The sequence below is a fragment of the Demequina sp. genome (assembly GCF_047975725.1).
Classification (GTDB): Bacteria; Actinomycetota; Actinomycetes; order Actinomycetales; family Demequinaceae; genus Demequina.
Genome location: NZ_JBKEED010000016.1, coordinates 1 through 57520, shown reverse-complemented (window position 1 = coordinate 57520; position 57520 = coordinate 1). Strand labels below are relative to the sequence as shown.

The window sequence follows — 57520 nt, the reverse complement described above, 5'->3', positions numbered from 1 at the left end:
CCGCACCCAGAATCCGGGCAGCCATCAGGCCGGCGTTGCGCGCCCCGCCGATCGACACCGTTGCCACTGGAACGCCCGCAGGCATCTGGACAATACTCAGCAGCGAGTCCACACCGTCGAGGTGCTTCAGCGGCACGGGCACACCAATCACGGGCAGCGAGGTCACCGAGGCGAGCATGCCCGGCAAGTGCGCCGCACCGCCTGCGCCCGCGATGATCACGCGCAGCCCTCGCGCGGCCGCGTCGCGGCCGTAGGCGATCATCTCGTCGGGCATCCGATGCGCCGAGACCACGTCCTTCTCGTACGAGATCCCAAATTCGCGCAGCGCCGTCGCCGCCTCCCGCATCACGGGCCAGTCTGAATCGGAACCCATCACGATGCCCACCACAGGCGTGTCAGTCATGCCGCACCTCCGTCCCTCACGATAGTGGCGGCTGCCACTGCCCTGGCGTACGTCTGCTCGGAGTCGGTGCCGGTCACGGTGACGTGCCCCACCTTGCGGCCGGGCCGCACCCCCTTGCCGTACAAGTGAACCTTGGCACCCGCATCGGCCGCCTCCGCGTGCGAGCCCTCGAGGTGCGAGCGGGAGCCTCCAAGGACGTTGGCCATCACCGTCACGGGAGCCAGGGGCGCAGTGTCGCCCAACGGCAGATCCAGCACGGCACGCAGGTGCTGCTCGAATTGGCTCGTCACGGAACCCTCGATGGTCCAGTGGCCCGAGTTATGCGGGCGCATGGCGAGCTCGTTGATGATCAGCCCGTCAGCGGTCTCAAACAACTCGACCGCGAGGACTCCCGTCACCCCAAGTTCCGTCGCAATGCGCGCTGCGACCTCTTGCGCCAGGGCGGCTCGCTCGGCAGACAGTTGCGGCGCCGGCGAGATGACCTCCGAGCACACGCCGTCGCGCTGAATCGACTCGACGACAGGCCACGTGCGCACCTCGCCACTGGGGCGCCGTGCGACCTGCGCGGCAAGTTCGCGCGTGAAGGGCACCTTCGCTTCGACGAGCAGCCGCGGACCGCCGTTCGCGGAGGCGTCCAGCCAATCCTTGGCCTCCACCGCAGACGAGACGATGCGCACGCCCTTGCCGTCGTAGCCTCCCCGTGCCGTCTTCAGCACTGCCGTGCCGCCGTTGTCGGCCAGGAACGCCTCGAGATCCGCGGCGGAGCGCACCTCTCGCCAGGCCGGGTTCGGTAGTCCAAGTTCGTCCATGCGTGCGCGCATCTGAATCTTGTCCTGGGCAAACCGCAGTGCCTCGAGCCCGGGCCGCGCGGGCACGCCCGCTTTCTCGCAGGCCTCGAAGACGTCGGCAGGGATGTGCTCGTGCTCCCACGTCACGACGTCGGGACGCGGCGCCGCGAGCAGCCGCTCGATCGCGTCAGGGTCGGTGGGCAAGCCCACCACGGTCTCGTGTGCGGCACAGGCCGCCGATGCCTGATCGGACTCGACCAGCACGCGCAGGGTGATGCCGAGCGCGGTGGCCGGCGGGGTCATCATGCGGGCAAGCTGGCCGCCGCCGATCACGGCGACGATGGGTGGGGTCATGGCTGAACCCTACCTGCGACTACGCTCGTCACTCGTGAGAGCATTCGACTGGCTGCGGCGCCGCGCCGGTCAGTTAGCGCGCTTTGGAGTGGTGGGCGTCGCGGGCATCGTCGTCAATCTCGCGGTTTTCAACATCTTGCGCGCCGGTCCCCTGGCGCCACACGCCGAGGTTGCCGGCGACGACGACCGGGTGGTGACGGCAAAGATCATCGCGACCCTCGTGTCGATCGCTTTCGCCTGGTGGGCTCACCGAGGCTGGACCTTCCGCGGCGGTTCACGCCACCAGCCGGCCCGCGAGATGGTGCTGTTCGTTGCGGTCAATGGTGTGGCGCTCGTCCTTGAGGCCGTCATGGTGGCCATCAGCCACCACGGACTGGGATTCACGAGCGCGTTCGCCGACAACATCGCGTCCGTGCTCGGCATCGGGCTGGGAACGATCGCTCGCTACGTGGGCTACTCGCTGTTCGTGTTCGAGGCCGAACCCGACTCTCGTCTCACTGCACCTTCGACGGAGACCTGACCTCACCTCAGCGGGGCTTGCGCCGCGCCTGGCTCGCGCTCGAGTGCGGCACCACGGTGTCGAGATCGACCATCTCGGGTACGCCTTGCAGGAAGATCGCGAACGCCGCCGGCGCGCGGTGCGAGAGTTCGAGGCGACCACCGTCGGCCGTGACGAGGTCCCTCGCGAGCGCGAGGCCCAGGCCCGTCCCCCGGCCGCTGGTCACCTCTCGTTCGAAGATGCGCGGCGCCAACTCCTCAGGAACGCCGTCGCCGTGGTCGCTCACTTCGATGACGATCGCGTGGTTGGTGCCCGACTCCCGGGTGCTGACCGAGGTGACGCCACCGCCATGGTGCAACGAGTTCTCGATCAGGGTCGCGAGGACCTGTGCGAGCCCGCCGGGGGTAGCGAAGACCGTGGCCCCAGAGGGCTCGATGACAAGTGCTCGCCCCGCCGCCTCGAAGGCCTGCGCCCACTCCTCGTATTGCTGGTCCAACACGGGCTGCAGCACCACCAGTTCGGTGCCGGAGCCCAGGGCGCGGCGCGAGCGCCCCAGCAAGTCGTCCACGACGCCCACCAGGCGCTCGACCTGTTCGAGCGACTTGTCCGCCTCTTCACGAACCTCGGCTTGAGTGCTGGTCGCGGCGATCTCTTCGAGCCTCATCGTGAGCGCCGTCAGCGGTGTGCGCAGTTGGTGTGAGGCATCGGAGGCGAACTGGCGCTCCACCGCAAGCCTGGCTGCCATCCGGTCGGCGCTACGAGCCAACTCCTCCGCAACCTGGTCGATCTCCTCGATGCCGCTGGGGTCGATGCGGGGGCGAACCGCACCCGTGCCCAGTTGCTCCGCGCTCGCGGCCAAATACACCAGCGGGGCCGTCAGCCGATTGGCCTGCCAGATCGCGATGGACACGCCCGCGACGACTGCCACCACCCCCAACGCAAAGACCAGGGCGACAAACCGTGCGGCGGCCCAGAACACGTCCCACCAGGCCACCGACATCACGACAACGATGCCCGACTCCGTGACGGTGGTGTCGGAAAACGCCGAGCTCGGCTCGGTACCCGCCGTGAGCACGGTGCCGTCGGGCAACTGGACGTAGATGTACGAGCCCGCGCCGGGCGCAGAACTCACGTACGAGGCGAGATTGTCCTCGGTGATGGTCTCGCCAGCGGCGTAGCGCACGTCGAGAGCGCGCGCCGCAGTGGCGGTGCGCAGGTCGAGGTCACGGAGGGCGTCGTCACGCACCAACTGCGAGACAAAAAAGCCCAGCGGGATGCCCAGCAACACCACCGCCACCGCGAGCGCGGAGATGGTGGCCTGAAGGACGCGGCGACGCAACGCCCCCGCCTACTCGTCGTTCTCGAACCGGAAGCCCATTCCCCGCACGGTCGTGATGTAGGTGGGGTCCGAGGCGTCGTCGCCGAGTTTGCGCCGCAACCACGAGACGTGCATGTCGAGCGTCTTTGAGGGCGCGCCCGCGTCGGCGCCCCACACGTCCCTCATCAGGGTGTCGCGTGAGACCACGGATCCGGCGTTGGCGACCAGCAGGTGCAGCAAGTCGAACTCCTTGCCGCTGAGCTGCAACTCGCGGTCGTCGACAAAGGCGCGGTGTCCAGCGACGTCGACCCGGACGCCGCCGACGGCCAGCTCCCCGCCGGCCTCCTCGGCGATCCGGCGGCGCAGGAGCGCGCGCACTCGGGCCAGTAGTTCCGCCAAGCGGAACGGCTTGGTCACGTAGTCGTCGGCACCGGCGTCGAGACCGACGACGAGGTCGACCTCATCGGCGCGCGCCGTGAGCATAAGGATGGGGACCTGCAGGCCCTTGTCTCGGATTCGCCGAGCCACCTCCACGCCGTCGATGTCCGGAAGGCCCAGGTCAAGGATCACGAGGTCGGCGTCGTCCGCAGCCCCCACTCCCCCCATCCCCGTGCCATGCCACTCGACGTCGTAGCCCTCGCGACCCAAAGCGCGGGTCAAGGGTTCAGAAATGGTCGGGTCATCTTCGACCAAGACAATTCGCGTCATGGGGCCACATTACCTGTGCAAACCGACTTTGCAACGCCCAGCCCCGCGCGCCCCGAGACACAGAAGGCGCGGTGCGCGTGTGCCCAGATAGCCTGGTGCACCGTGACCACCACCTCTTGGAGCACACCCCCCAGCGCCCCAGCGCCGGGCCCGACTCGGCGCGCTGTCGCGATGGCTCGCGCACCCGAGCGCATCGTGCTGGTCGTCATCGCCCTGAGCATCGCGGCGGGCCTCGCTGTGACGGTTGGCGCGCACCACTGGTGGCTGGTGCTGCCGCTCGCTGCGGGAATCCTCGCGCTCACGTGGCAACCGCTCGCGCCCACCATCGCCCCCACCGTGGCCGATGCACGGGCTGGGCTGATCGCCGTCGTGGGCACTGGCGCGTGGACGGTGGTCAACATCCTCATGGGCGCCGAGTACCTGCTCGTGGTGCGCGACCCCGGATTCCTCACCCTGTCGGGGATGTGGCTCGTCGACCACGGCAGCACCGACATCCCTGTGTGGGGAGCCGACGTCGCCGCCCAAGCCGGAAGCCAGGCCATCGCCGATGCTTCGGAGGCGTGGAACCTCAAGGGTGACGTCATCCAGCCCCAGGGCGCCAAGATGCTGCCCGCGACCATCGCGATCGGTGGCTGGATCGCGGGCGACTCAGGGGTGCTCGCCGCCAACGTGGTGATCGGTGCGGCCGGAATCCTCGCGGTCTACGTCCTCGGCAGGCGGTTCCTGTCTCCCTATGCTGCGTTGGCGCCCGCAGGCGCGCTCGCGCTCACCGTGGCGCACATCGGCCTGTCGCGGCCCGCCTATACCGAGCCGCTCACGTTGCTCCTCGTGATCGCGGGGATCCTGTGGACGTGGCGCGGGATCGAACGCTCGAGCCCGGCGCTCATGGCAGCGGGAGGCGCCGTGAGTGGAGCCACCATGCTGGTGCGGATCGACGGCACTGCCTATGCCATCGGGGCGTGCATCGGGGTCATCGCCGCGCTGTTTCTCGCGCAACTGTCCGGGCTGAGGCGCCTGTGGCTTGGCACGGCCTTCCTGGGTTCGCAAGTGTTGTTCGCGGTCATCGGTTACGCCTCGCTGGCACGCTGGTCGACCGAGTACCTCGAGCGGCTCGGCACCCAATCGACCCTTGTCAACGCCGCGTACCTCGCCGGATGTCTCGCGTGCCTGGCGCTCTTGGCCATCGCGGCGGCGCCACGCACTGACGCCACGATCGCGCGCGCGCTCGAGGCGATGCGGACGACCCGTGGCGGTCACCTGTTTGGGTTGTGGCTAGCGGTCGCGGTGTCGGGTGCACTCACGGTGCTCGCCTCGCGACCCCTGTGGACCACCACACGCCGCGGCACCGACACCGAGTCAGAGCAGTTTGCCAACGGGGTCACCGAGAGCTTCCAGGCCGCTCAGGGGTTGCCGATCGATCCCACCCGCAACTACGCGGAGTCCACCGTGACGTGGCTGAGCTATCACCTCACCTGGCCCCTCGTGGCGCTGGGCATCCTGGGGTTCGGCATCGCGGCGTACAAGGCGGTACGCGGCAGGGCCGCGTGGGCCGTGTTCCTCGGCACCGCGCTGGCGCCGTCCCTGCTGTACTTTGTGCGGCCGTCGATCATCCCCGACCAGATTTGGGCGATCCGCCGCTTTGAGCCGGTCACGATCCCCGCGTTCGTGCTCGCTGCGGCGCTCGCCGCGTGGGCGCTCGCCTCGCTGCTGCGTGGCGCCAAGGCGCGGCGCATGGCACGCAGGACGGCCGCGGTGAGCATGCTCGCCCTGCCAGTGACCACCTGGCTGGCGCCCACGCCTGGTGAGGAGTACCCGGTGTCGACCGCAGTGAATGTCACCACCCGCGAGATGATCGGCGCGCGGTCCATGCTCGACGCGCTGTGCGCGCTCGAGCCGGGACGGCCCATCATCCTGGTGCGCTCGTCCGAGCTTTTTGGCGGCCTGCGCGTGACCTGCGACGTCCCCGTCGTGCTCGCCCTCACGACGCAAGAGGCCGAGGACATGGCCGCCATGGCAGCACAGTTCGACACCGCCCCGCTCGTGCTGAGCCGCAGTGAAGACTCCGTGCCATGGACTGACACCCCCGCCGTGGTGGTCGACTCGGCCGTGACACACTCCGGCTACTCCCTGACGGATGTCCCGCGTGGCGTCTACACCCGGGAGTACCAGTGGCTCGCAGGGATCGTGACGGAGGACGGCACCGTCGCGCCGCTCAGCGGCACCACGGCGCACGAGGTCACAGGGTCCGACTAACGGGTGTTGTCCCCAGGCGGGCCCCGCGGGGCTTGATCCTGGCGGCGGGCCCCGCGAGCGTGGCCGCATGCGTGTCACGATTCCCGGGGATATCGATCTCGAGGTCCACCCGGGCACCTCAGCCTCGGTCATCGCCGCCGCAGCGGGGCTGCCGTCGCTGTGGTGTGAGGCCATGCGCCTCGACGACGATCACCCGGCGGGCACGTGGCCGCTGGTGCATGGGGCGAAACTGAGCGCGCGCCGCGAGCCGCTGCTCCTTGCCGATCCCGCCTGGACCGGCCCCGTGGTGCGCGTCATCGACGGCCCCGATGCGGGCGCGACCGTCGCCGTGGGCCCCGCCGGCGTGACGGTGGGCAGGTCCTCCGGATGCGACCTCACGATCGAGGACCCTGCGCTGTCGCGGGAGCACGCCCTGGTGACGGTGGCACCTCGGCCACGGATCGTCGACCTGGGCTCCGCGAACGGCATGTCCGCATCGCCTCGGCGACGCCTGCCCGCCACGCGGCGCGTGCGCGGGCTCGAGCCAGGACTGCCCGTGGCGCTGGGCCGCACACGTCTGACCCTCGAGCACATCGCCACCGACGACGGCAACGCACCCACACCAGAGGCACCCATGACGGTGCCGTGGGGATCGCTCGTGGCGGGTCTCGCGATAGGTGTGGGCATCGCGGCCATGACGGGACGGTGGTACCTCGCGCTGCTGGGACTCACGGCGCCGGCAGCGGCGACCGTCACGGCTCTCGCACGGCGCAAGAGACGCACGCCGGAGCCGATGCCTCAGTGGGCGCCTGGGCCTGGCCCCATCGCTGTCAGCGGCGACGACGAGTGGGCGCGGGGATATGTCAGGGCCGTGTGCCTTGCACGCGGAAGAGGCGCCCTCGACGATCACTGGCGGGAGCCGTGGATGCGCTGGCTATCACCGCCTCTCGCGGGGGACACCATTGTGCGCCTGGCTGCGGGCCAGCGCGCACCCACCTGGTGCTCGACAGCGGTGAGAGTCGGCCCGAAGGAGCGTGTCGAGGTCCGAGAGGGAATCACGACCTCCGAGGGTCCGTGGAGAGTGAGCATCTCCACTGCGGACGCGCTCGCCAGGCGGATGGCCGCTCACGCTCACGTCACCACCGTGCCGGCTCACGTCGACTGGGCTCAGGTCGAGGGCGCCGCCAGCCACGCCCCACGCCTGGCCTCCGGCCGTCGCTCACTTACCGTCACCGTTGGCCAAGGCCCCGATGGGCCGGTCTGCATCGACCTGGACCGCGATGGCCCTCACCTGCTCGTCGCGGGCACCACAGGGGCCGGAAAGTCCGTCGCCCTCGAACTTCTCGTCTCCGCACTCGCCCTCCTCCACGGCCCGGCGGACCTGTCGATCGCGCTCATCGACTTCAAGGGCGGTGCGGGACTGCGCACCTGTTTTGACCTGCCCCATGTCAGCGGCGTCCTGACCGACCTTGACGCAGGGTTGTCGGCACGCGTCACCTCCGCGCTGGCGCACGAGCTGGCGTCGCGCAAGGCCGCACTCGCCAAGCAGGACCTCAGTTCGCTGAGCCAATGGGAAGAACGTGGGGGCGCGCCACCGCGGCTGCTGGTCGTGGTGGATGAGTACCAGGAGATCGCGAGTCGGCACGCGGCGTTCCTGCCCGAGATGGCCAGGCTCGCGGCCCAGGGAAGGTCCCTTGGATTGCACCTCGTCCTGGCCACGCAGCGGCCCGCGGGCGCCGTCACACCCGAGGTGCGCGCCAACGTCACCACGACCATCGCCCTACGGGTTGCCTCTGGGTCAGAGTCCCGCGACGTGATCGGCTCTGCCGACGCTGCCCAGATCTCCCCCACCACACCTGGCCGAGCGCTGCTGTCGCGCGCGGGCGGCCTTGAGGAGGTGCAACTGGCCGCACCCGTCGCGGTTCCCGGCCCGCCGGTGAGGCTGGCCGATGCCCCTCCTGTCAGCGATCCGAGCGCGGGCTTGGCACAGGCCGCGCGCACGCGCTGGGCACGCGCACCGCGGGCCCAGCCTCTGTGGCTACCTCCCCTGCCCACGCACCTGAGAGCTCCCGCCGAAGGTGCCATCGTGCTTGCGGTCGCTGACCTGCCCCGCACCCGCGAACGTCGGACAGTCACCTGGGACCCTGGCGCAGGAGCCGCCGTCGTGGTCGGCCCCGCTCGCTCGGGCCGGTCGGGCGCGCTGCGAGCGATCGGCGCTCAGGCCGCCCGCCGCGGCCTGGTCCCCGTCGTGCTCCCCGCCGATGCGCGAGAGGCGGCACGGACCCTGTACTTGGCCGCCTCCAGGCCCGAGGTGCTCGTGCTCGTCGACGACGCCGAGTCGGCACTCGCGCTGCTGAGCGCGGTCGACGACGGCGCCGCGTCCGATGCGCTGATGGCACGCCTCGCGCTGCGCCTTCCCACCGCGATCGCCTGTTCCCCGCATGCGCCCCCCAGGCTCGGCTCGGGCGCAACTGCCGTCGCGATCATGGCCGGAGTCGATAGCCAGTCAGGGGCCTTGTGGGGCGCCCCACGCCACGGGCAGGCCACCGCGTCCGTGCCAGGTCGAGCATGGCTGAGGGTCGACGGCGAGTGGGAGGAATCTCAGGTGGTGTGGGAGGACGAGTGGACTGCGCCACCCCTGGTGACGCCGCTACCGGCCGGCGTCGCCTCGGGCGCATGGGCTCAAGGCGGGGACGATGCGGGTCCGCTCGCCGCTCCCACCGGTACCGTCGCGGTGCTGGGCGTGCCAGGAGAACCCACCTCGCGCATCGTCGCTTCACTGGTGGGCGCACAGGTGACGGTGTACGAGGCCGCACATGTCATCCCCCCGGGAACCACCACCGTGATCGTGTCGGATCCCACGCCGCGCGCCGTGCGCGCGATCGCGCCGCACCACTGGCAAGGGGTCACGGATCCCACGCCCCGGCCGGGCCGAAGCGTCCTGGTCACCGACGGCATCGCGCAGGCCGTTCAGCTCGCCATGCCGCAGCGCCCCTAGCGACGCACCGGCCGTGCCCTCGCGTCAAGAAAGACCAGCACGGCCGTGGCCACACCCACGACGATCGCTACGACGGCGGCAGGCGCCGAAAACTCCCACAGCACTGCTGCTGCGGCCACCTGCATGATCTGCCACGTGATGACGAGGCCACGCGGCCAGGCAGCCCCTGCCGCCAAGGCCCGGCCCGCGAAGGCCAGCGCTGCAGCGGCCACGACTGCGAGCGCCGCAATCGACAGCGAAGCCGAGGCAGGGGCTCTTCCCGTGGCGGCGGCGACGCAGTACACTATCGCGGTCCCCGTCAGCGCCAAGACCTCGATGGCAACCCCCACTGAGGCGCTCACGCGCAACACACGCGGATGATCGGACGTTGACTTCATAGACGACAACGGTACTGCGGAGGCCTTGTGGCGGATCGCACACGACAAAACCCTTGTCATCTGTTGTTAACAATGAGAAAGTTGAAGTAGTGATTTCCGCGATGGCAGCGGCATGAACCCCCTTCACCACCCCAGAGGGGCTTTGTCGCGCCTCCAGACCCAGGAGGAACCATGGATTGGCGCAACCGCGCAGCATGTCTTGAAGTAGACGACCCGGAGCTGTTCTTCCCGGTCGGCAACACTGGACCGGCACTCGTACAGATCGAGAAGGCCAGGGCCGTGTGCAACACCTGTGAGGTCCGCGAGACCTGCCTTCAGTGGGCCATGGAACACAACCAGGACTCTGGTGTGTGGGGTGGCCTGTCTGAGGACGAGCGTCGCTCGCTCAAGCGCCGCGCCGCGCGTGCGCGCCGAGCCGCCAAGTAGCGCCTCACCACACTCGACGAGAACGGGCCGTCCGCACCAGCGGGCGGCCCGTTTCTCTATCTGTCCTCGTCGACCTTGGCCTCGATGCGCACACTCGAACCCGTGTCGGTCCTGCGCCACTCGATCGAACCGGACAACTCGTTCTCGACGAGCGTGCGCACAATCTGAGAACCCAAACCGGACGGCTCCCCCGCGAGGCCCACGCCGTCGTCGGCGACCTCCGCATGCAGCATGCCTTCGTTGCGGTGGGCCGACACCGTGATGATGCCGGACTCGCGGCCCTCGAAACCGTGCTCGACGGCGTTCGTCACCAGTTCAGTGATGACCAGCGCGAGCGACGAGGCGTACTGGGCGGGAATCAGCCCAAAGTCGCCCTCCCGGACCACCTTGACCTGAACTCCGGGCGACGCGACCTCAGCGGCCATCCGTACCGAACGCTGAGCGAGGTCGTCGAAGTTCACGAGCTCATCTAGGGTTCCCGACAGCGTCTCGTGGACCAACGCGATGGTCGACACGCGGCGCATGGCCTCGGCGAGTGCCTCCTTCGCCTCGGGCGCCTCCACACGTCGTGACTGCAGGCGCAACAGCGCCGCGACGGTCTGCAGGTTGTTCTTGACGCGGTGGTGAATCTCGCGAATGGTCGCGTCTTTGGTGATGAGTTCGCGCTCGCGGCGGCGCAGTTCGCTCACGTCGCGGCACAACAACACCGCTCCAGTGCGCTCGCCGTACTCCGTGACCGGGATCGCCCGCAGCGACAGGCAGGCGCTATTGGCCTCGATGTCGGTGCGCCAGGCCGCGCGGCCCATGACCACCATCGCGAGGGTCTCATCGATGTGGCCCTTGTCGAGCACCACATCACTCGTCACCCGCGGCAGCGAGCGATTCATGAGCGACCCGGTCACGCCCAGACGGTGAAAACACGACAGCGCATTGGGGCTCGCGTACGTCACGTGGCCGGCGGCGTCGAGCCGCAGCACCCCGTCACCCACGCGCGGGGCACCACGACGGGGACCAGTCACCGACGTCTGCACAGGAAACTCGCCGCGGGTGATCATCCGCAGCAGGTCGTCGGCGGCGCCCTTGTAGTTCAGTTCGAGGCGGCTTGAGGACCGCGATACTGCCTGCGACACCTCGCGGGTGAGCACGGCGATGGCCTTGCCATTCATCACCACCGGCAGGGCGTCCTCACGGACGGCGTAGGTCTCGTCCCAGCGGGGCTCGCGGGAGGCGACAATCTCACCGTCATCGAGCGCCCGCTGAAGGTGTGCGATCCTGCCCGCTGCCGCGGTGGTGCCCACCACATCGTCCTGATGGACGGTCGGCCCCGTTGAGGGTCGGCACTGCGCGATGGCGACAAACCCCTCGGGGACCTGGCGCCACATCACGAGGTCGGCGAACGACAGATCGGCGATGATCTGCCAGTCCGAGGTCAGCAGCGCCAACCAGTCGGCCTCAGCGTCGGTCAGGGGGCCATAACGTTCGGCCGTTTCTCTCAATGTCGCCACGGCCTTAAGCCTAGGCATAACCGGGCGCGATACCCTAAGCGAAGTCTTGAGGAGCACCATGGATATCTCACATTCGCATGTGTTTTCTGCATCGCCCGCCCAGGTAGCGGCCATGCTCGCCGACCCCGAGTTTGTCCGCACTCGCGCCACAGCCTCCGGCGCCGTCAGGCCCGATGCCCAGGTGGAAGGCACACCCGCCGACGGGTTCACCATCTCGATCCGTCAGCAGGTGCCGTCCACCACGCTTCCCGTGGAGTTCCGCTCGTTCGTCGGTGCCGAGATTACGGTGCGCTACACGGAGGTGTGGGAGAGCCTCCAAGGCGACGACCGCACCGGTACGTTTGCACTGGAAATTGTGGGGGCGCCTGGGCATGCGTCGGGCTCGCTCGCTCTTGTACCCGACCCCGATGGCACGCGGTTCGTCGCCGCCGGAGCTGTCGTCGTGCGGATGCCACTGGTGGGCGCGATGATCGAGAGGGCCGTCGCCGATGCGCTGATCCGCGGGATGCGCGCCGAGCTCGCCGCCGCTGACACCTGGCTCGAGCAGCCCCGATGACCCTGCCCCCCGCCGTGCTCGTCTTCATCGGTGGGTGCCTCGGCGGGGGTGCACGCATGGCGATCGACGCGCTGCTCGGCGACTGGACCGTGCCGTGGGAGATCGTCGCCATCAATGTGGTCGGCTCATTCGCGCTGGGTGGCGTGGCGGCCCATACCGCCCGCCACGGAGTGGCGGCGTGGACTCCGCTGGTCTCCACGGGAGCGCTCGGTGGATTCACGACGTTCTCCGCGATCGCCGCCATGGGCTGGACGGCGGAGATCACCCCCGCACAGGCGGTGGCCGTGCTCGCGCTCAACCTCGTGAGTGCGGTGCTCGCGGCCGCCGTGGGATGGCGCGTGGTGGACCGTCACGCTCCCGCAGCGTCCCTCACGGAGTCCGACCTGTGACGGCTCTTGGCTACGCACTCGCCGTTGTTGCGTGCGGGCTCGGAGCGACAACGCGATACCTCTTGGCGCGACTCGACCCCGACGCTGGATTCCCGTGGCCCACGATGGCCGCTAACGCCCTGGGGTCGGCGGCACTCGGTGTCGCGGCGAGCGCGGTGGCCCACGGCGCCGACGCCACTGTGCTGCTCGTGGCAGGCTCGGGCTTTGCGGGCGGCCTCACGACCTTCTCGACCTTGGCCGTCGACACGGTGGTGTTGCTACGCGAGAGGCGTGCGGGAGCCGCGGCGGGCTACCTCGTCGGGACTGCCGCGCTGGGCCTGGCATGCGTAGCGGCCGGCTACGGGGCGTGGAGCCTCGTCGCGGCCTGACCAGCCGCCCACCCCACTCCCGCCCCCGGCACCTCCCCACCCCAACTCACCCCCACCCCACCGGCACCTCCCCACCCCACCCCACCCCGGTTCGCGTAGACCTCGACCACTTTCGGGGGCGCCGCGCGCGCTACGCGTAGGTCTCGACCAGATTCGCAGGTGCGGCGCTAGGCGCCGATCACGCCCGCAAGGGCCGCCCCGCCCAACACCAGGCAGCCCACGAGCCCCAGCCCGCTCAGCCATACGGGGGCCCGCAGCGACGCCGTGCGTCCCGCTCGCCGCTGACGGATCGCGGCGACGTTGGCCACGCCGTAGTAGACGAGGATCGACGCCACGCTCACGAGCAGCAGGCTCACCCCTACGGTCCACACCAGAGCCACCGCCACGACGGCCACCACCGCCTCCGCACGCCAGGGTGCACCCGAGCGCCCCTGGTGGGCGAGCGTGCGCGGCAGGTCCCCCTCGCGAGCCATCGCCATTGCAGTGCGCCCCGCGCCCGCCATCACGGCGAGCATCGCACCCCCGGCGCTGAGCGCCGCGGCCGCCGCGAGCGGCCAGGAGGGCATGCCCACGAGCGAGGCGAGCGCCTCGAGGGGAGCATCAGGCATCTGCGGCGAAGCGGCCTGCCCGCCCTGCCCGTGCATCGGCCCAAAAAAGGGGCGCAGCGCCGCCGCGACCATCGCGTAGACCACGACCACCACGGCGAGAGCCGCAAGCACGGCGCGCGGGATGGTGCGCTCTGGGGTGCGCACCTCCTCGCCCAACGTCGCGACGCGCCCGTAGCCCGCGAAGGCGAAGAACACGGCCGATGCGCCCGCCAGCACCGCAGGCACGGCACCAGGGCTCGTGCTCGCCACCCCATCGGCGGAGGCGAACCAGCCGAAGCCTGCCGAGGCCTCCGAGTACGCCGCCGCGCACAGCACCACGAGAACCACGGTCACGATGCTCGCGATCGAGGTGGCCGCGCCGGCCGTCCGCGTGATCCCCCGCGAGTTGAGCCCCCACGCGAGGAGCACGGCCACCGTTGCCACTGCCTGCGGCGCCGCAGGGACCAGGTACGCACCCATCACCAGCGCCGCTACCGCCACGGACGCGGTCTTGCCCACGAGGAACGCCACGCCCGCCAGCACGCCCCACGAGTGGCCTAGCTCGAGCCGACCGTACGAGTAGACGCCGCCCGCGATGGGGTGCCGGCTCGCGAGCTGGGAGGTGGACATGGCGTTCGCCAGGGCCACCACGGCCGCGATCGCGACGGGCGCCAGGTACCAGTCGCCGAGCGCGAGCACCGGCTCCCACAGATCGGAGAACACCCCGGAGCCAAGCATTGACCCCACACCAATGCCCGTCGCGCCGAGGACGCCGATGCGGCGGGTGGTGGTCACGGCGCCACGCTAGCGCACGGCGGCCAGGCCACGCCGATCTGGTCGAGGTCTACGCGCAGGACGCACCGGACACGCCGATCTGGGCGAGGTCTACGCGAACGGGAGGGAGGGAGGGAGGGAGGGCGCACACGCGGAGGACGGGGCAGGAAGGCCGGGCCGCGGTGGGCCGCAGTGGGCCGCGGTGGGCCGGGCCGGGAAATGCACGAAGGCCCGGACCTGATGGTCCGGGCCTTCGATCGTGAGTAGCGGGGACAGGATTTGAACCTGCGACCTCCGGGTTACGGGCGCACACCCTGGGAGACCCCAGGTTAGAGAACGGAAAAGACCTGGTAAGAGTGAACTTTTGACCCTGTCAGTTGCCCGGCGTTGAGGTCTAGTTTCACGGGATTTCCCGGAATCGAAGCGTACTTTTGAGCGTACTTTTGGGGACTCAGACTGCCCTCAGTCGGTGGGCTGCATCCACCATGGGGCGCACGTCGGTGAGGTCGGTGTACGCGCTGCGATTGACCGCGGGGTCATGCCCGAAGAAGGCCGCACGCACGACCTCGGGGACGTCGATCAGCAGGCTGTTCAGGGTGGCGCGCCACACGTGCGAACGCTCCGTCTTGAATGCCGGGATCTTCAACTCCTCCTGGAGCTGCAGGTAGAGCGCTGTCGTCGCCTTCTGGGCGTTGTCTCGGTCCCAGGCGCGCCGTGAGTCACTCGGGGCGCCGAAGAGCCTTCCACGCGCTCCTACGGCGTTCTGGCGGGCTATCAGCCGCTCCTGAACGCCCGAGTGCAGCACGGGCACCGTGCGCGGTCTAGCGGTCTTGGAGTCCTCCACCTGAACGCGCATCAGACCTGCGTCGTCGACAGTAAGGTGGCGGGGGACGAGTGCGAGGCCCTCACTGATCCGCAGTCCGGTCGCGGCCTGGAGCAGCGTCAGGTCGATCGCCCCCTGCCGCTTGGCGACGCGCTCGGTGGCCGACCATCGCCCCTGCCGCATCGAGAGCCCCTCGGTCGGGTCGAGTGCGAGCAGGTGATCGATCACGCGCTCCCAGTCCGCTCGGCTCAACGCGAGACCCCCCTGCGGCCCTGCGGGCTTCGGCTTGCTGCTGCGGAGGTCCACCGACATGCCAGCCAGCGGGTTGCCGGTGATCGCCTCGTCACGGATGAGTTGCTGGATGATGTACTTCCCGAGCACAGTCCGAGACTGCCGCGCTGTCTCGCTGCCGTGCAGTTGGGCGATCTCTTGCAGACACGCCTCCATCGCCCGGAACCGGCTGCCCGACGCGATGGTGTGGCCTTTGAGGCTGTTGCGGTGACGATGGTCCGCAGAGCAGTCGCCGACGAGCAGTCGAAGCACGAGCCGGTATCGCGCTCGACTGTTGTCGGAGAGGCCTGCGCTTTCGATTGCAGGGTTTGCGACTTTCTGGATGTAGTCGCTGAGCGACGAGGTGCCCTTCCATTGCCCACCGAAGCCGCCGTTCGCGAGCAGGTCGGCCGCGGTCTGCTTTGCCTTGCGGCGTGCCGCGCCGATCGTGGCGGCCTTCGTGATCTTCGCGACGGTGCGCCCATCGGGTAGCGCTATGCGCCAGTCCAGCCGGTAGGTGCCGTCCGCCTGCTGCCGGGGTGTTACTCGGTCGATACTGTGCTCGCCCGGCGCCAGCGGGCTGTTGGCGGCTCTGGCCATGGCGTCAGGTTAGCAGGTTCAAAACGACGAAGAGGAAACTCGTCAGGAACCGAGGGCTTGACAGGGCTTGACAGGGCAACTAAGATCGCCACATATTGCGACGCGATCTCGGAGTTCTTCAAGATCGACGCCGCGTAGGTACTGGGTTTCGCGATCCGTGGTGGTAGCGAGACCTCGAGTACGAGGCGGTCGACCCGCTGGACATGAACCCGAAAGAAGATGGCCTCAAGGCCGGGCATGAGCGATAGGCCCGCAGATATCTACGAGATATCAAGTCGCAGGGGCAGAATCGCCCGCCGGAATACGGGACGCCGGAGCCACCGACTCAACGTCGTCGATTGGCAAGTCTCATGTCCGCTACCACCCCCATACCGCTTTCGGTCAAGCCGCGCACTGTCGCCGAGATGACGGGTATTAGCGAGAAGACGCTCGCGAACTGGCGTTCGCTCGGCGTCGGCCCGAAGTTCGTCCGCCTCGGCAAAGTGCATGGCCGGATTGTCTACCGCGTCGCCGATGTCGAAGCCTGGCTCGACGCGCAGGTGGAGGGCTGAACGATGACCACCCGCAATTGCGTCCTCCTGCATCCATCGCCCGGAGCCGCTGAGGACGAGCAGTCCACTCAACCGGCCGAAGAAACGACGCATATTCCCTCGTACAAGAGTTCCCCCGGATCCCACAACCAAATCCGGATTCTCGGGGACACTACGCGCGGGGGGCTAAAGCTTGCCGATAGCCCCCCGCTGTCACAAACGCCTGGTAATCCACCGATTGCGGTGGGGTCACGGAGTCCTGTTCGGTCGCATCCGACCGTTTCCCCTGACGCGCCGGATTACGCGCCGGATTTGATGGGTGTTTCACCTAATCCGGCGCGCGGTCGGGGGTGGTCCTGATGGCCGAGACGAAGAGAAAGGTCAGCGGCCCTGGGGGCAAGGAGCCGCCGGCCTACGTGACGTTCTCGCAGAACCTCGCCGCGAAGTACTGGCCAGGCTGGGACCCGGCGCTCATCACGGCGGGTAGCGCTCGGCAGATCGGTGAGGAGGTGCTGCGGCGCTATGAAGCTGCGGGAGGTGATGCGAAGGGACTATGGGTCATCAAGCACGATCAGGATCGCCTCGACGACGGGTCTCCGAAGGCCGATCACATTCATGCGATCATCCAGCAGAGCGTTGGTCGCCAGGTCGACGGGAAGCTTCAGTGTGTGGAGATCGATCGGGCGATCGGCTTCTCCACGAGCGTCGTACGGGCTCCCGGCCGCGGTGGTCGGATCGAGAACGCGCAGTCGTATCTGATCCATGCCAAGGACCCAGCGAAGTTCCAGTACAGCCCCCGCGACGTCACGATGCTCCGCGGTGAGGACTATCTGAAGATCGAGGAGTCGCATCGCCGCGCCTGGGCGCGGCGCGCGGTGGTCGCTCGCAACGCTCCGATCTCGAAAAGAGAGTGGTCGGAACTGGGCGACGCGATGGTGCAGAAGGTCCTCGATGGCGAGCTCGACGAGCTCGCCATCCTGGACGACAGGACGCTCGGCGACATCTACGCGCGCAACAAGACCAACATCGATCTCGCGTTCTCATTCCGCGCTCGCCGTGAGATGCACGCCGAGGTCGAGAAGTTGCGCCGCGGCGCGTTCCGGAAGACGGTGGTCTGGGTAATGGGCGCGAGTGATCAGGGGAAGAGCTTCCTCGCCGAAGGCGTCGCGACGGAACTGCAAGAGCAGCTCGGGTGGAACGTGTTCCGGTCGACTGCAAAGAACGGCCCAGACGACTATGCGGGTCAGGAGATCTTCCTGATGAACGAACCCGGCTCGCGCGTCATGGAGTGGCCGATTCTCCTCATGCTGCTTGATCCTCGTCAGGCCGGCCCGATCTCGGCGCGGTATGTGAACAAGCGGGACGCTGCACCACGAGTGATCCTGATCGCCGTCTCGGTGGACCCAGTCGAGTTCGGGTTCTTCGTGCCGGGCAAGAGATCGACCAGCGATTCGCTCGACCAGTTGGTGCGACGGATCACGCTCCAGATCGACGCGAAGAAGCTCAACGACGACCCCCATTACACGATCAGTCGAGTCAGCCAAGTGGAGTCACACAGCCGCGTCGTATCCATTCCCGATGGCGGCTGGGAGCAGCTCGCGATCGGGTACGGGCCGACCGATACGGCTGTCCACCTGACGCATTCAGAGGCGATCGAAACCGTGCTCACCCACGTCGCCGAGCGATCGCCGGATGTAGCGCTGAGGGTCCCGGCCCATGCCTCGATCGAGGCTCGTCAGGATGCACGAATGCGTCGCGAACTCGCTGCGCGGGGCATCACCGTCGAGCACCCTGTTGTCCCAGTAATCCACTCTCCCGAAAGGACGGCATCATGACCACGAACATTGAACAACTCCTCGAACAGCAGCGTGCACTCGCTAAGCAGATTCGCGACGCGAAGCGTGCCGCGAAGGCGAAGCAGCGCGCTGCGATTGTCGCAGCGCAGAACGCTCTCGGTGTACGCATCGCTCAGGCGATGGATGCAACGACGCCCGAGCAGATCGCCGCGCTCGGCGACGTGCTCGCCAGCGACAAGGTGCGCCGCCTCGCGCAGCAACTCGACACCGAATCGGTGACGGAAGCGTCGACGGAGGAGGTCGCCTCATCGGCCAGCTCCGCGACCGATTACGGCACCCAAACAGGTGCCGTGGAGGGAGGTGATCAGGATGCACGTAGCTACTGATCTGGGAGCGCGCAGTGCGATGCGTTTTGCCCCCTCGCCCGCAGGAAGCGCAGCGACCGAGGACGAAGGCCAGCGGTGCGCGGAGGACAAGAGCGTCAGCGATTTGTCCGACAAGCACCCTGCTGGCCTGTCCGTACCCCCTTCCCAGGCACTTCGGAAGAACCGGGGGATGCGGATCGACGTACGGTACACAGCGGCGGAGCGCGAAGCGATCCACCGCTGTTCCCGCGCGATCGGCGTGAAGCCGAGCGTGTGGGTCCGTGCGGCGGTCCTCGATGCGCTCGATGCGCGTCGAGGACATATGGCGAGGATGGAGGCCGCAGAGTCGGCCTCCATCGTGCCGCGGCCCGAGCTGGCGAGGGCGGTTGAGCAGCTTCGACGCGTCGGAGTGAATCTCAACCAGGCGCTGCGAAGCGGCGCCGCTCTCGAAGACGATCTGCTGCGCGAGGTGGCCTCCGCTGTCGTCGAGGTCCGAGCGCAGCTCGGGGACGGGACCTCGACATGAGCACGGTGAATGTCAGGTCGTCACGGTCGGCGGCAGACTCGGTGCGCTACGCACTGCTCGGCGGCTCCGAGCGAGTGCGCGAGGCGCACCAACGCCACGGCACGACGCGCGCCGCGGTGCTCTCGGGTTCGCTGGAATCGTCCGAGCAGTTCGTCGCTCGGGCCGAGGCCCTCGCCAGCGCCCACGGCCGCAAGGTCGAGGTCTACAGCTACGTCCAGGCGTTCAGCCCAGATGAGTTCGACGTGACCGATCTCGACGACCTCCAGCGAGTCAACGAGCTGGGCGTGAAGCTCTCTCGCCGCATGGCAACCTCGGACTACCTCGTTGTCACCCATCGGGATGCTGCAGGCGGCCATGCGCACAACCACATCTACCTCCTCAATCACGACAACCTCACGGGCAAGAGCCTCCAGCGATACACGAGCTGGACGCACGGACTTCGTCAGGTGAACGACGAGCTGATGCGAGACGAGGGATGCCGCGTTCTGCCGGATCCGCAGCGCGAGCTTCCCGACTGGAACATGCGCCGCGAGGAGTTCGCCGTGGGCGGCTTCGAGCGCAGGCTTGGCGACAGCGTCGCCGACGCGCTACGTGACAGCCGCTCCGTCGATCGCGATGCCTTCGAGGGTGTGCTCGCAGAGCACGGCGTCGCGCTCGTTTCGACGGAGCGAGACGGCTGGACCTACAAGATGCGTCGCATTGACAACGGGAAGCTCGGGCGTCGCAAAGCGTCGTCGCTGACGAGTGAATTTACGTCGAAGATCGCGCTACAGATCTTCGACCACCACCGCAACAGGCACCAGCGGACGACGCTCGAGAAAGGGAACACACATGGGTATCTTGGACGAGATCGAGACCAGGGGTCACGAGGAGCAGGAGCAGCAGAGCCTGTCGCAATTGACGTCGATGCTCGACGCGCAGCGGCGGCAGCTCGAGACGCTCACTGGCGCAGTCTCGAAACTGACCTCGTACGTGGGGGTGGTGGACGAGGAGACGAGCGAGCGACTCGACCGGCTACTGGCGCAGACGCAGACCTCGCCGCAGCGAGCGCAGCCCTCGCCCTCCACGGGCGACGACGGCAGGCTGACAGAGATCGTGAAGCTGCAGAAGCAGATCGCCGACGCCGTCGCGGTCGAGCACTACTCGACCGTGCTGACGGAGCTCCAGGCCGTGGCCAAACGCGTGACAGCAATTACGACGTTAGCCGCTAAACAGGCGGCGGCTCGCGACGCGGAGATGACGAAGCGTCTCGGCGAGGGCGACGCTCTCGTCCGGCACGCAGTCGGCGCGGTCAAGAGCGTGGCGGCCTCGGCACCGGAGGCCGCCGCTGAGGCCGTGACGCATCGCATCGACGAGTCGAACGCTCGCGCGCAGCGCGTGCTCGACACCACCGCGGGGCTCGAGTCTCGCATCGGCTGGATCGCCGTCGGCCGCATGGCTCTCGCGTTGATCCCGGTCGCCGTCGTGGTCCTCGTGGCCGGCGCGCTGTTAGGTGTCATCGGTCAGGCGTTCGGGGTCGGTCCGCTCGCCGCGTGGGCGTGGGAGAGTTTCGTGGCGGCTCCGGAGTGGTGGCAGAAGCTGCTGGTCGCCGTTGCAGCCATCGGTGCCTCTGTGGGTGGTATCTGGACGCTCTCTCGGGCGGCTGCGCAGTTCGCTGACTGGCTAGACGGCCACGTCCGCTCGTGGGGGCGCTGAGCGCCGCTGCGTGCCTGAATGCGACGACCCCGCCTCGGGGCGTCGTTGTTCAGGCAGGGTAGTTGCTCGTAAAGGTCTCCGGCGGCGCATTCACGCGCGGACCCAGACATGGGCGGGCGGGTAGAGGCCGGGATTTGGGACTCGCCATTCGGGTCTGCCCCGGATTCGGGTTCATGTCAGTTTCCTTCCAACGTGCTGCTCTATAAGGCCGGGCAAGTGCCTAAGGCCTTGAAGTCCTCCCCCTCCTGAAGGGCGGGGAGGACATCAAGATGGACAGATTCAAGCGGTGGCAGCCGCGCTAGGTGAGGTGTTGGGGCCGGGCTCGGGGTAGGAGCCCCAGGCCATTGCCCAGCATTGTTCAGAGGTGCTGGAGTGTTCGAATACCCCCAGGAGACTGCCGTCGGCGTTGTACACCTTGGTCGAAGCTGCCGAGCCTGCCTGCTCTGAGCTGTAAAGCAGGTCGTTGAGATCGACGCCTGCGAGGCCGTCCTCCAGTGTGTCAAGCGCTGAGGGGTTCACCGTGAACTCGGGCGCCAGCGTGCTTGCCACGCGTTCTTCATCGTGCTGCTGAACGGCTGTAAGAAACTCGTTCATGAGCGTGTCGAAACTCCGCTGGTACGAGGCGCAACCCGGGGGGGAGCAGGCCGCAAGTGACATGGACACGGAGGCGATACCAACGGCGGCGACCGTGCGGACGCTCCTCGTAGTTTGGCGGCTAGAGCCGGTGGATGAAGTACTGCTCGCCGGTGTAGGTGGCGTCGAAGGCAGAGAACTTAACGTCGCGCTTGTTGCTCGAGTGATAGCTGACATAAATCTCTCCCTTGCTAACTCCCGTGACGACCATGGAGTGACCGATATTGGACTTTCCCTTGAACTTGACCTGGATGATGTCGCCGGGCACGACCTGGGAGAAACGGGTAATGGTCTTGGCTCGCTTGGACTCGACACGCGCAAACCGGAACCAGTTCTCCGCCCCCGCCCAAGTGAAGGAGGTCACTCCGGTCGAGGAGTAGTACCACGCGCCGTTGCTCCGATACCAGCCATTCTTGAAAGACCAACCGCCTGCCCGTACCGCTTGAGAGACGAAGTTGGTGCAGTCGGACGTGTAGGTGCGGTAATACCGGTTCGGAGTCAGAGCGTACTTGCGGGCGTAGTTGACGACGTACGAACGCCCGCTCGAGCCGATTCCAGTGATCAAAGGAGCGCTGTACCCGCGGGCAGAGACCGGGCCCACTTCAATCCAAGTATCGTCGTCGACGGCATCCAACTGTGCCTCGGCCGTCTCACTAGGTCCAGGAATGCCTTCACCCACCTCGCTACCCAAATCGTCGTCATCGAACCACCCAGGGTCGGTCAGCGAGGCAGCATCCGCATAGTCGGCCTCGGTGATGCGGTCGATGGCCAGCAGCTCGCCGCTTACGGCGTCCACGATCATGGTCGTCTCTTCCAACATCTGTCCGACGATGCCGGAATCGTAGCGGTGGGAGACCAGAGTTTCTGCCTCGACGAGAATCTGATCGTTGCGCGCGTCTAGGGTAGCCGCTAGATCCGTCGTAGCGACCTCAACGGCCTCGATACCCAGTTCTATTCCCGCCCCGGCGAGTTTGTCGAGGTGTGCACGGTCTGAGTCGATCAACGCCGCAACTTGCTCCCGAGCTTGGGTGCTCAAGTCTAGCTCTTGGTCGAGAGCGTCCACCGTAGCCTCGACATCAGTATCGAGGCCGCCGCCGTCGAGATGTTCGATGATCGAAGACCCTAGTTCGGTCGACGAGGTGATCTCGACCTCACCTGTGCCGGCATCCTGGACGGCAGCGACCACACTGGTCGCCATCTCTTCGAGCTGCAGGTCTGCGACTAACTCGGCCTCCAGCGCGACGAACCGCGCAGAAGGTGAGGCCACTGCGCTAGCGGTGCTGGCCAACAGGAGAGGAATGGAAGCGGCTGCTGCGGTGGCCCAGGTTTTGGCTTTGAGCCTCATGGTCGTGCTCCTTACTCGTAGTGACTTCGTTGTCATTCGAGTAAGCAACCCCTCCGGGGATGGAGGCTCCTTGGCAACCTTCCTACACCCCCCCCTCCCACGTTGCAAGGGCAAGACCCCTCACCAGGGCAAACGCGTGTTGCATGCTCGACGTCGACGCGGGGCGGTCTCGGGTCTGCCCCGGCTTTGGTTGACATCTGAACTTTGAGGATTTGTCCTCGCTGGAAGGATGTCTTTGTGACTAAGCCCTACCCCCAAGAGTTCTGCGATGACGTCGTGGCGGTGGCCCGCCGCGGCCAGGCGCCGCTGTCCCAGATCGCGAAGGACTTCGGTATCTCCGAAGGTTCGCTGGCGAACTGGATGAAGAAGGCCGACATTGAGGACGGACCACGTCCCGGCGTGAGCGAGGACGAGCGCAAGGAGCTGCGTGAGGCCAAGAAGCGGATCCGTCTCCTCGAGCAGGAGAACGAGGTCCTGCGCCGTGCGGCCGCCTACCTTTCGCAGGCGAACCTGCCGGAAAATAGTCTTCCCGCTCGTCCGTGAGATGGCCGCGACCGACGCACCCGTCCGGGTGCCGGTCACGGTGGCGTGCAGGGTCCTGGGGCTGTCGCCCCAGGGGTACTACAAGTGGCTGAAGAACCCCGTCAGTCAGCGTGACTGGGACGATGCGCACCTCCTGGACGTCATCCGTGACGTCCACAGCGACGACGCAACGTTGGGCTACAAGTTCATCACCGACGAGTTGGGCGACGAGCACGGCATCACGGTCGGCGAGAACCGTGTCCACCGGCTGTGCCGCATCGCAGGCATCAGCGCCAGTCATCACAAGGTCGCCCGCTCGAAGGCCGGCGCGACAGGTCCGGCCCCGCATGACGACCTCCTCGCGGTCGTCGACGAGCACGGCGTGGTCCGTCACGAGTTCGTCGCCGACGGCCCGAACAAGGTGTGGCTGTGGGACATCTCGGAACACCCCACGGCCGAAGGCAAGCTGTATCTGTGCGCGGTCAAGGACGTGTTCTCGAACCGGATCGTCGGCTACTCGATCGACAGCAGGATGAAGTCCTCGCTGAAGCGTACTTTTGAGCGTACTTCGTCGCCGAGCACGCAATACAAAAGGCCCCAGACCGGGAGGAAATCCCTGGTCTGGGGCCTTTCTTTGGTAGCGGGGACAGGATTTGAACCTGCGACCTCCGGGTTATGAGCCCGGCGAGCTACCGAGCTGCTCCACCCCGCGTCGGCTCGATAACTTTAGCCCACGCGCGGCGAGGTTCCAAATCGACTACTGCGCCGCCAGTGCGTCCTCCGCAAGGATGGCGTCCTCGATCGCGTCTGCCAGCGCATCCTGAGTCTCACCGTAGGCGGCGAAGTCACCCTCAGCGAGCGCGGCCTGACCGGCCTCGAGTGCCTGCTGGGCCCGGTCGAGGGCATCCTCGAGTGCGGCCTGAGCGTCGGTGATGTCACCGGGGTCGGTGGTCGCCGTGTCCGACGGAGTCGGTTCGGGCGAACTGGGCTCCGGCGTGGGCGTGGGCTCAGGAGTGGCCCCCGGGTCGAGCGGGGTGTCCGGCTCAACCTCGTCGGTCGGCGTCTCCACCTCGGGCGCAGCGCCTTCACCGAAGACCTCGTCGAGAGCCTCCTGCAACGTGTCAGCAAAGCCCACCTTGTCGCCAAAGGCCACGAAGACCTTGCGCAACAGCGGCACCTGGGTGCCGGAACTCGACTGGACGTAGACCGGCTGCACGTAGAGCAGTCCGCCGCCCACGGGCACCGTGAGCAGGTTGCCGTTGACCACCTCAGAGCCACCGGTGCGCAGCAGGTTGAGCGTCTGCTGTGCCTCGGAGTCGGCGTTGAAGTAGTTCTGCGCCTGACCGGGGCCAGGAATAGTCGTGTCTCGCGGCAGTTCGAGCAGCCGCAACTGACCGTAGTCCTCGGCGACCTCACCGTCGGCGTTGCCCGTCTCCGAGTTCACCGCCAGATATCCCGTCAGGATGTTGCGGTCCGTGTTACCTCCGGGGATGAAGGAACTGGTCAGCGAGAACGTGGGGTCATCCTGCCCAGGCATCTGCAGCGTCAGGTAGTACGGCGGCTGCAGCGTCTCGGCCGCGGCGGTCGAGGAGGCCGTGGGGTCGGCGGGCAGCTCCCACTGGTCTTGGCCCGAATAGAAGGCCGCTGCGTCATCCACGTGGTAGCGCTCGAGCTGTTCGCGCTGGATCGAGAACAGGTCCTCGGGGTAGCGCAGGTGACTCATCAGGTCACCCGAGATGTCCGACACGGACTTGATGGTCGACGGGAAGATGTTCTGCCACGTCTTGAGGACGGGGTCCTCCTCGTCCCAGGCGTACAGCGTCACGGTGCCGTCGTACGCGTTGACGGTCGCCTTGACCGAGTTACGCACGTAGTTCAGCGACGAGGGGAACTGGGCGAGGTCGCTGCCCGCGAACAGGCCCTGGTCCGACACGGGCGCGGAGTACGGGAAGGAGCTCGCGGTGGTGTAGCCGTCGACCACCCACACGACGTCCCCGTCCACGACCGCCGGGTAGGTGGTCTGGTCGAGCTCGAGGTACGGCGCGACTCGCTGCACACGCTCGATCGGGTCGCGGTAGTACAGGATCTGCGACTCAGTCGTCACACGATCCGAGAACAGAATTTGCTCCTCGCCAAACTTGACCGCGTACAGCAACTTCTCCATGAACGAGCCGATGGACGGGCCGCCCTCTCCCTGGTAGGTCGTGTTGACCTGGCCGTTGGGTGAGTCGTCGTCCGGGTAGTCCAACTCCCAGGGCTCGGTACCTTCTGGGGCGCCGACGATCGAATAGTCCGGCAGAGTCTGACCAAAGTAGATGCGCGGCTCGTAGTCGCCCAGCGCACCGGTCGACGGAATGTTGCCTTCCCAGAAGGACGGTTGGCCGTCGCTGGCCGTGGTGTTGCCGTACGCCGCCACGACGCCGTAGCCGTGGGTGTAAACCGTGGTGTCGTTGACCCAGTTGCGGCTGTCGTCGCTGAGCCCGTCGAGGTTCAGTTCGCGCACCGCGATCACGGTGTCGTTGAGTTCGCCCTCGAGTTCATAGCGGTCAACCGCCAGCGTGTCGGTGAAGTCGTAGTACTGCTTGTTTTGCTGCAACTGCTTGAAGGCGGGCGAGACCACGTTGGGGTCAAGCAAACGGATCTGAGTGGTCGTTTCCGCATCGGCCCTCAGCGCGTCGGCTTCTGCCTCGACCGTGGCCTCGTACGGGATGGTGTCGATGTCGTCCAGCCCATAGGCGTACAGCGTCGCGTCGATATTGCGCTGGATGAACTCGGCTTCAAGAGTCTGAGCGTTGGGATCAACTTCGAAGCGCTGCACGATCGCGGGGTAGATGCCGCCGATGACGAGAGCGGACAGCACCATGAGCGAGACGCCCACGGCGGGGATGCGCCAGTCACCACGCCAGATCACGGCGAGGAACATCAGTCCCACGAGGACCGCGATGCCGACGAGGATCGCGCGTCCGGGCATGATCGCATTGACGTCCGTGTAGAGCGCGCCAAAGTAGTCACCGTTCTGGGTGTTCAGGAGCGCGTAGCGACCCACCCAGTAGTTTGCGGCAATCGCGAGCATGACCACCAGGCCGGAGACGGCCAACTGGATACGCGCGCCCTTCGAGGCGACGAAGGACCGTCCACCGCCGATGCCGCCGTACAGCAGGTGAACGAACGCTGCCAGGAGGGTGCACAGGATCGAAATGGTCAGCACAAAGCCGATGACTGCCTGGAGGACGGGCAGGGTGAAGACGTAGAACGACGCGTCGAGCCCGAACTGCGGGTCGGCCACGCCGAACGACTCGTGGTTCCACCACGCGAGGAACTCCGCCCAGCGTCCACCCATGGCCAGGCCCGCGATGAGCCCGATGAAGGTGGGGACCACGACCATGGCCAACTTCTCCACGGGCCTAATCTGTTCGCGCACCTGGTCAAGCGGCGTGCGGGTGCCGGTGACGGCGGGCCGTACCCGGCGCGCGATCCACAGCGTGAACCACACACACGCGGCGGCAAGCAAGCCGAACCCGGCGAACATCGCCAGGCGCGCCGCCCACTGGGTGGTGAAGACGGAGGTGTAGCCGACCTGGCGATACCAGGCCACCTCTGCCCACACCTGGGCCGCGGCCATGACGATGACCACGAGGATGGCGACCGCTATCGCGGCGAGCATGAGAGGGGATCGGCGGCGGGGCACGTCCACGGGGCGTCGCGGCGGCGTGGGGCGGGCGTCGAACGTCACTGGTCTGTCCTTAGATCGGTCCTGCTATTGGCGCCTTCATGGCGCCTCACAAGTGGGCAGCGCCTGCGTGTTGCCGGCGCCGATGGCGGTAATGGCCTCGTATGCGTCATCAAGCGTATCCACCGAGAAGACGTCGAGTCCGTCAGGAACGTTCCCGACAACCTCGTCACAATTCTCGACGGGTGCCAGGAAGTACTCGGAGCCCGCGTCGCGGGCACCGTACATCTTCATGCGGATGCCACCGATGGCACCCACGTCACCGAACGCGTCAATCTCGCCAGTGCCGGCCACCTTGGCGCCTGCGAGCTCGTCCACTTCGGTGAGGCTGTCCATGATTCCCAGCGCAAACATCATGCCCGCGCTCGGTCCGCTGACCTGCTCGACGTTGACGGTGACCTCGATCGGCAGGTCGAACTGGGGGTCGACCCAGATGCCCATCAAGGCGCCGCCGGAGTCGTTGGTGAGGGTCGCGAAGGTCGCCTCGCCCGGGGCGCCGTCACGCAAATACCCGACCGTCACATCGGTGCCAGCCTCGAGCTCACCGAGTTCCTCGGTGAGGGCGGTGTAGGAGTCAACGTCGACCCCGTTCACGGAGACGAGGACGTCGCCCTCCTCGAGCAGTCCCGTCGCGTTCGACTCCGGGTCCACGCCCGCGACGTCAAGCCGTGCGGTGACATGGTGGCCGAGCGCCTCAAGCGCTGACACAGTCGCGGCTTCCTGCGAGGTCACCCAGGCCTGCTGGGCTTGCTCCTCGACGGCCTGCTCCTGATCGGGTGTGCCGAAGACCACCTCTTCTGGCTGGACGTAGGCCGACGGAGACGCCCAGTCCCGCAGAACCTGGCCAAGAGTGAAAGCGTGGCCGCTGCCGCGGCCCACGGACACCGTGGTCAGCCGCAACTCGCCGGTGCCCTCGTACGTGGGCGCGCCCTCGATCTCGATCACGGGCACACCGTCAGTCTGCGCGAGCGTGTCGTAGGTGGGTCCGGGCCCGCCCAGAGCGTACGCGGCGGGCAGGATCGACAGCACCGCGATCAGGACGGAGGCACCCAATCCGGTGAAGGCCATCACGTTGGAGCGGTGATCCATCGGCTGCTCGCCTGACGGCGTACCGTCGCCCTCCACCCGCGTGGAGTCGTCGCCGCTTGTCAGTGGGAAGGCAGGCTGCTCGGGGAGCTCGGACGGGGCAGTCACTTGTCCATCATTGCTTATAGCGAACGATGAGCCCAATTGCGAGCCAGGGGCGTTAGTTTGGACAAAGCCGAGCACGAGGCGCGGCTAGAACCTCAGGAGACGCCCGTGAGCGAGGACGAAACCCCCTGGATGCGACTGCTGCGGGAACTGTTCGGGGACGACGCTGAAGCAGCCCTCACGGAACTCGAACGTATGGGCATGGACCCCCAGGCCCTGGCTCAGGCCAGTGGCATGCTGGCCAATCCGGCGATGATGGACCACGTCCTGGGCCAGATCCGCGCCTTGGTGGCGCAGTCGCAGGGTGAGGATGTCAACTGGCAACTCGCGCATGATGTGGCGCGCGGCGTCGCCGCACAGGGTGGCGATCCTTCGGTGACCGCGGCCGTCGCCGCCGAGCATCGCTCTGCCGTCTCGCGCGCAGAACTCTGGCTCGATGCCGCGACGGACTTCAACCCCTCCACCTTGGAACCCCGGGTGTGGAGCCGCGCCGAATGGGTCGAGGGAACCATGCCCACCTGGCGCATTCTCGCGGGCCCTGTCGCCACCTCGGTGTCGCAGGCGTTGGGGCAGATCCTCACGTCGGAAGAGGCCACCTCGCACCTGGGTGGGGATGCCAGCGGGCTCGTGGGATCAGTCAGCCCCACGGTGACGGGCATGCACGTGGGCCAGGCTGCAGGCCAGATGGCGCGCGAGGCGTTCGGCATCACCGACCTCGGGTTCCCCCTCCTGCCCGAGCCGCGTGTCGTCATGGTCCCCGGTGCGATTGCCGACTTCGCGGCCGGCCTTGGCATTCCGGACGATGAGGTGCGTGCCTACATCGCGTTGCGCGAGGCGGCCCACGTGCGCCTGTTCACCACCGCGTCGTGGCTTCCCGGCCACCTGCACAACCTCATCGAGCGCTACGCGGTCGGCATCACCATCGACCTCGAAGCGCTCGACGAGGCGGTGCGCGACGCCGGCCTGACCGAGCCCGCCAAGTTGCAAGAGGCACTCACCACGGGCATCTTCGCGACCCACCACTCCGACGCACAGCTCGAGACCCTGCGCTCCATCGAGACCTTGCTGGCCCTGATCGAGGGCTGGGTGCAGGAAGTCACCGTCCGCGCAGCGGCTCCGCACCTGCCCAGCATCGGCTCGCTCCGGGAAATGATGCGTCGCAGGCGCGCCGCTGGTGGACCGGCGGAGGACACCTTTGCCACCCTCCTGGGGCTCGAGTTGCGGCCGCGACGCCTGCGAGACGCGGCGACGCTGTGGGCCGCGCTGAGCCAGGAACTTGGACCGCAGGAGCGCGACAAGGTCTGGGCCCACCCCGACGTGCTGCCTCCTGCTGAGGCACTGGACGACCCTCGCGCCTGGGTCGAGCGCCTGGCGAGCGGCGACACCGCGGACGAGGTGGACCGCGAGCTTGAGGCGCTGCTGGCTGCAGCCGCGAGCGGACCCTCCGACGGCGCAGAGGCGAGCACCGACAACGCCGGCTCGACCGGCGCGCAGCACGGCGACGATGAGGACCCCGATCGCCCTTGACCCGCACAACTCCCTGCGACACGGCGTGCTGATGTTGTGCTCAATTGGCCTTTTTTCCGTCTACGCTTGAGGGGAATCGGCCCGTCGTGGCCATCGGAGCGCGGCGTCCCGGCGTCGCGCGTGACTAAAGGAGAAGGCGAATGGCCGACAAGTACGCTGGCGAGTTCTACTGCGTGAAGTGCAAGGACAAGCGCACCACCGAGGGCGACGTGGTTGTCTCGGAGAACGGTCGCCGCATGGCGAAGGCCACCTGCCCCGAGTGCGGCACCAAGCTGAACCGCATCCTCGGCAAGGCATAAGTCTCCTTTCGAGACCTTCAAGAGGCGGGCGGCCCACGGGCCGCCCGCCTCTTGTCATGTCAGGGCTGTGGATAGCGCCCACCGGGGCGCCCCGCTCTGCGACGCTGACGCGCATGAGACTGACACCCGCATGCCCGGTCATTGTGCGCGGCCTGACCTCGGTGCAGGTGGGCCTGCACGCTCCAGTGATCCTCGAGCGTCTTACCGCCGAGCAGATGCGTTTTCTGGCCACCCTCGAAGGCGGCCGCAACCTGGGGGCCTCCGAACAGCGACGGCACCGGGCTCTGCTCGAGTCACTCGCCGATGCGGGACAGACCGCACGCCCATCGGCACCTGCCGCGGTGGTGAGGTTCCGCTCGGGCACGGCGATCGCAGTCGAGGCCGCGACGATGCTCGCCCGCCTGGGGTGGGCCATCGCGTTCGCCGACGGCGGCCGCGCGTGGCAGGGCCCACGCGAGAACACCGTGCTCGCACCGGGTTCATCGCACGGCAGCGCGGCGGCGGCACGGGTTCGCGCCACGGTCCCAGGTGCCGATGTCCGCGGGGCCGATGCGACGGCCGCCCTCGACGTCTTGGTCACCGTGGGGATTCCCGTCACTGCCGCACGGCTCCTGCTCAGCGACGACCAGCCCCACTTGCTCGTCACCGTCGACGAGGGCGGCGTCACGGTGGGCCCTCTCGTCATCCCCGGTGCCACGGCTTGCGTCACGTGCTTGGGCCTCGCGGCAACGGAACGGGATCGACTGTGGCCTGCGGTCGCGTTGCAATGTGAGGGCCGCACGCCGCACACCACACCCATGCTCGCCGGGCTCGCGGGCATGCTGACCGCCCGTGCGTGCACTCACCTCTCGGCGGGTACCGACCCGGGCGTGTGGCGGGTAAGCGATGAGGGCGTGCGGCAACTTCCCTCACCTGAACCTCACCCTGCCTGCGCCTGCCTCCAGACCTAGCGACACGCTAGTTGTCGGCGACCACCCTCAACACTTGGGCGCCGAACTGATCGAGCTTGACCGCTCCCACGCCGTTGATCCCCGCGAGTTCCCCGAGGGTGCGGGGACGCGCGATGGCGATATCGATCAGCGTGGGGTCCGCAAAGACCGTGAAGGCCGGCTTCGACGCCTCTTGCGCGACGCCGAGCCGCCACTGCCGCAGCGCCTCGAACAGGTGTGCCTGATCGGCGTTGAGCCCCTCGAGCTTTTGCTGGCGACTCACACGCACCGCCTTGGGCCGCGCGGCCTCGGGCCACCATTTCTCGAGGAACCGCGTGCGCTTGCGGGTGGCACGGCCACCCACCTTGCGAGCCCGTGCATACGACAGGTGCAGGTGCTCGCGTGCGCGAGTGACGGCGACGTACAGCAGCCGGCGCTCCTCCTCAATGGCCTCGTCCGTTTCGGCCAGCGCGATGGGCATCAGCCCCTCGGAGCAGCCCACGATGAACACCGCGTCCCATTCGAGGCCCTTCGCGGCGTGCATGGTCGTGAGCGTCACTCCGTCGACCGCAGGGGCATGCTGCGCTTGAGCCCGCTCGGCGAGGTGCTCGACGAACTCCCTCAGCGTCGCCGCGCCGCCCGCATCGGCATCGAAGTCGTCGGCGAGCTGAGCGATGGCCTCGAGTGCCTCCCAGCGTTCCCGCACGGCGCCGCGCGCGGTGGGAGCGTCGGGCGACCACCCGGCCTCGCTCAGCACCTCGCGCGCCAATTCGCCCAAGGACCCCTCGCCGGGGCTCACGGCGGCGCCACGCAGCAGCACCATCGCCTTGCGCACCTCTTCGCGGTCAAAGAACCGTTGGCCGCCGCGCACCAGGTAGCCGATGCCGCGCTCGGCGAGCGCCTCTTCGAGCTCTTCTGACTGGCTGTTGGTGCGGTAGAGGACCGCGATCTCGGCGGCCGAGACGCCACCCTTGATCATCGCGTCGATGCGCTGGGCAATCCCCGCGGCCTCGGCTGGCTCGTCCTCAAACGACGTGTAGATGGGCTCCGGACCCGAGGGCCGCTGCGAAATCAACTCCACTCCCGCGCGCCGCCCACCGCGCTGAGCCATGAGCCCGTTGGCGAGGTTCACGACCTGGGGCGTGGAGCGGTAGTCACGCACCAGTCGCACGACGGTCGCGTCGCCGTGTGTGCGGGTGAAGTCGAGCAGGTGGCTGGGACTTGCTCCCGCGAACGAGTAGATGGTCTGCGCCGGATCGCCCACCACACACAGTTCGCGCCTGTCCCCCATCCACTGCTCGAGCAGGAACTGCTGGAGGGGTGAAACGTCCTGGTATTCGTCGACCACAAAGTGTCGGTACTGGCGGCGAATCTGGTCCCCCACCTCGCCGTGCCTGCCGATCATGTCGGCCAGCAGCAGCAAGATGTCCTCGAAGTCGAGCACCACCGCTTCGGTCTTGGCATCCTCGTAGGCGCGCATCACGTCGACCATCTGCTGAACGCCCACTCCGGCGGGGGCCTCGCGACCGTCCGCAGCGATGCGTGCCGCATAGTCCTCGGGCGCGACCAAGGACACTTTCGCCCACTCGATCTCGCTTGCCAGGTCACGCACCGTGAGACGGTCGGGGCTGAGTCCAGCGTGGCGTGCAGCACGACCGACGAGCGGCGCCTTGTGCTCGACAAGTTGTGGCACCTGGCCGCCGACCACCTGTGGCCAAAAGAAACTCAATTGCCGCAGGGCCGCAGCGTGAAAGGTACGCGCCTGCACGCCCGGCGCTCCCAGGGCCCGCAGCCGTTGACGCATCTCCCCCGCCGCACGCGCCGTGAAGGTCACGGCAAGCACCGACTGCGGCGCATACGCGTTCACGCGCACGCCGTAGGCAATGCGGTGCGTGATGGCGCGGGTCTTCCCGGTGCCGGCGCCCGCGAGCACGCACACGGGCCCATGCAGCGCGGTTGCCACCTGGCGCTGCTCCGGGTCGAGGGCTTCGAGAATTTGGTCTGCTGACATCGCGCTTATCGTGTCAGGTGTCACTGACACTGTCGGCCGCCACCCGTGTGGGCGCCTCTCCGAGCCAGTCTTCAAGCAGGCGCAACGCGATGGATCCGGCCGGCGGAACGACGATCTCACCCGTCGAGGTCGCCGCGCGCAATTGGTCGCGGCTCACCCAGCGCGCCTCCGTGATCTCCTCGCCGTCCGGCGTCAGGACGGCCGATGCGGCACGCGCCGTGAAGCCGACCATCACCGAGGCGGGGAATGGCCACGGCTGAGAGGCGACGTACGCGATGTCCGTCACCTCGAGGCCGATTTCCTCTGCCACCTCGCGCCTGACCGCCTGCTCGAAACTCTCCCCTGGCTCGACGTAACCGGCCAAGTGAGAGAAGCGGCGCTCCGTCCAGCGAGCGGCGTGCGCGAGCAACAGCCGATCCTCGTGATCGGTGATCGCGACAATGATCGCGGGGTCGGTGCGGGGGTAGTGCTCGCGCTCGCAAGTAGCGCAACGGCGATGCCAGCCGCCCGGCCCCACCTGCATCGGCCCTCCGCACAGCGGGCAACGCGCATGCGAGCCGTGCCAGTGAGCCATGGCGACGGCCGTGGTCGCCAGGTCGCGGTCGCGCTGGCCGACACGGTCCTCGCCCAGCCGGCCCAACAGGGCCCTCAGCGGCTCGAAGGCCACGTCCTCTCCCAGGCCTTCCTGCGCATCGGCCGTACTCGCCACGGCCACGTACTCGATGCCGTCGGCCACTCCCAGGAAGCACACGAGCGCCGCGCCATCCCACGCCCCAGGAGCGAGGGTGACCAGCCCGTCCGGTCCCGTGAGCACCGCGCCGTCTGCCACCAGGACCGCCCGTGCGAGCGAGCCGTCGCTCACCCCTCGCAGGTGCGCGGCGCGGTCAACGAAGGGCGGGGTGGGGACTGCGGGGTTCATCACGCCACCAAGGTACGCCAGGGCCCGTGGCCCCGTGCGCGTGCACCCAGCGGCGGCGTGGGCTGTGGCGCGGCCCCGCGCGAAGGTTCTATCGTGAGGGCGTGCCTCGTTCTCCGCTCGCGCTCGCCGCGCTCGCGTCGGTCGCCGTGCCTGGCCTCGACGTCTACGACGTCCTGCGCAGCCCCCACACTGACGCAGACTTCGACGTGGTCGTGGTCAAGGACGCCACCGGCACCCGGTGGGTGGTCCGCGCGCCCAAGCGGCCCGCTGCAGGCGCTGCGCTCGAAGCAGAGCGTGGGCTGCTGACCGCGCTGGCCCGCGCGCACGACACCGGCCTGCTGCCATTCGACGTACCGCGCCCCCGTGGGGCCGCCGCCCTCGCCGATTCCGACGGCGGGCGTGCCGTCGTGTACTCCGAGATCGCGGGCAGCCCCATGGTGCTGTCGCGTATCGACCCCGGCCCAGGCCTCGCGGCCGCCTTGGGTAGCGCGCTCGCGAAGATCCATGAGCTGCCGCCCACGTTGATCGAGGACCAAGGCCTGCCGACCTACACGGCCGAGGAGTACCGCGACCGTCGCATGTCGGAGCTCGACGCGGCGATCGACACCGGCAAGATTCCTCCGCGGCTCGCGGATCGCTGGGAGCACCAGCTCGAGAACGTTGCCTGGTGGCGCTTCGAGCCCACCGTCGTGCACGGCGACCTGGGCGAGCACCAGATCCACGTGCGCGGTGACGCCATCACTGGCATCGCCGACTGGATGGATGCCCGTGTCGCTGACCCTGCCGACGACCTCGCGTGGCTCGCGGCAGCCGCGCCGGAGGATGTGCTCGAGTCGATCATGGAGGCCTACCGGATGGGCCGGCGCGAGACGCGCGATCCCCACCTGATCGACCGCGCACGGCTCGCCTCGGAGTTGGCGCTGGTGCGCTGGCTCATGTACGGCGTACGCACCGACAATCAGGATGTGATCGAGGACGGCGAGGGGATGCTCGCCGACCTCGAGGCGCTCCTGTTCGACGACGAAGACTAGGCCCGCTCTCCCGCCAGCAGCGCGACGATCTCGTCACGCTCCATGAGCCGCTCGGGCCAGACCGTCTGGTTTGCTCCCACGTAGAAGAACGCCGCGTCCACGTCGTCGAGGGGGATGTCCTTCCACGCCGACCACGCGAGTCGGTACACCGCGAGTTGGACCTCACGCGCCTTGCGCTCGTCGGCGTCTCGGGGCGGCGAACCGGATTTCCAGTCCACGACCGTGATCCGCTCGAGCCCTTGCCCGGCGGGGAACACCGCGTCGATGCGTGAGCGAATGGTGACGCCACCGATGGGCATCTCCACCCTCACCTCGATGTCTGTGGGCTGGCGGCCCGCCCACTCCGAGTTCTCGAACGCTGCGCGCAGGCCCGCAAGGTGGTCGGCATCCACGTGGTCTCGCTCGAGCACCTCGTCCGGTTCGAGCAAGACCGGGCGCCCATAGCGCTCCTCGATCCACTGGTGCAGGGCGTTGCCGCGCGCAGCGGCCAGCGTGGGCTCCTGCGGGACCGGCCTGCGCAACTGATCCGCGAACGCCTGCCGATCGCGCTGGATCGCCACCAGGTGGGACGCGGTGAGGTGTCCGGGAAGCGGCACCGTGCTTGCCCGGCCGCTCCTGCTGGCCCGCTCCGCAAGCATCGCTTCGATGTCCGCTCCCCATGGCAGGTCAGCCCACGGCACGGCAAGCGCCTCCGGATCCGTCATCGCCACCCGCACCTGCTGCGCGAGGGCCCGCCTGCGTTGCTGCTCGGCAGTGGGTGGCGCGGGCCACGGCGCCACGGCGAGCACCGCTTCGGGGCGCTCGGCGTCGTCCTCAGGAGCAGCCGTCCAACCGTCCCGGCTAACCACGTCGCGATCAATCAGTTCGGACAGGAACAGCGATGGCGCGGAAGGCGACGAGGACGTGCTCCACCATGATCCAGACAGCAACACGTGCGTGCGCGCGCGTGTGAGCGCGACATAGAACAGCCTGCGCTCCTCGTCGACCCGATGCTCACCCGAGTCCGCCTTGAACGCGTCGATGGCGGCCTTGAGGCTCGCGCGGTCAACGGCGTCGCCCAGGTCGAACAGCGGCAGGTCCTCGCGGTCAAGGCGAAGCGGCGAAGGGAGCTGGCCTGCCTCCGACAGCCACGCGCCGTCGTTGACACTCACCCGCCTGCGGCCATCCTCGTCAAGGTAGGGCTTGGGGATGCCGCCCGAGGGGAACTGGCTACGCCCTCCCCTGCCCGTCCCCTGCGTCATCCCAGGGATCGCCACGATGTCCCACTCGAGGCCCTTGGCGCTGTGGCACGTCAGAATCTGCACAGCACCGGGCTCGGGCTCCTTGACCGGGGCGGTCAGGCCGCGCTCCTCGTCGCGCGCCGCATCGAGCCACGTGAGGAACGCCCCGAGCGTGGCGCGTTCGGCGCCTGCGGCAAACGAGCGTGCGGCATCGACGAAAGCGTCGACGTTGCGCGAGGCCCGACCGTCGGGCCGGGCCACCTCGGCCTCAATATCCAGGCCCCAGGCCCGCTCAGCGAACACGATGAGTTCTGTCAAGGACAGGTAGGTGTGCTCGCGGATCGCTCGCACGACGCCGCGCAGCATGCTCAACCTGTCCAGGGCGCTCTGCGTCAGCGAGCGACCGGCATGGGACACCCAGGCAGCATTGGGCAGCGAGTCGAGGCCGTCGACGATGGTGGGCGCGTACTCTCGGACACCCGGGCTAGTCCGGTCGCGGCTGTCTCGGTCACGGTCCGCCCAGTCCTTGAGCGCCATGAGGTCCGCCGGGCCCAAGGCAAGACGCTCGCCAGCGATCAGCCGCATCAGCGAGTCTCCGCGCGAGGGGTCGTGCGCCACTTGGAGCAACGCGATGAGCTCGGCTACCTCGGGGGTGTCGATGAGTCCGCCGAGCCCGACGACCTCGTAGTCAAGACCGGCGCGGGTGAGCGCCTCGATGATCGGCGCAAACTGCACGCGCCGGCGGCACAGCACCGCCGCGCTGGCGATGCGACCGGGACGAGCGAGTTCCTCACGTCGAGCTTCGATGAATGCGGCGATGGAGTCGCCTTCGTCGGCGAGGTCGAGTGCCATGTGGGCGCTCAGCCCCGGCGCCGCGCGCGCGGGCTCGGGCCGGCCAAGATACTGACCCGTCGACCGCAAGGGCTCCACCCGCACGGCGGGATGCTCAGGGAGCATGCGGGCGACGGCATTCGCTGCGGCCAAAATGGCGGCCTCGTTGCGCCACGACACCGACAGCGTGCGCGTGGCCACGTGCTCGGGCCCCCCGAACTGCTCGACAAAGGACGACAACGCGCTGGCCGACGCTCCCCTGAAGCCGTAAATAGCCTGGTTGGGATCGCCCACCGCCATCACCGGGTGCGTGGGTCCGAACATCCGAGCGAATAGCCTCAACTGCGCGGGCGAGGTGTCTTGGAACTCGTCCAGCAGGACTACCCGGTAGCGGCTGCGCTCGATGGCCTGGACCGCCTCGAGGTCCGCGAGTTCGACGCCGTAGGCCACGTGGTCGGAGAAGTCCAGGTACGAGCCATCGCGCTTACGGCGCAGAAACTCGGTGGCCATGGGGGCCAGGTCGATGAGCGTCGTCAGTTGCTTGAGTGACGCGGCTTCCGGCGTCGGGTTGCCGTTCGCGTTGACCATCGCGGTTCCGCCGCGCGCGCCGGGTAGCCCTCCCAACCCATCGAGGGTGCGTTGGGCCCAGTCACGCACTGCCGCGGGAGTGGTGAGGTGCTCGCGGGTCTGCGCCGCGAAAGACGAGACTGCGCGAGTCAAGGTGCTTACGGACGCGGAGGTATCGACGGGGTCTGACCACTGGCTGACCACAGCATCGGCGATCTGCCACAGCGCCGCATCGGTCAGCGTGGCGGCATCGGGGTCGACGCCGAGCCGGAGGCCGTGCTCAGCCACGAGCGAGGCCGCATAGCCGTTGTAGGTGGCCACGCTCACCGGCGGCCGCGCAGGATCCTCTCCAAAGATGGAAGTGATGCGTGCCTGGGCACGTTCGGCGATCTCCGCCGCGGCCTTACGGGTAAAGGTCAGGCACAGGATCTCGTCGGGGCTGATGGCCCGGCCGAACAGACGTTCGCCGTGGTCGAGCAAGTAGACCATGCGCATCGATAGCGTCTCGGTCTTGCCGGACCCGGCACCGGCGACGATAAGGGTGGGCTCGAGTCCCGACCCGATGATGGCCTGCTGCTCCGGGGTGGGCGTTGTGTCCGGGTCGATCACGGCCGCGATTTCGGCCACCGTGCGCCCGTAGCCATCGACGCGGCCCGCCTCACCTGCCTGGTTCACGCGTCACTCACCTGTCGCCCCTCTGGCTGCACGGGGCACGACCGGCGCACGGGGCACCGTCCGCACATGTCGTTCTCGGTGGCCAGGAATGCCGAGTCGCGCATGACGCCCACCACGGCCTCCAAGCGCGCCCGCTGCTCGGGCACGTCGATGGGCGGTTGCTCCTTGACGGAGTGACCCTTGTTGGACCCTCCGACGAACACGAGGGCCGCGCCGTCGGCTTGATCCACGCCCTCGAAGGCGCCGTGGGCCGCGGCGAGTTGGTACATCGACAACTGGGCGTGAGTGAGCGGGTCGCCGGCATAGGCGGGGTCACCCGTCTTGAGGTCGACTATCCGGGTGCGGTCGGCTCGGGTCTCGACGCGGTCAGCACTGCCGGCGAGCAACGCTCCTCCTACCTCGACCTCAAACCGCTCCTCGAGCCGCACGCGCTCTGGCGGGTTGGCCGCAAAGTACTCCGCGAGGCGGTGAATCATCGCGTCCGCCTTGGCCCGCAGCACGCGGTCGGGCAGGGTGTCATCCCCCGCCACCTCATGCCACCGCTCGTCGAGCGCGGCCTGCAGTTGCGCCTCGGTGCCGTCCGGCAACTGCTGCGCAATCTCGTGAATCAGCGTGCCAAGCTGCTGCTTGTCGCTGTCCTGACCCACGCCGCCCGCGCTCTCAAGCGCCCACCGCAATGCACAGCGCTCGACTCCCTCGACCTTGGACGGTGACACCCTCACGAGCCCCTCCGGATCGAAGAAGCCCGCATCGGTCGACGGATCCGCGACGCCACTCCACATGGCGGGGTCGGCGCCTGCCACATCAAGTACGGAGAGCCGCGCGAGGGCGATCGCGCGCACACGCACGTCGTCGTCCGATGCGCGCTCGTCGTGCGCTCGCAAGGTCGCCACTGCATGCCGCAGGTCAGACATGCGCGGCACCGTGCCCGTCGTGTGCCGCGCGACCCCCGTAGCGGTCTCGACCCAGTCGACGAACCGGGAGGGGCGGGTGTCCTCATCCTCGACGCACGCGACCACAAGCCGGGCCCGGGCGCGCGAGACGGCAACCGCGAAGGCGCGCGTCTCGTCGTCCAGCACCGTGTGCCGCGCCTGAGCCGCCAGGCGAGAACGCGCTTCCAGGTCAAGAGGCTCGATGGGCGCCCGAAACGCGACGATTTCCGCGAGGTGCTGCGCTCCCAGGACCGAGTCACGCAACCGGAGGTTGGGCCACACGCCTTCCTCAACGCCCGCGACGACGACGAGATCCCATTCGCGGCCGGCAGCGGAGGCCGGCGTCGCGAACGTCACCGTCTCCGTGCCGCGCGCCCGCGCACCGAGACTGTCGACCGCGAACTCTTGCGACGTGAGGTGGTCGACGAACCCGTCCACCGTCACGCCTGGGCGGCGTTCCTCGACGTTCTGCGCCTCCCTCAGCAGCGCGATCACCGCGTCAAGGTCGGCGTCGTCACGCGCTGATCCCGCGAGCGCAGCCGCCCGCCACGAGTCGGCGACGTCGAGCGCGGCCCAGATCGTCCAGATCACCCGGCGGGGCGAGTCCTCGCGGCGGACCAGCGCCTCGCGTGCCGCGACCACGGCCGCGCTTGCGCGGGCGGCCGAGCGTGCCTCGTGCCCGCTCAGGCTCGCCCATCGTGCGGGATCGCCCATCGCGTCGACCAGGAGGTCCGCGGCGGGCGCCCGTCCGCCTGCCTCACGATCCTCACGCACCAACGCGCGACGCAAGCGCCGCAGGGCGACGGGGTCGAGTCCGATGAGCCGTGACGACAGTACCTGGCTTGCGAGGTCTTCCGTCCACGGCCTGCCTGCGGCCACCCTCATCATCCCCAGCAGCGGCGCGACCACTGCCTGCTCGTGCAGCGCCACCCCGTCCCCCAACGGTTCGCACGGAATGTCGGCCGCGAGCAGGTCAGCACGCAGGGCGCGCAACTGACCGTTGGACCGCGCGATCACGGCCATGCGGTCCCACCCCACCGGCTCGCCGTCGAGGCCGTGACGTGCACGCCTCAACGCTGCGGCGATCGCACGCGACTGCGCGTAGCGATGCGGGGCCACCAGGATCTCCACGCCCTGCCCAGAACTGTGGTCAATGGAGGTAGGCGGCCGTCTGGCCGATCCCACTGACTGGGTGCCGATGCGCGCCACCACCTGGTCGGTCAGGTGGGCCAGCGCACCGTCCTGACGGTGCACCTCACTCAAGTGCACGAGCGACGCACCCATCGCATGCCGGCCCGTGGTCGCCGTGGCCTGAGCGAGGGCAGACGGCACCGCACCTCGATACCCCTGCACGGCCTGGTCGGCGTTGCCCACGAGTACGAGCCGAGCCCCGCCTGCCGCGAGCGCGTCGAGCAGCGCTATCGATGATGCGGTGACGTCCTGGTAGTCGTCGACGACCACCAGGTCCCACGACGGACGGGCGCCCCACTCCCTGGTCCAGTTGTCGAGCACGACCGCGGCTTGCCGCGCGGCGCCCGCCGCGTCGTAGCGCAGCCCGCGTCCCTCGATCTCACGCCACAAGGCAACCTCGAGGTACTCCTCGTACACCTGTGCGGCACAGTCCCATTCACGGCGCCCCGTGCGTGCCGCCAGGTCACGCAGCCCGTCGGGATCGAGCCCGGCCTCGGTGGCGCGCATGATGAGGTCACGCAATTCCCCGCGAAAGCCCGCAAGCGTGAGCGCTTGTTCGGGAACGATCGCGGACCAGTCCGGCGCAGAACCCTCGCCCCGGCGGTGGCCATCGATGAGATCGCGCAGCATCGCGTCCTGATCCGCGCCAGTGATGAGGCTCGGGGCCGGCTCTCCGAGTGCTTGCGCCTGTGCACACAGCACCGAGTGCGCGACGGAAGCCGCGGTGTGGACCACGGCAACTCCCGAGGCCCGATCCACTCCAGAGGCCACCGTGTCGCGCAGCCTTGCCGCGGCCTCACGCGTGGGCGCAATCACCAGCATCCGCTCGGGCCGCAGGCCCATCGCGGCACCCCGTGCGGCGATGGCCGTCACCACCGTGGATTTGCCAGATCCAGCAGGCCCGACGATCACCACATGCCCGCGGCTAGCGATCGCATGGTCCACTGCGGCAGCCTGGTCGCGGTCGAGCGCGTCCGGGCGCCGCGCAGGCGTGGCTGCGCCTAGCACCGTGGTGGTCATGAGCTCAGCCCATCACACGCCACTGACATCGCAGTCGGTCGAAGCCGCCGCACGTCGCGCGGCCACCCGCTCGAGTGCCATGATCCCCAGCACGATGACGATCCCGGTGACAAAGAGCGCGATCGCCGCGCCAAGGTGGTCGCCAGGAGCCAGGAGCGTGCCGTCGTCGGCCTGCCACGGCCACAGTGCGCGCAGCGACCCGACCATCAGACCCGTCATCGCCGCGAGGGTCAGCGAGCGGCGGTGCTCGAGCAACCACTGCAAGCCCGTGACAAAAAGCGACAGACCCACGATCGCGCCCACGATGAACACCCCGAGATACGCGAGGTTGCGATCGTTCACGGCCGCGAGCGTGGGCGCATACATGCCCAGCACGAGCAACAGAAACGATCCCGAGACTCCGGGTAGCACGAGCGCGCACACGGCCACTGAGGCGCTCAGCGCGACCATCCACATGGCGGGGTCGTCGTGCGGGGTGCCGGTCAGTCCGGTGAACCAGATCGCGAATGCGGCGGCCACCAACGCGGCGGCGATCTCGCGCGCCCTCCAATGCCCCACCATGCGCGCAGGCACGGCGAGCGAGGCCACGATCAGGCCCGCAAACAGGGCGGAGGTCTGCACCGGATTGTGCTCGAGCAAGGGGGCGAGCGTGGCGGAGACGATGACGATCGCGGCGAGCATGCCTATCCCGATGGGAATCAGCATCGACCAGCGCGCCTGCGCCGCATGGGCCCGGGCCCTGGCCTTGAGCTCGGCGCGCTGGTGAGGCGTCACTACCGCACGGGCCCAGTCGACGGCTGCTCGCACGAGCGAGCCCGCCGACCCGATCAGCACGTCGTACACGCCGAGCACCAGGGCGAGCGTGCCGCCTGAGACGCCGGGGACAATCTCGACTGCGCCGATCACACCACCGCGGGCAACGTTGAGAGCGAAGGGCCCGACGCCCGTTCGAGTACTGGTCGCGGCGGGATCGCCTACCTGCTCAGACATGGGCCGAGTCTACTGAGCGGCGCCTGCGGCCCCGCGCACCCTAGTTCTCGGCCGATGCGGTGGTGCTGGGCTCCGGCAGAGGCTCGTCTGGCGACGGCCACGGGTTGGGCTCGCACACCTCGGGCAGCTCGCGCTGGTCGGCCATGATGGGGGCACGGCCAGACTCGCAGACCTCGTCGGCGGTGCCGAGGAGGTGTCCGACGCCATGGTTCACCAGGTACGCACGGGCTCCGGTGGTGTCCGTCCCGTACGCGTCGAGCCCTGCCGCCCAGTCATAGCCGCTGATCATCACGAGGCCCCTGTCGGCGCAGGTCACGGCCTCAGCAGGCGAGGCCGTGACAGTCGGCTCTGCACTCGCGGCGTCGTCAGCGGTGCCCACCGACGAGGCCGCGGCGTGTGGCGTGAGACACGTGGACGCCGTCGTGACGGGGCTCGCGATCACGACCCGAACGTCCGAGGCCCCCGTAGTGGGCACAAACTCGTATCGGCCGCGCGCACCCCAGCCGCGCGGGTCGTTGAGGACGGCGAGCACGAACTCCGCCAGCGCCTGGCCGTCGAGTTGAAGCCCGTCTTCGAACTCGATGCGGACCGTCTTGACGGCAGCGGCGTCGGCCGTCGCCTCGCCATCGCTACTCACGGTGGTGAAGGTTCCCGCGCCCGTGGTGGGCACCTCGAGCCTGGTGAGACCCGCGAGCCTGTCGGCCTCGTCCAACTCGCGGTCGATGGGAGCGAGGTCGGGCAGCGAGATCTCAGGAGTGGCGCTCGGATCGGGCGAAGGCGTGGGTGAGACGGTCGGCTCCGGTGCGGCGAGTGACTCGCCTACTAGCCCGGTACCCCATCCCACGGCGATGCCACCCACGAAGGCGGCTGCGACCACGATGGCCACCGCCTTCGGGCTCGGCCCGCCGGTTCTCCTGCGCGCGAACATCGCCCCATTGCCTCGACTCACGGCTCTACGATAATCAGTGACCCCAGCATCGACGACCACAGGAGGCCCCCGTGGAGGTTCGTATCGGCATTCAGAACGTTGCCCGTGAGATCCAACTTGAGACTCACAGCACCGCAGACGAGGTCGCAGCCGCCGTGGCCGATGCCGTCGCTGGTGCCACTCTTGAGCTCACGGACATCAAGGGCCGCCGCGTCGTGGTGCCCGCAGGCGCACTCGGCTACGTCGAGATCGGCGAGGAGTCCAAGCGGCGAGTGGGCTTCGGCGCCTAAGAGCCTTCCCCCGCGGCGCCGCGCACATAGGCGAGCGCCTGACCGACCGCCTGCGCCACCGAAGCGTCGGTCACATCGACCACCACGCCTCGTTCGTCGGCGGCCAATGGCTCGAGGATCGCGAACTGCGACGCGAGCAGCCCCGTGCCAGCAAAGTGGCCCCCGCGTCGCGTGCGCGCCGCCACCCGGCCTTCGAGCACGTGCTGTGGCGCACTCAGGTGCACGAACACAAGGTCGCGCCCCGCGCTGTCGCGCAGCGCCTCGCGGTAGGACCGCTTGAGAGCGGAGCACGCCATCACCGCGTCCTCCCTCTCGGCCAACCACATTCCCACCCGAGCCAACCACGGCCACCTGTCCTCGTCGGTGAGGGGCACTCCCGCAGCCATGGCCGCCACCGCATCGGCCGAATGAAGATCGTCGGCGTCGCCGTAGGGGGCGCCAAGAGCGTCGGCCAAGCCGCGCGCGACGGAAGACTTGCCACACCCCGTGACACCCATGACGACCACGCGCATGGGTGTCACGGTACTGGTCGTCACTTGTCGTCGTCGGCCTCACGCACCATGGTGACCCCAGAGGTCAGGCTCATGCCCTTGCGGCGCATCGCCCTCGCGCGCTCGCCCGCCGAGCGCAGGCGCGGGTTGACGTACTCGTCGATGCCGAAGTTGATGAGCGACAGCGCCATGCCAAAGATTGCGATGCAGAGGCCGGCGGGGATGTACCACCACCAGAAGTCGGGGAACGCGCCATTCTGCTGTGCCCAGAACAGGATGGTGCCCCAGTTGAGGTTGGTGATGGGGATCACGCCAATGAACGCGAGCGTGGTGAGGCCCAGGACGGCGGCCGTCACCGTGCCCACAAAGCTCGACGCGATGATGGCGGTGAGGTTGGGAAGCATCTCCACCGCGATGATCCGGTGCAGGCGCTCGCCGTTGGCGCGGGCAGCCTGAACAAAGTCGCGGTTGCGCAGCGACATGGTCTGCGCACGCAGCACCCGCGCGCCCCACGCCCACCCGGTGATCGCGATGACTGCGGAGATCAGCACGATAGACGGGTTGTCGTATTGCGAGGCCACGATGATGATGAGCGGCAGACCAGGGATCACCAAGAACACGTTGGTGAGCGCGGACAACGATTCCGACTTCCATCCCTTGACGTAGCCCGCGGACACTCCGACCACCACGGCGACAAAAGTCGCCAGCACTCCCGCGACCAGGCCCACGATCAGCACTCCCCTGGTGCCGTAGATGATCTGGGAGAAGATGTCCTCCCCTAGGTGGGTCGTGCCGAGCCAGTGCTGTGCCGATGGCGGCTGCTTGAGCGCCGTGAAGTCCTTCTCCAATGGCCCAAACGGTGCGATGAAGTCGGCAAACACTGCCGCGAACACGAACACCCCGAGGATGATCAGTCCGGTGATCGACTTGCCATTGCGGAACATGGCGAACGACTGGCCGATGCGGCTGCCGCGCCGGGGACGGCGAGGCTCGGTTGCGCTCGCATCGGCGATGGGCGTGGGGTCGTCGCTGACAGGAAAGTTCGACACGGACATTTCAGGACTCCATCATTCGCGTGCGAGGGTCGAGGACCGCGTGGACGACATCCGCAAGGATGTTCGCCAGGAGCACGGCCATGGTGATCACGAGGAACAGGCCCTGCATGAGCGGCCAGTCCTTGGCGTTGGTCGCGTCGAGCAGCATCTTGCCCACGCCCGGGTAGGAGAACACCAGTTCCGTGACGAGCGTGCCGCCCACGATGAACCCCAGCGCGAGGGCGAAGCTCGACAGTTGCGGCAGGACCGCATTGCGCGCGGCGTACTTGCGCAGCACCCGCCGAGGAGCAAGCCCCTTGGCCTCCGCGACGGTGACGTAGTCCTCGTCAAGCACGGTGATCATCATGTTGCGCATGCCAAGGATCCAGCCTCCGAGGGAGGCAAACACGATGGTGAACGCCGGGAGCGTGCCGTGGGCGATGACCTCGCCGATGAAGTCCCACGACAGGGTGGGTGCGGAACCCTTGTCATACGCATGCGAAGCGGGGAACCACCCCAGCTGGGTCGAGAACAGGGCGATCACGAGCAAGGCCATCCAGAAGTACGGCACCGTCGAGAAGAACGTCGCGAACGGGACCACGAGGTCCGCACGCGAGCCGCGACGCCACCCGATCACGGAGCCCATGAGCGTGCCGATCAGGAAGCTCAAGATGGTCGCGATTCCCACCAGGCCCACAGTCCACGGGATCCCCGTCGCGATGACCTCCGTCACGGGGGCCAGCCCCTTGGAGAACGACCGGCCCAGGTCGCCGCTGAACAACAACTGCCAGTAGTCGATGTACTGCTCGAACAACGACGCGTCCTCGTCGAGCCCGAACAGCGTCTCGAGAGAGGCGATCGCCTCGGGGTTGAAGTCGCTCTGGTGCTTCTGCAGGTACGCCGTGATCGGGTCGCCCTTCATCATGCGAGGCAAGAAGAAGTTGATCGTGATGGCCGCCCAGGCCGTGAAGAGGTAAAAGGCGGCACGTCTGAGGATGAATCGCACGTCCGTCAGCTCCTCGTGGTCGATGCCTGGCCGTCACGGCCGGCGAAGTGCTTGTCGGGATCCGGGGATGCGGAGCGCAACTCCCGCGTGTAGGGGTGCTGCGGACGCAGGATGACGTCGTCGGCGGCGCCGCGCTCGACCACCTCACCGTGGTGCATCACCATGATTTCGTCGGAGAAGTGGCGTGCTGTCGCGAGGTCGTGGGTGATGTACAGCACGCCAAGGTTGGATTGACGTTGCAAGTCCGCCAGCAAATTGAGCACACCCAAACGGATCGACACGTCGAGCATCGACACGGGCTCGTCGGCGATCAGCAGTTCGGGCCGCGACGCCAGGGCGCGCGCGATCGCCACGCGCTGACGTTGCCCACCCGACAGTTCGTGGGGCCGGCGGTCGACCACAGCGGCGTCCAACTGCACCCTCTCGAGCAGCCGGTGAACCTCGTCGTCAACCTCGGGCTTGGGCACCACCTTGTCCAGGCGCAGCGGCCGCTCGATGTGGTGTCGGATGGTGTGATACGGGTTGAGCGAGGCGAACGGATCCTGGAAGACCATCCGCACCCGCTGGCGGTAGCGGCGCAGGCCCGCACCGCGACGTGGGATGGGCTCCCCGTCGAGCAGCACCTCGCCGTCGCTCTGATGCTCCAACTGGGTGAGAATCTTCGCGATGGTCGACTTGCCGGAGCCGGACTGCCCCACGAGGGCGACCGTCTGACCCGACGACAGCGAGAAGGACACGTCGTTGACGGCGAGCAACTCGCCCGAGCCACGTACGTGGTAGCGCTTGGTGACGTGTCGGAAGTCGAGAGTGGTCACGCGTCACCCTCCTTGTCTGTGACGGCGGCGGACCCGCGCACAAAGGCGCCTCGGTCCCCCGTCAGGCTCGGGAAAGACGCGAGCAGCTTGCGGGTGTACTCATGCTCCGCGTGGGTGTAGATGCGCTCGGCGGTGTTGAGTTCGACGATCCGCCCGTCCTTCATGACGGCGATCCGGTCGGAGATCTCCAGCAAGAGCGGCAGGTCGTGGGTAATGAAGATGACGGAGAAGCCCAGCTCCCCACGCAATTGGGAGATCTGCTGCAGAATCTCGCGCTGCACGAGCACGTCGAGCGCCGTGGTGGGCTCGTCCATGATCATGAGTTGCGGCCGCAGCGCCATGGCCATCGCGATCATCACTCGCTGGCGCATGCCGCCGGAAAGCTCGTGGGGGTAGGACCGGAGCCGGTCCCTGCCCACGCCCACGAGGTCGAGCAGGCGGCCCGAGTGCTCACGGCGCTCGCCCTTGGTCATCTGCGGTCGGTGGGTGAGGAACACATCGTCGAGCTGGCGGCCGATGTTGGCGACGGGGTTGAGCGAGTTCATCGCTCCTTGGAAGACCATCGAGACCTTGTCCCACCGGAAGGCACGCATCTGCACGGCGTCTAGGCCATTGATGTCGATGTCCTCACCGGACGCATCGTGGAAGACCGTATGCCCGGAAGTGATCACGGCGGGGGGCTTGAGCAGGCGCTGGATTCCGTAGGCGAGGGTGGTCTTGCCGCAGCCGGATTCGCCCGCGAGGCCGAGGATCTCTCCACGGCGCAGCTCGAGCGAGACCTCGGTCACAGCCTCGACCGGAGGCTCCACGTCGTAGACGACGCTGAAGTCCTTGACGGTCAGCAAGGTGTCGGTGGTCACGGTGTCTTCCTGTTTCGGGTGACGGTGGTGCCGCTCGGTGGAGCCGGGGGATCCGGCCCCACCAAGCAGCGAGGGTCAGCGTGAGAGTGTCAGCTGGCCGGTTCGAGACGGGTGAGGATCAGCGATGCTGCCGCCACCGTCGGGTTGATGTCCGCGTAGGGGTCCTCGTCCGACGGCCATCCCACGTAGTTGCGGGTGTTGTATTCACCGATCGAGGGGCGCGTACCGATCGGGATGACCGGAACGTCCTCGACGAACACCTTCTCGACGATGTCGAGTGCCGCCTGGCGCTCCGCGTCGTCATTGGTCAGCGAGAAGGCGTCGAGTGCCTGCGTGACCTCGGCGTTGTCGAAGCGGCCAAAGTTGTTGTTGGCCGGCTCGCCGATGGGCACGAGCCAGTCCTGGCTCAGCATCGACTTGTACATGTCGTACGGGGTGAGCCCGCCGTCGGTCCAGTGCAGGATCGCGTCGAAGTCACCGATGGACTTGTCGTTCCACCAGGTGTCCACGTCGGGGGTGTTCACGGTGGCGGTGACGCCCAGCGCGGCAACGGAGTCCGCGATGAGGGAGATACCGGTCACGTAGTCGTTCCAGCCCTGGGGCACCTGAAGTTCGAACGTCACCGTCTCGCCGTCGGGATCGACGAGCGCGTCCGAACCGTCCCACGTGTAGCCGGCGTCCTCGAGCACGGCGCGTGCACCGTCGACGTCGACCTCGTAGTTCTGACCGACGTACGCGTCGGAGATGTACGAGTCACCGACGGGCGTGGGCAGTCCGGTGACCGAGGTGATCTCCGGCACTCCACCTTCACGCGCGATCTCCGCGTGCTTGGCACGGTCGACCACCATGTTGACGGCCTGACGGAAGGCGACGTTGTCGAACGGCTTCTCCGTGAGGTTCATGTACATCACGTCCGCCGCCAGGCCCGGGGGTGCCCAGTAGACGTTGTGCTCGGCGTCCTTGTCGAGGTACGCCGACTGCACGTTGGGGATGAAGGCCTGGGCCCAGTCAGCATCGCCCGTCGCGAGCGCCGTCGTGAGCGCGGTGTTGTCGTTGTACGAGACGTAGTACAGCGTCGGCACGGCGAGTTCACCGCCCCAGTAGTCGGTGCGCGCCGTGAGCTCGACCGACTGCGTGGAGAAGGTCTCCATCACGTAGGGCCCGGTGCCCACGGGCTCGAGGAAGGTCTCGGTAGCCGGGTCGGCCACGTCCTTCCAGATGTGCTCGGGAACGATCAACTTGTGCAGCACCTTGTCCTGCTTGACCCACATGGGCTCGGCGAAGGTCAAGGTGACGGTGTCACCGTCGTTGGCGACGGCGGTCAGGCCCGTCGCGGCGGTGTCCAGTTCGGGGTAGTCAAGAAACAGCTGGAACGTGAACGCAATGTCGTCGGCGGTGAAGTCCTCACCGTCGCTCCACTTCACTCCCGAGCGCGGGGTGACGGTGAGCTGGGTGCCGTCGTCCGACCAAGTGAACTCCTCGGCCAGCCACGGCACGGTCTCCGCGGTGGGGTCGACGGTGTTGACGTGAGCGAGTGGTTCCAGGATCGCGTTGATGTAGCCGAGCTTGAGGCCCGACGAGTCCCCCACCCACGGGTTGTTGGACTCGGTGGCAATCGCGCCGTCGGGCTTGGCAATGGTCAGGGCCGCGCCCGCCTGGGGCGTGCTCGAACCGTCGTCCGATCCGGTCTCGCCCGGATCGGCAGGGTCCCCGCCGCACGCGGCGAGGGTCAAAGCTGCGGCCACGGTGAGGGCCGCGATCGAGGACTTCTTCATCCTCATCAGTTCCTCCTAGGGTTGGCGGTGCCGGAGTCCCGGCACCAGTCATGGTGTTGTTGCGCCCACGGTCGTGCGGCGCCGAGCTAGACGGACCTCCTCGTCGACTCGGGCGCGCTCACGGTGACCACCTCGTCACCGCGCAGATCGCGCACAGACCTCCCGACGTGCAGGCGATACTCGCCCCCCACCAGGCGCCAGGCCTGGCGCTGCACGTCCCACACTTCAAAGTTGCGTCGCGGCACCGCCACCGTGACCAGTGCGCTCGCGCCCGCAGGCACCTGCGCGGAGCAGAAGCCCCCCAGCCAGCGCACGGGGCGTGCGACATCCGGGGAGACAGGCTCGACGTACACCTGCACCACCTCGCGACCATCCCGCTCACCCGTGTTGGTGACGGTGACGTCGATCTCTACGACCGCATCGGCGCCGATGCGGGGGCTGGCGTGCAGTGCCTGTTCCCATGTCGTCCAGCCAAGGCCGTGCCCGAAGGGTGCCGCTGGCACGGCACCCGAGCGCTCCCACGCGCGGTAGCCCACATCCACGCCCTCCGCGTAAGCGATGACCCCGCCGTCGGGAATCGCGTGCGCCACCGGCACGTCTGCTTCGCGAGCGGGCAGGGTCCACGGCAGTCGGCCCGCAGGCTCAGCGTCGCCACTGAGGATGTCCGCGAGCGCGTGGCCCGCCTCCTGACCGGGGAACCACGCCCACAAGACGGTGCGGGCTCGCTCGAGCCACGGCAGCACCACGGGGGCGCCTGCATTGACGACGATCACCGCGTCGGGCGCCGCATCGAGCACCCGCTCGACCAACTCGTCTTGGCGTCCTGGCATGGCCAGAGTGGTGCGGTCCCAGCCCTCCGACTCCGATTCCTCGTTGGTGCCGACGACGACGATCGCCAGGTCGGCGGCAGCGGCGGCGGCCACCGCATCGGCAATCTCCTGGTCGTCCGAGCGCCGCGGCAGCGCGTGGCGCAGTTCGGCGCGGACAAAGCGCCCGTACCCGGCCGCGTCGATGACCTGGTGGCGAGAGCGGATCACCACGTCGCGGGGTTCATCAATGGTGACGCTCATGACCGGCGAGTCGGGGTTGTTGACCGACGAGTCGAGCACGCAGTCCACCCCCACGCGACGCTCGCTGGACGACGCCTTGAGCCCGTCGATCACGGTGTGGTGGATGCCCACCGTTCCCACGGACAGTTGGTGCTCGCCAGGCTCGTCGAGCCGGGCCCTGACGGTGAGTTCGACCGAGGTCGCTCCTGCGGGGATGTCGCGGAGCCAGCCCTCATAGTCCGTGACCGTGTGCACGCCCAACGGCCGGCTGGCCTCGTCGAGCCACGCCACCTCGATGCCTGCGGCGCGTCCAGCGACGTCCAGGCGGGGCGCGAAGGCCCGCGGGTCGCCCCCACGCTCGACCACAATGCTGGCGTCGGGCCACCGCTGCGCGAGGCCTTCCACGGGCGTGACCACGTGCGCTGGATGCACTGTCGACGACCCGCCTCCCAACACATGCGGACGGATTGCGTTGGCACCAATCAGCGCCACCGACGCTGGCGCTGGCCGGCTCCACGGCGCGCTCGCGGGATCCGTGCGCAGCGCAACGGTGGAGCGAGTGGCCACCCGCCGAGCGAGAGTGCGCAGGTCAGCAGTGTGTGGCGTCGCAGCAGGCTCGGGGTGGGCGGCACCCACCCGCGCGGCAAGCAACAGCACGCGTGCGACCTTGTCGTCAATCGTCTCGACGCTCACTTCGCCCGCCGTCACGGCAGCCAGCAGTCCTTGCGCCCACGGCCCGCCTGGACCCGGCATGATGACGTCCAGTCCGCCGGTGGCCGCATGGACCGCGCGGCGGGTGGCCTCCCAGTCAGAGACCACGACACCGTCGAAGCCCATCGAGTCCTTCAGGACGTCGACGAGCAGGTGACGGTGCTCGGTCATGGGACCTGACTCGGCTCCGTCGTCCACGCCGTTGTAGGCCGCCATGATGGACCACACCCCGGCGTCGATGGCGGCCTCGAAGGGCGCGAGGTAGACCTCTCGCAGCACCCGCTCGTCGACCCGTGAGATGTACGAGGTCCGCTCGGTCTCGGAGTCGTTGGCCACGTAGTGCTTCATGCATGCGCCGACCCCCTGCTCCTGCAAGCCGGTGACGACTGCGGCGCCTACCACGGACGTGAGCGCGGGGTCCTCCGAGAAGCACTCGAAGTGGCGCCCTCCCACGGGAGTGCGCTGAAGATTGACTTGGGGAGCGAGCACCACGTCCACGCCGTGGGCGCGGGCTTCTTGCGCAAAGCCCCTCCCGATCTCGACGGCAAGGTCGCGATCCCACGCGGCGGCCACTGCGGACGGCGTAGGGAACAGGATGGACGTCTCGCCCTGACGCTCTCCGAGCCCTCGCACGCCTACAGGGCCATCGGAAAAGGAAATCGACCTCAGGCCCAGCTCGGGCAACGCGATCAGGCGCCACATGGTCATGCCGGTGAGCAGTTCCACCTTGCGCTCGAGCGGCAGGCTCGCGGCCTGCGCCTTGGCCTGCTCGAGCGTCGCGCTCGCGTCGCTCAGCCCTGACATCGTCGTCACCAACGGCTCCTTGTTCGTCATCGAAACCGGCCATCAGAGGCCTTGTCGAGTAACTTACAGTACGGTTAGTAACTGAGAAGCCGACGGGACGGACTGTTGCCATTTCGTGACCTGAGGCGATGGCGAATCTGGGCTACCCGCCCCTGTGAATAGACTCGACACGTCCCCTAGCGCCCACCCGGTCGCAGGGGCGCACTCATCAAGCGAGGTCCATATGAGCCGCACCAGGCGACAGTTGCCCCCTAGGCCCGAGACGGCCGAGAGGCGGCGCGAGATCCTGCGCGCCGCGCTCGAGATCTTTGGCGCCAAGGGCTACAACAATGGCCCGCTCGCGGAGATCGCTGAGCAAGTGGGCATGACCCACGCCGGCATCCTTCATCATTTCGGATCCAAAGACCGACTGCTGGTCGAGGTGCTGCGCTACCGCGACGAGTCCGACGTCGAAGGGATCGAGGGCCAGCACATCCCCGACGGCACCGCGCTGTTTCGCCACCTCATTCGCACCGCGTTTGTCAACCAGGCGCGGCCCGGAATCGTCCAGGCCTACGCCGTGCTGTCCGCGGAGTCCGTCACTGACGGCAACCCGGGTCGCACCTACTTCGAGGACCGCTACCGGGTCCTGCGCGGAGAGGTTGCCGCCGCATTCCGCGTGATGTGCGCGGAGCACGGGATCGACGAGCCAGACACCATCGCGCTCGGCGCGACCTCCATCCTCGCGGTCATGGACGGCCTGCAAGTGCAGTGGCTGCTTGACCCCGACAACGTCGAGCTCGCTCAGACCAGTGCCTTCGCCATCGAGGCCATCGCCGCCCAGGTCATCACCCCTCGAGAAGCGCCCTTCGCCACCAGCGATGAGGCCTCGCGTGACCGACCCTGGCGCGCCTCACCCTCGGCCAGGTAGAATGCAAGGCGACCCGGGGCTGACCGGTCGTCATGAGAAGCGCGGTACCGCTGCAGACAGCGAAGGCCGCAAGGACAATGATTCGCGATCGGCTGCCCGCCGAGAATGCGCCCCCTTATGCGTTGTGGCGCGCGAACCATAGGACAACCATGACTGACACCGCCGAGCACATCTCTGTGCCCGAAACCCCCGAAGACGAGCAGCTGACTGCCCAGTCCCCTGCCTTCGCCGAGAAGCCGTTTGCCGACTACCCCATCAACCCGCTGATCGCCCAGGCGCTCGCGGACAAGGGCATCCTCACCCCGTTCCCCATCCAGGCGATGACCCTGCCCGTGGCGCTGTCGGGCCACGACATCATCGGCCAGGCAAAGACCGGTACCGGAAAGACCCTCGGCTTTGGCGTGCCGCTGCTGCACCGCACCGTCTCCCCCGGCGAGGAGGGCTTTGACTCGCTGCCCGAGCCCGGCAAGCCGCAGGCCCTCGTGGTCGCCCCCACCCGCGAACTCGCCGTCCAGGTGGCCGGTGACCTCATCGCCGCGTCCAAGAAGCGCTCGACCCGCATTGTCCAGATCTACGGTGGCCGTGCGTACGAGCCCCAGATCGAGGCGCTCGTCAAGGGCGCCGAGGTCGTCGTCGGCACCCCCGGCCGCATGATCGACCTGCTCAACCAGGGCCACCTCGACCTGCGCTACGTGCGCACCGTGGTGCTCGACGAGGCCGACGAGATGCTCGACCTCGGATTCTTGCCCGACGTCGAGAAGTTGCTGGCCGCGACCCCCGCGTCGCGCCACACCATGCTGTTCTCCGCGACCATGCCGGGGCCCGTCGTGGCTCTCGCCCGTCGCTACATGACGCAGCCCACGCACATCCGCGCTGCTGACCCCGACGACGACGGCGCCACGGTCAAGGCCATCAAGCAGGTGGTCTACCGCGCCCACGCACTCGACAAGATCGAGGTGCTCGCGCGCATTCTGCAGGCCAACGGCCGCGGCCGTACCGTCGTGTTCGCCCGCACCAAGCGCACCGCAGCCAAGGTCTCCGACGAGCTGCGTGACCGCGGGTTCGCCGCGGGCGCCATCCACGGCGACCTTGGCCAGGGAGCCCGCGAGCAGGCCTTGCGCGCCTTCCGCAACTCGAAGATCGACGTGCTCGTCGCGACCGACGTCGCCGCCCGCGGCATCGACGTCGAGGACGTCACGCACGTCATCAACTACCAGTGCCCCGAGGACGAGAAGACCTACCTGCACCGCATTGGCCGCACCGGCCGCGCGGGCAAGACCGGCACCGCAGTGAGCTTTGTCGACTGGGACGACGTCCCCCGCTGGAGCCTCATCGACAAGGCACTCGACCTGGGCTACCCCGAGCCCGTCGAGACCTACTCGACCTCCCCCCACCTGTACGAGGACCTCGACATCCCCGAAGGCACCAAGGGCCGCCTGCCCAAGTCCGAGCAGCACCTCGCCGGCCTCGAGGCCGAGCAGGTCGAGGACCTGGGCGAGACCGGCAAGAAGCCGTCCGGCGGCGGCCGTGGCGGCGACCGGGGCGGCCGCTCCGGTGGTGCGCGCGACGGCGGCTCACGCGAGGGTGGCCGCGGACGTTCGCGCGGCGGTCGTTCGCGTAGCCGCGGCGAGGGCAGCACGGCCGATGCGGGTGGTGAGCGCCGCACCGAGCGCGCCTCGGGAGAGCGCACCTCTGGCGAGGGCTCGGCAGCCGGCTCGACCTCTGCTGAGGGCGGCCAGCGCCGCCCCCGCAACCGTCGTCGTCGCCGCAGCGGCGGCTCGGGTGCGGGAGGCGCAGCCCAGGGCGGTCAGCAGGCGCAGCCCCAGGCCTAAGGCTCAGTTCAGGAGTACTCCGCGGCCCCATCAGCCCCACGGCTGGTGGGGCCGCGGTGCGTCTGGGACCGGGAGGCGTCTGGTGTCAGTGCGACGACAGCGCACCGCGCGCGGCCTCGAGGCGGGCGAACTCGGCGGGAGCCGTGAGGTTCTCGCCCAGTCGGTTCAGTTTCCCCGTGCCGTGATAGTCGGAGGCGCCCGTGGGCACCAGGTCGAGCCGCTCGGCCAGGTCGGCGAGCCGCGAGCGCTGGCGTAGGTCGTGATCGCGGTGGTGCACCTCAAGCCCCACGAGCCCTGCGCGCGCCATCGACTCGATCACCGAGGTGCGCACGATCCTGCCGCGCGTGTCGGCCCCAGGGTGGGCGAACACCGTGACCCCGCCCGCGGCGCGCATCGTCCTGATCGCCTGGTTCACTTCGGGCGCGTAGTGCGGGACGTAGTAGCGCGAGCCGGGCACCAAAATGGCCTCGAAGGCGGCGTCCCTGGTGGGCACGACCCCCTGGTCGACCAGCGCATCGGCAATGTGGGGGCGGCCCACGGTAGCCGCGTCCCCCGCCCGCTCGGATACCGCCTCCCACGTCACGGGATAGTCCTCGCCAATCCGGCGCACGATCTCCTTGGCGCGGTCCACGCGCGCGTCGCGAGTGGCGGCCAGCATCCGCTCGACGCCCTCGTCGGCTCGATCGTGCCAATAGCTGAGCAAGTGCACCGAGATGCCGTGGTGGCGGCACGAGACCTCGATCCCAGGGACAAAGGCGACGCCCGCATCGGCCGCCGTGGCGCTGGCCTCGTCCCAACCGGCGGTCGAGTCGTGATCGGTCAGCGCGACCACGTCGAGGCCCGCCTCTGCGGCCTCCCGCATCACCTGCTCGGGAGAGCCCGTGCCGTCGGACACCGTGGAGTGGGTGTGAAGGTCGATGCGCATTCGGCCAGGCTATGCCAGGTCCAGCGGCGGCCGTCGAGCGTGCGACCATGGTGCCGTGAGCGACGAGCAGGCTGAGAAGACCAACAAGGCGCGCGCACTGCGCCCTGACAACGCAGAGTTCAAGACGTGGATCGGGTCCCAGTGGGCTGAGCCGGACGATCTTGAGACCACCGCGGCCGCCTCCGCGCCGTTCGCCGCTGAGCGCCGCGCCCGGCTGTCGGCGGCCTTCCCCGGCAAGCGCATCGTGGTGCCTGCTGGCGACCTCAAGGTGCGCTCGAACGACACCGACTACCGCTTCTCCCCCGACCGGGACTTCGCCTACCTCACGGGCCTGGGCACCGACCGCGAGCCCGGCGCCGTGCTCGTGCTCGAGCCCACGGCAGACGGCCACGACGCCACGCTGTACCTGATCCCGCCCGCAGGCAAGGACGACGACGGCTTCTACACCGACCCCCGCTCGGGCGAGTTCTGGATTGGCCGCCGCCCCGGACTTGACGAGTTTGCCGCCATGACCGGCATCGCGACAGCTCCGCTGTCCACGCTGCCCGAGGGCATTCGCCTTCACTCGCAGCCCACCAAGGCCGTGCGCCGCGTGCTGTCCGAGATGCGTCTGGTCAAGGACGTGTGGGAGGTCCAGCAACTGCGCGAAGCGGTGGACGCGACCATCGCGGGCTTCGAGCGCGTGGTGGGCGAACTGCCCCGCGCCATCGCCCACAAGCGTGGCGAGCGCGTGGTCGAGGCCACGTTCGACGGGCACGCCCGCGAAGAAGGCAATGCGGTGGGCTACGAGACCATCGCCGCCTCCGGAGCCCACGCCACCACGCTGCACTGGATCACCAACGACGGCCAGGTGCGCGAAGGCGACCTGCTGCTGCTCGATGCCGGCGTCGAGGTCGAGAGCCTCTACACCGCAGACATCACCCGCACCATGCCCGTCACCGGTGAGTTCTCCGAGGTGCAGCGCCGCGTCTACCAGGTGGTTCTCGAGGCCGCCGATGCCGCTTTCGCAGTGGCGCGCCCCGGCGTCACGTTCCGCGACGTTCACGAGGCCGCCATGGACGTCATCGAGGCACACCTCACCGAGTGGGGCATCGTGCCTGAGGCCGAGAACGAAGAGTCCAAACTGTTCCGCCGCTGGATGGTGCACTCGACGTCCCACCACCTGGGCCTCGACGTGCACGACTGCGCCGCAGCCAAGCGCGAGCTCTACATGGACGGCCCGCTCCAGCCCGGCATGGTGTTCACCATCGAGCCCGGCCTGTACTTCAAGGCCGACGACCTCGCCGTGCCCGCAGAACTGCGCGGCATCGGCGTGCGTATCGAGGACGACGTCCTGGTCACCGAGGACGGCGTCGAGAACCTCTCGGCGGCCCTGCCCCGCGACCCCGGCGCCGTCGAGGCGTGGATGGCACGTCACCGCCGCGCGTAGCCAACGGCCCTCACCACCACCCTCACCCCTCCCCACCCTCCCCACCCTCCTCCCCCTCCTCCCCCTCCTCCCCCGGGGTTCGCGTAGACCTGGACCAGATGTGCGCCTTCGGCGCGCGCTGCGCGTAGGTGAGGCCCACCTGTAGGCTCAGAACATGCACCCACCGGTGAGGGGATCGTTGCCGCGCGAGCGCCGCGCTCGTGCACGTCGC

46 protein-coding genes, 1 tRNA gene and 2 pseudogenes (1 of these 49 cut by a window edge) are annotated in these 57520 nt (G+C 68.2%); 22 read left to right on the top strand and 27 right to left on the bottom strand.

The window, feature by feature from the left end:
- Both purE and ACK5NO_RS05315 read right to left on the bottom strand, forming a co-directional pair.
- Nucleotides 1–403, bottom strand: partial view of a 5-(carboxyamino)imidazole ribonucleotide mutase gene (gene purE, locus ACK5NO_RS05320; RefSeq protein ID WP_416811629.1) — the 5' portion only. It extends 107 nt beyond the left edge of the window; the window shows 403 of its 510 coding nt (coding positions 1–403); the start codon lies at nt 401–403; its stop codon lies beyond the left edge, outside the window.
- Nucleotides 400–1545, bottom strand: a complete 1146-nt coding sequence (locus ACK5NO_RS05315) for a 5-(carboxyamino)imidazole ribonucleotide synthase (RefSeq protein WP_416811628.1) — start codon at nt 1543–1545, stop codon at nt 400–402. Before ACK5NO_RS05315 ends, purE begins: the two co-directional genes overlap by 4 nt.
- Here ACK5NO_RS05315 and ACK5NO_RS05310 point away from each other — a divergent pair.
- On the top strand, nt 1544–2065 hold the full coding sequence (locus ACK5NO_RS05310) for a GtrA family protein (protein ID WP_416811627.1): 522 nt from the start codon (nt 1544–1546) through the stop codon (nt 2063–2065). The genes ACK5NO_RS05315 and ACK5NO_RS05310 overlap by 2 nt on opposite strands.
- A gap of 7 nt (nt 2066–2072) precedes the next feature.
- Here the strand turns inward: ACK5NO_RS05310 and ACK5NO_RS05305 are convergent, their stop codons facing one another.
- The gene (locus ACK5NO_RS05305) at nt 2073–3383 is read right to left on the bottom strand and encodes an ATP-binding protein (protein WP_416811626.1); all 1311 of its coding nucleotides are present in this window, start codon (nt 3381–3383) and stop codon (nt 2073–2075) included.
- Nucleotides 3384–3392: 9 nt separating this feature from the next.
- Nucleotides 3393–4070 carry a response regulator transcription factor gene (locus ACK5NO_RS05300; protein ID WP_416811625.1) on the bottom strand — a complete coding sequence of 226 codons (678 nt, stop codon included), beginning with the start codon at nt 4068–4070 and terminating at the stop codon, nt 3393–3395.
- 171 nt (nt 4071–4241) lie between these two features.
- On the opposite strand from ACK5NO_RS05300, the gene ACK5NO_RS05295 reads away from it, so the two are divergent.
- Together ACK5NO_RS05295 and ACK5NO_RS05290 are read left to right on the top strand one after the other, a co-directional pair.
- The gene (locus tag ACK5NO_RS05295; protein WP_416811624.1) at nt 4242–6323 is read left to right on the top strand and encodes a hypothetical protein; all 2082 of its coding nucleotides are present in this window, start codon (nt 4242–4244) and stop codon (nt 6321–6323) included.
- A gap of 67 nt (nt 6324–6390) precedes the next feature.
- A complete protein-coding gene (locus tag ACK5NO_RS05290; protein WP_416811623.1) occupies nt 6391–9300 on the top strand; it encodes an FtsK/SpoIIIE domain-containing protein in 2910 nt (969 codons plus the stop codon).
- Here ACK5NO_RS05290 and ACK5NO_RS05285 read toward each other — a convergent pair.
- Nucleotides 9297–9677, bottom strand: coding sequence for a hypothetical protein (locus ACK5NO_RS05285; RefSeq protein WP_416811622.1), 381 nt, complete (start codon nt 9675–9677; stop codon nt 9297–9299). The two genes, ACK5NO_RS05290 and ACK5NO_RS05285, sit on opposite strands and share 4 nt — an antisense overlap.
- A 171-nt stretch (nt 9678–9848) precedes the next feature.
- On the opposite strand from ACK5NO_RS05285, the gene ACK5NO_RS05280 reads away from it, so the two are divergent.
- Nucleotides 9849–10103 carry a WhiB family transcriptional regulator gene (locus tag ACK5NO_RS05280; protein ID WP_416811621.1) on the top strand — a complete coding sequence of 85 codons (255 nt, stop codon included), beginning with the start codon at nt 9849–9851 and terminating at the stop codon, nt 10101–10103.
- Between the two features lie 56 nt (nt 10104–10159).
- Here ACK5NO_RS05280 and ACK5NO_RS05275 read toward each other — a convergent pair whose 3' ends face one another.
- The gene (locus tag ACK5NO_RS05275; RefSeq protein ID WP_416811620.1) at nt 10160–11608 is read right to left on the bottom strand and encodes a sensor histidine kinase; all 1449 of its coding nucleotides are present in this window, start codon (nt 11606–11608) and stop codon (nt 10160–10162) included.
- 58 nt (nt 11609–11666) lie between these two features.
- Here ACK5NO_RS05275 and ACK5NO_RS05270 point away from each other — a divergent pair, with 58 nt between their 5' ends.
- From ACK5NO_RS05270 to ACK5NO_RS05260, 3 genes are read left to right on the top strand one after another with little or no spacing between them, the layout of a single operon-like run.
- Nucleotides 11667–12164: a DUF2505 domain-containing protein gene (locus tag ACK5NO_RS05270; protein ID WP_416811619.1), complete on the top strand. Its 498-nt coding sequence runs from the start codon at nt 11667–11669 to the stop codon at nt 12162–12164.
- On the top strand, nt 12161–12553 hold the full coding sequence (locus tag ACK5NO_RS05265; protein ID WP_416811618.1) for a fluoride efflux transporter FluC: 393 nt from the start codon (nt 12161–12163) through the stop codon (nt 12551–12553). Before ACK5NO_RS05270 ends, ACK5NO_RS05265 begins: the two co-directional genes overlap by 4 nt.
- Entirely contained in the window at nt 12550–12921 is a 372-nt protein-coding gene (locus tag ACK5NO_RS05260; RefSeq protein ID WP_416811617.1) for a fluoride efflux transporter FluC, read from the top strand. The genes ACK5NO_RS05265 and ACK5NO_RS05260 overlap by 4 nt, the downstream gene beginning before the upstream one ends.
- 167 nt (nt 12922–13088) lie before the next feature.
- Here the strand turns inward: ACK5NO_RS05260 and ACK5NO_RS05255 are convergent, their stop codons facing one another.
- Both ACK5NO_RS05255 and ACK5NO_RS05250 read right to left on the bottom strand, forming a co-directional pair.
- Complete coding sequence (locus ACK5NO_RS05255; RefSeq protein ID WP_416811616.1) at nt 13089–14303, bottom strand: APC family permease; 1215 nt, start codon at nt 14301–14303, stop codon at nt 13089–13091.
- 430 nt (nt 14304–14733) lie between these two features.
- Nucleotides 14734–15975 (bottom strand): hypothetical protein, encoded by a 1242-nt coding sequence (locus ACK5NO_RS05250; protein WP_416811615.1) that lies wholly within the window; start codon nt 15973–15975, stop codon nt 14734–14736.
- A 350-nt stretch (nt 15976–16325) separates the two neighbouring features.
- On the opposite strand from ACK5NO_RS05250, the gene ACK5NO_RS05245 reads away from it, so the two are divergent.
- The 6 genes and pseudogenes from ACK5NO_RS05245 to ACK5NO_RS05220 all read left to right on the top strand — a co-directional run bounded on the left by ACK5NO_RS05245 (nt 16326) and on the right by ACK5NO_RS05220 (nt 20887).
- Nucleotides 16326–16526, top strand: coding sequence for a helix-turn-helix transcriptional regulator (locus ACK5NO_RS05245; protein WP_416811614.1), 201 nt, complete (start codon nt 16326–16328; stop codon nt 16524–16526).
- Nucleotides 16527–16864: 338 nt separating this feature from the next.
- The gene (locus ACK5NO_RS05240; RefSeq protein WP_416811613.1) at nt 16865–18340 is read left to right on the top strand and encodes a Rep family protein; all 1476 of its coding nucleotides are present in this window, start codon (nt 16865–16867) and stop codon (nt 18338–18340) included.
- Entirely contained in the window at nt 18337–18687 is a 351-nt protein-coding gene (locus ACK5NO_RS05235) for a hypothetical protein (protein WP_416811612.1), read from the top strand. Before ACK5NO_RS05240 ends, ACK5NO_RS05235 begins: the two co-directional genes overlap by 4 nt.
- 169 nt (nt 18688–18856) lie before the next feature.
- Nucleotides 18857–19192 (top strand): plasmid mobilization protein, encoded by a 336-nt coding sequence (locus tag ACK5NO_RS05230; protein ID WP_416811611.1) that lies wholly within the window; start codon nt 18857–18859, stop codon nt 19190–19192.
- Nucleotides 19189–19608 (top strand): annotated as a pseudogene (locus ACK5NO_RS05225) (relaxase/mobilization nuclease domain-containing protein); the annotation flags it as partial. The gene ACK5NO_RS05230 and the pseudogene ACK5NO_RS05225, both read left to right, overlap by 4 nt.
- Nucleotides 19609–20023: 415 nt before the next feature.
- Complete coding sequence (locus tag ACK5NO_RS05220; RefSeq protein ID WP_416811643.1) at nt 20024–20887, top strand: hypothetical protein; 864 nt, start codon at nt 20024–20026, stop codon at nt 20885–20887.
- 279 nt (nt 20888–21166) lie between these two features.
- Here ACK5NO_RS05220 and ACK5NO_RS05215 read toward each other — a convergent pair whose 3' ends face one another.
- Together ACK5NO_RS05215 and ACK5NO_RS05210 are read right to left on the bottom strand one after the other, a co-directional pair.
- Nucleotides 21167–21436, bottom strand: a complete 270-nt coding sequence (locus ACK5NO_RS05215; RefSeq protein ID WP_416811610.1) for a hypothetical protein — start codon at nt 21434–21436, stop codon at nt 21167–21169.
- A gap of 166 nt (nt 21437–21602) precedes the next feature.
- Nucleotides 21603–22865 (bottom strand): amidase domain-containing protein, encoded by a 1263-nt coding sequence (locus tag ACK5NO_RS05210; RefSeq protein ID WP_416811609.1) that lies wholly within the window; start codon nt 22863–22865, stop codon nt 21603–21605.
- A gap of 237 nt (nt 22866–23102) precedes the next feature.
- Between ACK5NO_RS05210 and ACK5NO_RS05205 the strand changes: the two are divergent.
- Nucleotides 23103–23934: pseudogene (locus ACK5NO_RS05205) on the top strand (IS3 family transposase); the annotation flags it as partial.
- An 88-nt stretch (nt 23935–24022) separates the two neighbouring features.
- Here the strand turns inward: ACK5NO_RS05205 and ACK5NO_RS05200 are convergent.
- The 3 genes from ACK5NO_RS05200 to ACK5NO_RS05190 all read right to left on the bottom strand — a co-directional run bounded on the left by ACK5NO_RS05200 (nt 24023) and on the right by ACK5NO_RS05190 (nt 28311).
- Nucleotides 24023–24099: transfer RNA gene (locus ACK5NO_RS05200), tRNA-Met, on the bottom strand.
- Nucleotides 24100–24144: 45 nt separating this feature from the next.
- Nucleotides 24145–27120: a UPF0182 family protein gene (locus ACK5NO_RS05195; protein WP_416811608.1), complete on the bottom strand. Its 2976-nt coding sequence runs from the start codon at nt 27118–27120 to the stop codon at nt 24145–24147.
- A 36-nt stretch (nt 27121–27156) separates the two neighbouring features.
- A complete protein-coding gene (locus tag ACK5NO_RS05190) occupies nt 27157–28311 on the bottom strand; it encodes a PDZ domain-containing protein (protein WP_416811607.1) in 1155 nt (384 codons plus the stop codon).
- A gap of 105 nt (nt 28312–28416) precedes the next feature.
- On the opposite strand from ACK5NO_RS05190, the gene ACK5NO_RS05185 reads away from it, so the two are divergent.
- From ACK5NO_RS05185 to ACK5NO_RS05175, 3 genes are all read left to right on the top strand, one after another.
- The gene (locus ACK5NO_RS05185; protein WP_416811606.1) at nt 28417–29835 is read left to right on the top strand and encodes a zinc-dependent metalloprotease; all 1419 of its coding nucleotides are present in this window, start codon (nt 28417–28419) and stop codon (nt 29833–29835) included.
- Nucleotides 29836–29975: 140 nt separating this feature from the next.
- Nucleotides 29976–30134 (top strand): DUF5679 domain-containing protein, encoded by a 159-nt coding sequence (locus ACK5NO_RS05180; RefSeq protein ID WP_416811605.1) that lies wholly within the window; start codon nt 29976–29978, stop codon nt 30132–30134.
- A 113-nt stretch (nt 30135–30247) separates the two neighbouring features.
- Complete coding sequence (locus tag ACK5NO_RS05175) at nt 30248–31084, top strand: hypothetical protein (protein WP_416811604.1); 837 nt, start codon at nt 30248–30250, stop codon at nt 31082–31084.
- A gap of 7 nt (nt 31085–31091) precedes the next feature.
- Here the strand turns inward: ACK5NO_RS05175 and ACK5NO_RS05170 are convergent, their stop codons facing one another.
- Both ACK5NO_RS05170 and nudC read right to left on the bottom strand, forming a co-directional pair.
- The gene (locus ACK5NO_RS05170; RefSeq protein ID WP_416811603.1) at nt 31092–33074 is read right to left on the bottom strand and encodes an ATP-dependent helicase; all 1983 of its coding nucleotides are present in this window, start codon (nt 33072–33074) and stop codon (nt 31092–31094) included.
- A gap of 13 nt (nt 33075–33087) precedes the next feature.
- Complete coding sequence (nudC, locus tag ACK5NO_RS05165) at nt 33088–33993, bottom strand: NAD(+) diphosphatase (RefSeq protein WP_416811642.1); 906 nt, start codon at nt 33991–33993, stop codon at nt 33088–33090.
- A 101-nt stretch (nt 33994–34094) separates the two neighbouring features.
- Here nudC and ACK5NO_RS05160 point away from each other — a divergent pair, with 101 nt between their 5' ends.
- A complete protein-coding gene (locus ACK5NO_RS05160) occupies nt 34095–35024 on the top strand; it encodes a phosphotransferase (protein ID WP_416811602.1) in 930 nt (309 codons plus the stop codon).
- On the opposite strand, the gene ACK5NO_RS05155 is transcribed toward ACK5NO_RS05160, so the two are convergent.
- Genes ACK5NO_RS05155 through ACK5NO_RS05140 form a run of 4 tightly spaced genes read right to left on the bottom strand, consistent with a single transcriptional unit; the run spans nt 35021 to nt 43399 of the window.
- On the bottom strand, nt 35021–38317 hold the full coding sequence (locus ACK5NO_RS05155; RefSeq protein ID WP_416811601.1) for a UvrD-helicase domain-containing protein: 3297 nt from the start codon (nt 38315–38317) through the stop codon (nt 35021–35023). The two genes, ACK5NO_RS05160 and ACK5NO_RS05155, sit on opposite strands and share 4 nt — an antisense overlap.
- Nucleotides 38314–41460, bottom strand: coding sequence for a PD-(D/E)XK nuclease family protein (locus ACK5NO_RS05150; protein ID WP_416811600.1), 3147 nt, complete (start codon nt 41458–41460; stop codon nt 38314–38316). Before ACK5NO_RS05150 ends, ACK5NO_RS05155 begins: the two co-directional genes overlap by 4 nt.
- 12 nt (nt 41461–41472) lie before the next feature.
- Nucleotides 41473–42450: a DUF368 domain-containing protein gene (locus ACK5NO_RS05145; protein ID WP_416811599.1), complete on the bottom strand. Its 978-nt coding sequence runs from the start codon at nt 42448–42450 to the stop codon at nt 41473–41475.
- Between the two features lie 40 nt (nt 42451–42490).
- On the bottom strand, nt 42491–43399 hold the full coding sequence (locus ACK5NO_RS05140; RefSeq protein WP_416811598.1) for a DUF3152 domain-containing protein: 909 nt from the start codon (nt 43397–43399) through the stop codon (nt 42491–42493).
- A 50-nt stretch (nt 43400–43449) separates the two neighbouring features.
- Here ACK5NO_RS05140 and ACK5NO_RS05135 point away from each other — a divergent pair, with 50 nt between their 5' ends.
- The gene (locus ACK5NO_RS05135) at nt 43450–43668 is read left to right on the top strand and encodes a DUF3107 domain-containing protein (protein ID WP_416811597.1); all 219 of its coding nucleotides are present in this window, start codon (nt 43450–43452) and stop codon (nt 43666–43668) included.
- Here ACK5NO_RS05135 and ACK5NO_RS05130 read toward each other — a convergent pair.
- From ACK5NO_RS05130 to ACK5NO_RS05100, 7 genes are all read right to left on the bottom strand, one after another.
- Nucleotides 43665–44180 (bottom strand): gluconokinase, encoded by a 516-nt coding sequence (locus ACK5NO_RS05130; protein WP_416811596.1) that lies wholly within the window; start codon nt 44178–44180, stop codon nt 43665–43667. The genes ACK5NO_RS05135 and ACK5NO_RS05130 overlap by 4 nt on opposite strands.
- A gap of 20 nt (nt 44181–44200) precedes the next feature.
- The gene (locus ACK5NO_RS05125) at nt 44201–45214 is read right to left on the bottom strand and encodes an ABC transporter permease (protein ID WP_416811595.1); all 1014 of its coding nucleotides are present in this window, start codon (nt 45212–45214) and stop codon (nt 44201–44203) included.
- Nucleotide 45215: 1 nt separating this feature from the next.
- Nucleotides 45216–46199: an ABC transporter permease gene (locus ACK5NO_RS05120; RefSeq protein ID WP_416811594.1), complete on the bottom strand. Its 984-nt coding sequence runs from the start codon at nt 46197–46199 to the stop codon at nt 45216–45218.
- Nucleotides 46200–46204: 5 nt separating this feature from the next.
- Nucleotides 46205–47014, bottom strand: a complete 810-nt coding sequence (locus tag ACK5NO_RS05115) for an ABC transporter ATP-binding protein (RefSeq protein ID WP_416811593.1) — start codon at nt 47012–47014, stop codon at nt 46205–46207.
- Nucleotides 47011–47874 (bottom strand): ABC transporter ATP-binding protein, encoded by an 864-nt coding sequence (locus ACK5NO_RS05110; RefSeq protein WP_416811592.1) that lies wholly within the window; start codon nt 47872–47874, stop codon nt 47011–47013. The genes ACK5NO_RS05115 and ACK5NO_RS05110 overlap by 4 nt, the downstream gene beginning before the upstream one ends.
- 89 nt (nt 47875–47963) lie before the next feature.
- Entirely contained in the window at nt 47964–49655 is a 1692-nt protein-coding gene (locus tag ACK5NO_RS05105) for an ABC transporter substrate-binding protein (protein ID WP_416811591.1), read from the bottom strand.
- Nucleotides 49656–49735: 80 nt separating this feature from the next.
- On the bottom strand, nt 49736–52213 hold the full coding sequence (locus tag ACK5NO_RS05100) for a beta-glucosidase family protein (protein ID WP_416811641.1): 2478 nt from the start codon (nt 52211–52213) through the stop codon (nt 49736–49738).
- A gap of 223 nt (nt 52214–52436) precedes the next feature.
- Here ACK5NO_RS05100 and ACK5NO_RS05095 point away from each other — a divergent pair, with 223 nt between their 5' ends.
- Complete coding sequence (locus tag ACK5NO_RS05095) at nt 52437–53123, top strand: TetR/AcrR family transcriptional regulator (protein ID WP_416811590.1); 687 nt, start codon at nt 52437–52439, stop codon at nt 53121–53123.
- Between the two features lie 149 nt (nt 53124–53272).
- On the top strand, nt 53273–54955 hold the full coding sequence (locus ACK5NO_RS05090) for a DEAD/DEAH box helicase (RefSeq protein WP_416811589.1): 1683 nt from the start codon (nt 53273–53275) through the stop codon (nt 54953–54955).
- Between the two features lie 85 nt (nt 54956–55040).
- Here ACK5NO_RS05090 and ACK5NO_RS05085 read toward each other — a convergent pair whose 3' ends face one another.
- Nucleotides 55041–55880, bottom strand: a complete 840-nt coding sequence (locus ACK5NO_RS05085; protein WP_416811588.1) for a PHP domain-containing protein — start codon at nt 55878–55880, stop codon at nt 55041–55043.
- On the opposite strand from ACK5NO_RS05085, the gene ACK5NO_RS05080 reads away from it, so the two are divergent.
- Nucleotides 55873–57309, top strand: a complete 1437-nt coding sequence (locus ACK5NO_RS05080) for an aminopeptidase P family protein (protein WP_416811587.1) — start codon at nt 55873–55875, stop codon at nt 57307–57309. The two genes, ACK5NO_RS05085 and ACK5NO_RS05080, sit on opposite strands and share 8 nt — an antisense overlap.
- Nucleotides 57310–57520 lie beyond the last annotated feature (211 nt).

Excerpts from the sequence above, each read along its gene's own strand:
- ACK5NO_RS05170 (WP_416811603.1), bottom strand. The coding sequence starts at position 33,074 with ATGTCAGCAGACCAAATTCTCGAAGCCCTCGACCCGGAGCAGCGCCAG.
- ACK5NO_RS05090 (WP_416811589.1), top strand. The coding sequence starts at position 53,273 with ATGACTGACACCGCCGAGCACATCTCTGTGCCCGAAACCCCCGAAGAC.
- ACK5NO_RS05240 (WP_416811613.1), top strand. The coding sequence starts at position 16,865 with ATGGCCGAGACGAAGAGAAAGGTCAGCGGCCCTGGGGGCAAGGAGCCG.
- ACK5NO_RS05300 (WP_416811625.1), bottom strand. The coding sequence starts at position 4,070 with ATGACGCGAATTGTCTTGGTCGAAGATGACCCGACCATTTCTGAACCC.
- ACK5NO_RS05265 (WP_416811618.1), top strand. The coding sequence starts at position 12,161 with ATGACCCTGCCCCCCGCCGTGCTCGTCTTCATCGGTGGGTGCCTCGGC.
- ACK5NO_RS05220 (WP_416811643.1), top strand. The coding sequence starts at position 20,024 with ATGGGTATCTTGGACGAGATCGAGACCAGGGGTCACGAGGAGCAGGAG.
- ACK5NO_RS05130 (WP_416811596.1), bottom strand. The coding sequence starts at position 44,180 with ATGCGCGTGGTCGTCATGGGTGTCACGGGGTGTGGCAAGTCTTCCGTC.
- ACK5NO_RS05125 (WP_416811595.1), bottom strand. The coding sequence starts at position 45,214 with ATGTCCGTGTCGAACTTTCCTGTCAGCGACGACCCCACGCCCATCGCC.
- ACK5NO_RS05105 (WP_416811591.1), bottom strand. The coding sequence starts at position 49,655 with ATGAGGATGAAGAAGTCCTCGATCGCGGCCCTCACCGTGGCCGCAGCT.
- ACK5NO_RS05270 (WP_416811619.1), top strand. The coding sequence starts at position 11,667 with ATGGATATCTCACATTCGCATGTGTTTTCTGCATCGCCCGCCCAGGTA.
- ACK5NO_RS05180 (WP_416811605.1), top strand. The coding sequence starts at position 29,976 with ATGGCCGACAAGTACGCTGGCGAGTTCTACTGCGTGAAGTGCAAGGAC.
- ACK5NO_RS05250 (WP_416811615.1), bottom strand. The coding sequence starts at position 15,975 with ATGGCCAGAGCCGCCAACAGCCCGCTGGCGCCGGGCGAGCACAGTATC.
- nudC (WP_416811642.1), bottom strand. The coding sequence starts at position 33,993 with ATGAACCCCGCAGTCCCCACCCCGCCCTTCGTTGACCGCGCCGCGCAC.
- ACK5NO_RS05230 (WP_416811611.1), top strand. The coding sequence starts at position 18,857 with ATGCGGATCGACGTACGGTACACAGCGGCGGAGCGCGAAGCGATCCAC.
- ACK5NO_RS05150 (WP_416811600.1), bottom strand. The coding sequence starts at position 41,460 with ATGACCACCACGGTGCTAGGCGCAGCCACGCCTGCGCGGCGCCCGGAC.
- ACK5NO_RS05245 (WP_416811614.1), top strand. The coding sequence starts at position 16,326 with ATGTCCGCTACCACCCCCATACCGCTTTCGGTCAAGCCGCGCACTGTC.
- ACK5NO_RS05310 (WP_416811627.1), top strand. The coding sequence starts at position 1,544 with ATGGCTGAACCCTACCTGCGACTACGCTCGTCACTCGTGAGAGCATTC.
- ACK5NO_RS05295 (WP_416811624.1), top strand. The coding sequence starts at position 4,242 with ATGGCTCGCGCACCCGAGCGCATCGTGCTGGTCGTCATCGCCCTGAGC.
- ACK5NO_RS05145 (WP_416811599.1), bottom strand. The coding sequence starts at position 42,450 with ATGTCTGAGCAGGTAGGCGATCCCGCCGCGACCAGTACTCGAACGGGC.
- ACK5NO_RS05280 (WP_416811621.1), top strand. The coding sequence starts at position 9,849 with ATGGATTGGCGCAACCGCGCAGCATGTCTTGAAGTAGACGACCCGGAG.
- ACK5NO_RS05085 (WP_416811588.1), bottom strand. The coding sequence starts at position 55,880 with ATGCGCATCGACCTTCACACCCACTCCACGGTGTCCGACGGCACGGGC.
- ACK5NO_RS05210 (WP_416811609.1), bottom strand. The coding sequence starts at position 22,865 with ATGAGGCTCAAAGCCAAAACCTGGGCCACCGCAGCAGCCGCTTCCATT.
- ACK5NO_RS05175 (WP_416811604.1), top strand. The coding sequence starts at position 30,248 with ATGAGACTGACACCCGCATGCCCGGTCATTGTGCGCGGCCTGACCTCG.
- ACK5NO_RS05285 (WP_416811622.1), bottom strand. The coding sequence starts at position 9,677 with ATGAAGTCAACGTCCGATCATCCGCGTGTGTTGCGCGTGAGCGCCTCA.
- ACK5NO_RS05100 (WP_416811641.1), bottom strand. The coding sequence starts at position 52,213 with ATGTCAGGGCTGAGCGACGCGAGCGCGACGCTCGAGCAGGCCAAGGCG.
- ACK5NO_RS05315 (WP_416811628.1), bottom strand. The coding sequence starts at position 1,545 with ATGACCCCACCCATCGTCGCCGTGATCGGCGGCGGCCAGCTTGCCCGC.
- ACK5NO_RS05235 (WP_416811612.1), top strand. The coding sequence starts at position 18,337 with ATGACCACGAACATTGAACAACTCCTCGAACAGCAGCGTGCACTCGCT.
- ACK5NO_RS05290 (WP_416811623.1), top strand. The coding sequence starts at position 6,391 with ATGCGTGTCACGATTCCCGGGGATATCGATCTCGAGGTCCACCCGGGC.
- ACK5NO_RS05095 (WP_416811590.1), top strand. The coding sequence starts at position 52,437 with ATGAGCCGCACCAGGCGACAGTTGCCCCCTAGGCCCGAGACGGCCGAG.
- ACK5NO_RS05080 (WP_416811587.1), top strand. The coding sequence starts at position 55,873 with ATGCGCATTCGGCCAGGCTATGCCAGGTCCAGCGGCGGCCGTCGAGCG.